The 54,057-nt window shown below is 37.5% G+C and carries 47 protein-coding genes, 5 pseudogenes and 1 riboswitch; of the genes and pseudogenes, 9 read left to right on the top strand and 43 right to left on the bottom strand.

The genetic code is table 11. The annotated features are described in order from the left end of the window. Positions 1–118: 118 nt before the first annotated feature. From ADF62_RS07060 to ADF62_RS06940, 24 genes are all read right to left on the bottom strand, one after another. Positions 119–3,187 carry an SIALI-17 repeat-containing surface protein gene (locus tag ADF62_RS07060; RefSeq protein WP_048788460.1) on the bottom strand — a complete coding sequence of 1,023 codons (3,069 nt, stop codon included), beginning with the start codon at positions 3,185–3,187 and terminating at the stop codon, positions 119–121. A 197-nt stretch (positions 3,188–3,384) separates the two neighbouring features. Beyond that, on the bottom strand, positions 3,385–3,759 hold the full coding sequence (locus ADF62_RS11785) for a hypothetical protein (RefSeq protein WP_338131585.1): 375 nt from the start codon (positions 3,757–3,759) through the stop codon (positions 3,385–3,387). 9 nt (positions 3,760–3,768) lie between these two features. Next, a complete protein-coding gene (locus ADF62_RS07050; protein WP_048788458.1) occupies positions 3,769–10,266 on the bottom strand; it encodes a S8 family peptidase in 6,498 nt (2,165 codons plus the stop codon). 739 nt (positions 10,267–11,005) lie between these two features. Further along, positions 11,006–11,791, bottom strand: coding sequence for an ABC transporter permease (locus ADF62_RS07040; protein WP_048788457.1), 786 nt, complete (start codon positions 11,789–11,791; stop codon positions 11,006–11,008). A gap of 1 nt (position 11,792) precedes the next feature. After that, positions 11,793–12,611 carry an ABC transporter permease gene (locus tag ADF62_RS07035; protein WP_048788456.1) on the bottom strand — a complete coding sequence of 273 codons (819 nt, stop codon included), beginning with the start codon at positions 12,609–12,611 and terminating at the stop codon, positions 11,793–11,795. Between the two features lies 1 nt (position 12,612). Continuing rightward, positions 12,613–13,605, bottom strand: a complete 993-nt coding sequence (locus tag ADF62_RS07030) for an ABC transporter ATP-binding protein (protein WP_048788455.1) — start codon at positions 13,603–13,605, stop codon at positions 12,613–12,615. 529 nt (positions 13,606–14,134) lie between these two features. After that, positions 14,135–14,371: a hypothetical protein gene (locus ADF62_RS07025; RefSeq protein ID WP_048788454.1), complete on the bottom strand. Its 237-nt coding sequence runs from the start codon at positions 14,369–14,371 to the stop codon at positions 14,135–14,137. 117 nt (positions 14,372–14,488) lie between these two features. Continuing rightward, positions 14,489–14,758, bottom strand: coding sequence for a hypothetical protein (locus ADF62_RS07020; protein ID WP_048788453.1), 270 nt, complete (start codon positions 14,756–14,758; stop codon positions 14,489–14,491). A 209-nt stretch (positions 14,759–14,967) separates the two neighbouring features. Then, positions 14,968–15,975, bottom strand: a complete 1,008-nt coding sequence (locus ADF62_RS07015) for a helix-turn-helix transcriptional regulator (protein WP_048788452.1) — start codon at positions 15,973–15,975, stop codon at positions 14,968–14,970. A gap of 156 nt (positions 15,976–16,131) precedes the next feature. Further along, positions 16,132–18,216, bottom strand: a complete 2,085-nt coding sequence (locus tag ADF62_RS07010) for a DUF262 domain-containing protein (protein ID WP_048788451.1) — start codon at positions 18,214–18,216, stop codon at positions 16,132–16,134. Between the two features lie 2 nt (positions 18,217–18,218). Next, complete coding sequence (locus tag ADF62_RS07005; protein WP_048788450.1) at positions 18,219–19,757, bottom strand: DUF262 domain-containing protein; 1,539 nt, start codon at positions 19,755–19,757, stop codon at positions 18,219–18,221. A gap of 171 nt (positions 19,758–19,928) precedes the next feature. Continuing rightward, the gene (locus ADF62_RS07000) at positions 19,929–20,531 is read right to left on the bottom strand and encodes a response regulator transcription factor (RefSeq protein ID WP_003094426.1); all 603 of its coding nucleotides are present in this window, start codon (positions 20,529–20,531) and stop codon (positions 19,929–19,931) included. Then, positions 20,528–21,622, bottom strand: a complete 1,095-nt coding sequence (locus ADF62_RS06995; RefSeq protein ID WP_048788449.1) for a sensor histidine kinase — start codon at positions 21,620–21,622, stop codon at positions 20,528–20,530. Before ADF62_RS06995 ends, ADF62_RS07000 begins: the two co-directional genes overlap by 4 nt. Then, on the bottom strand, positions 21,615–22,352 hold the full coding sequence (locus ADF62_RS06990) for an ABC transporter permease (protein WP_048788448.1): 738 nt from the start codon (positions 22,350–22,352) through the stop codon (positions 21,615–21,617). The genes ADF62_RS06995 and ADF62_RS06990 overlap by 8 nt, the downstream gene beginning before the upstream one ends. Then, positions 22,349–23,230, bottom strand: coding sequence for an ABC transporter ATP-binding protein (locus tag ADF62_RS06985; RefSeq protein WP_048788447.1), 882 nt, complete (start codon positions 23,228–23,230; stop codon positions 22,349–22,351). The genes ADF62_RS06990 and ADF62_RS06985 overlap by 4 nt, the downstream gene beginning before the upstream one ends. Beyond that, positions 23,223–23,402, bottom strand: a complete 180-nt coding sequence (locus ADF62_RS06980; protein ID WP_048788446.1) for a hypothetical protein — start codon at positions 23,400–23,402, stop codon at positions 23,223–23,225. Before ADF62_RS06980 ends, ADF62_RS06985 begins: the two co-directional genes overlap by 8 nt. Before the next feature lie 10 nt (positions 23,403–23,412). Beyond that, the gene (locus ADF62_RS06975) at positions 23,413–23,622 is read right to left on the bottom strand and encodes a hypothetical protein (protein ID WP_003094505.1); all 210 of its coding nucleotides are present in this window, start codon (positions 23,620–23,622) and stop codon (positions 23,413–23,415) included. Between the two features lie 153 nt (positions 23,623–23,775). Beyond that, the gene (locus tag ADF62_RS06970; protein ID WP_003093402.1) at positions 23,776–24,714 is read right to left on the bottom strand and encodes a bile acid:sodium symporter family protein; all 939 of its coding nucleotides are present in this window, start codon (positions 24,712–24,714) and stop codon (positions 23,776–23,778) included. A 142-nt stretch (positions 24,715–24,856) separates the two neighbouring features. Further along, positions 24,857–25,306 (bottom strand): cytidine deaminase family protein, encoded by a 450-nt coding sequence (locus ADF62_RS06965; protein WP_003094422.1) that lies wholly within the window; start codon positions 25,304–25,306, stop codon positions 24,857–24,859. Between the two features lie 143 nt (positions 25,307–25,449). Continuing rightward, entirely contained in the window at positions 25,450–25,944 is a 495-nt protein-coding gene (locus tag ADF62_RS06960) for a YkgJ family cysteine cluster protein (protein ID WP_003094156.1), read from the bottom strand. Positions 25,945–26,028: 84 nt separating this feature from the next. After that, entirely contained in the window at positions 26,029–28,029 is a 2,001-nt protein-coding gene (locus ADF62_RS06955) for an ABC transporter permease (RefSeq protein ID WP_048788445.1), read from the bottom strand. A gap of 1 nt (position 28,030) precedes the next feature. Beyond that, positions 28,031–28,789, bottom strand: coding sequence for an ABC transporter ATP-binding protein (locus ADF62_RS06950; RefSeq protein WP_048788444.1), 759 nt, complete (start codon positions 28,787–28,789; stop codon positions 28,031–28,033). Between the two features lie 144 nt (positions 28,790–28,933). Then, on the bottom strand, positions 28,934–29,908 hold the full coding sequence (locus ADF62_RS06945) for a sensor histidine kinase (RefSeq protein ID WP_048788443.1): 975 nt from the start codon (positions 29,906–29,908) through the stop codon (positions 28,934–28,936). Continuing rightward, positions 29,898–30,578 carry a response regulator transcription factor gene (locus ADF62_RS06940; RefSeq protein WP_048788442.1) on the bottom strand — a complete coding sequence of 227 codons (681 nt, stop codon included), beginning with the start codon at positions 30,576–30,578 and terminating at the stop codon, positions 29,898–29,900. The genes ADF62_RS06945 and ADF62_RS06940 overlap by 11 nt, the downstream gene beginning before the upstream one ends. 132 nt (positions 30,579–30,710) lie before the next feature. On the opposite strand from ADF62_RS06940, the pseudogene ADF62_RS11550 reads away from it, so the two are divergent. Continuing rightward, positions 30,711–30,911: pseudogene (locus ADF62_RS11550) on the top strand (hypothetical protein). 34 nt (positions 30,912–30,945) lie between these two features. Here the strand turns inward: ADF62_RS11550 and ADF62_RS06935 are convergent. After that, positions 30,946–31,761, bottom strand: coding sequence for a hypothetical protein (locus tag ADF62_RS06935; RefSeq protein WP_048788441.1), 816 nt, complete (start codon positions 31,759–31,761; stop codon positions 30,946–30,948). Between the two features lie 446 nt (positions 31,762–32,207). Further along, positions 32,208–32,303, top strand: a riboswitch (purine riboswitch). Between the two features lie 103 nt (positions 32,304–32,406). Here ADF62_RS06935 and ADF62_RS06930 point away from each other — a divergent pair. Then, positions 32,407–32,988 (top strand): xanthine phosphoribosyltransferase, encoded by a 582-nt coding sequence (locus ADF62_RS06930; RefSeq protein ID WP_048788440.1) that lies wholly within the window; start codon positions 32,407–32,409, stop codon positions 32,986–32,988. Then, positions 32,988–34,256 carry a nucleobase:cation symporter-2 family protein gene (locus ADF62_RS06925; protein WP_048788439.1) on the top strand — a complete coding sequence of 423 codons (1,269 nt, stop codon included), beginning with the start codon at positions 32,988–32,990 and terminating at the stop codon, positions 34,254–34,256. The genes ADF62_RS06930 and ADF62_RS06925 overlap by 1 nt, the downstream gene beginning before the upstream one ends. A 52-nt stretch (positions 34,257–34,308) precedes the next feature. Here ADF62_RS06925 and ADF62_RS06920 read toward each other — a convergent pair whose 3' ends face one another. Beyond that, positions 34,309–34,725, bottom strand: a complete 417-nt coding sequence (locus ADF62_RS06920) for a pyridoxamine 5'-phosphate oxidase family protein (protein WP_048788438.1) — start codon at positions 34,723–34,725, stop codon at positions 34,309–34,311. Between the two features lie 171 nt (positions 34,726–34,896). Here ADF62_RS06920 and ADF62_RS06915 point away from each other — a divergent pair. Continuing rightward, positions 34,897–36,245, top strand: a pseudogene (locus ADF62_RS06915) (MATE family efflux transporter). A gap of 360 nt (positions 36,246–36,605) precedes the next feature. Here the strand turns inward: ADF62_RS06915 and msrB are convergent. The 3 genes from msrB to manA all read right to left on the bottom strand — a co-directional run bounded on the left by msrB (position 36,606) and on the right by manA (position 40,167). After that, a complete protein-coding gene (gene msrB, locus ADF62_RS06910; protein WP_048788437.1) occupies positions 36,606–37,556 on the bottom strand; it encodes a peptide-methionine (R)-S-oxide reductase MsrB in 951 nt (316 codons plus the stop codon). Between the two features lie 127 nt (positions 37,557–37,683). Beyond that, positions 37,684–39,012, bottom strand: a complete 1,329-nt coding sequence (gene brnQ, locus ADF62_RS06905) for a branched-chain amino acid transport system II carrier protein (RefSeq protein ID WP_003093615.1) — start codon at positions 39,010–39,012, stop codon at positions 37,684–37,686. Positions 39,013–39,225: 213 nt separating this feature from the next. Beyond that, positions 39,226–40,167, bottom strand: coding sequence for a mannose-6-phosphate isomerase, class I (gene manA, locus ADF62_RS06900; RefSeq protein ID WP_048788436.1), 942 nt, complete (start codon positions 40,165–40,167; stop codon positions 39,226–39,228). A gap of 373 nt (positions 40,168–40,540) precedes the next feature. Here manA and ADF62_RS06895 point away from each other — a divergent pair, with 373 nt between their 5' ends. The 3 genes from ADF62_RS06895 to ADF62_RS06885 all read left to right on the top strand — a co-directional run bounded on the left by ADF62_RS06895 (position 40,541) and on the right by ADF62_RS06885 (position 41,883). After that, on the top strand, positions 40,541–40,993 hold the full coding sequence (locus ADF62_RS06895) for a DUF3290 family protein (RefSeq protein WP_048788435.1): 453 nt from the start codon (positions 40,541–40,543) through the stop codon (positions 40,991–40,993). Further along, positions 40,990–41,622, top strand: coding sequence for a DUF421 domain-containing protein (locus ADF62_RS06890; RefSeq protein WP_048788434.1), 633 nt, complete (start codon positions 40,990–40,992; stop codon positions 41,620–41,622). The genes ADF62_RS06895 and ADF62_RS06890 overlap by 4 nt, the downstream gene beginning before the upstream one ends. 66 nt (positions 41,623–41,688) lie before the next feature. Next, complete coding sequence (locus tag ADF62_RS06885; protein ID WP_003096760.1) at positions 41,689–41,883, top strand: CsbD family protein; 195 nt, start codon at positions 41,689–41,691, stop codon at positions 41,881–41,883. Positions 41,884–42,007: 124 nt separating this feature from the next. On the opposite strand, the gene ADF62_RS06880 is transcribed toward ADF62_RS06885, so the two are convergent. The 9 genes and pseudogenes from ADF62_RS06880 to ADF62_RS06845 form a co-directional block, all read right to left on the bottom strand. Continuing rightward, the gene (locus ADF62_RS06880) at positions 42,008–42,268 is read right to left on the bottom strand and encodes a SemiSWEET family transporter (protein ID WP_003094097.1); all 261 of its coding nucleotides are present in this window, start codon (positions 42,266–42,268) and stop codon (positions 42,008–42,010) included. An 88-nt stretch (positions 42,269–42,356) separates the two neighbouring features. Further along, positions 42,357–42,575 (bottom strand): annotated as a pseudogene (locus tag ADF62_RS11690) (LPXTG cell wall anchor domain-containing protein); the annotation flags it as partial. 272 nt (positions 42,576–42,847) lie between these two features. Continuing rightward, a pseudogene (locus tag ADF62_RS11910) lies at positions 42,848–43,248 on the bottom strand (ASCH domain-containing protein). Positions 43,249–43,269: 21 nt separating this feature from the next. After that, positions 43,270–44,655 carry an amino acid permease gene (locus ADF62_RS06870; RefSeq protein ID WP_048788433.1) on the bottom strand — a complete coding sequence of 462 codons (1,386 nt, stop codon included), beginning with the start codon at positions 44,653–44,655 and terminating at the stop codon, positions 43,270–43,272. A 336-nt stretch (positions 44,656–44,991) separates the two neighbouring features. After that, positions 44,992–45,594, bottom strand: coding sequence for a nitroreductase family protein (locus ADF62_RS06865; protein WP_048788432.1), 603 nt, complete (start codon positions 45,592–45,594; stop codon positions 44,992–44,994). Positions 45,595–45,723: 129 nt separating this feature from the next. Continuing rightward, the gene (locus ADF62_RS06860) at positions 45,724–46,584 is read right to left on the bottom strand and encodes a VOC family protein (RefSeq protein WP_048788431.1); all 861 of its coding nucleotides are present in this window, start codon (positions 46,582–46,584) and stop codon (positions 45,724–45,726) included. 133 nt (positions 46,585–46,717) lie between these two features. Then, positions 46,718–47,167: an Rrf2 family transcriptional regulator gene (locus ADF62_RS06855; protein WP_048788430.1), complete on the bottom strand. Its 450-nt coding sequence runs from the start codon at positions 47,165–47,167 to the stop codon at positions 46,718–46,720. A gap of 180 nt (positions 47,168–47,347) precedes the next feature. Next, the gene (locus ADF62_RS06850) at positions 47,348–48,211 is read right to left on the bottom strand and encodes an alpha/beta hydrolase (RefSeq protein WP_048788429.1); all 864 of its coding nucleotides are present in this window, start codon (positions 48,209–48,211) and stop codon (positions 47,348–47,350) included. Next, on the bottom strand, positions 48,198–49,490 hold the full coding sequence (locus tag ADF62_RS06845) for a PTS sugar transporter subunit IIC (RefSeq protein WP_048788428.1): 1,293 nt from the start codon (positions 49,488–49,490) through the stop codon (positions 48,198–48,200). Before ADF62_RS06845 ends, ADF62_RS06850 begins: the two co-directional genes overlap by 14 nt. A gap of 248 nt (positions 49,491–49,738) precedes the next feature. Between ADF62_RS06845 and ADF62_RS06840 the strand changes: the two genes are divergently transcribed. Together ADF62_RS06840 and ADF62_RS06835 are read left to right on the top strand one after the other, a co-directional pair. After that, positions 49,739–50,659 (top strand): ABC transporter ATP-binding protein, encoded by a 921-nt coding sequence (locus tag ADF62_RS06840; RefSeq protein ID WP_003094802.1) that lies wholly within the window; start codon positions 49,739–49,741, stop codon positions 50,657–50,659. A gap of 4 nt (positions 50,660–50,663) precedes the next feature. After that, a complete protein-coding gene (locus tag ADF62_RS06835; protein ID WP_003093365.1) occupies positions 50,664–51,419 on the top strand; it encodes an ABC transporter permease in 756 nt (251 codons plus the stop codon). 51 nt (positions 51,420–51,470) lie between these two features. Here the strand turns inward: ADF62_RS06835 and ADF62_RS06830 are convergent, their stop codons facing one another. The 5 genes and pseudogenes from ADF62_RS06830 to ADF62_RS11540 form a co-directional block, all read right to left on the bottom strand. Continuing rightward, a complete protein-coding gene (locus ADF62_RS06830; RefSeq protein WP_003093431.1) occupies positions 51,471–51,782 on the bottom strand; it encodes a DUF4352 domain-containing protein in 312 nt (103 codons plus the stop codon). 21 nt (positions 51,783–51,803) lie between these two features. Continuing rightward, complete coding sequence (locus tag ADF62_RS10980) at positions 51,804–51,980, bottom strand: hypothetical protein (protein WP_003093388.1); 177 nt, start codon at positions 51,978–51,980, stop codon at positions 51,804–51,806. A 157-nt stretch (positions 51,981–52,137) separates the two neighbouring features. Continuing rightward, positions 52,138–53,013, bottom strand: coding sequence for a sensor histidine kinase (locus tag ADF62_RS06825; RefSeq protein ID WP_003094018.1), 876 nt, complete (start codon positions 53,011–53,013; stop codon positions 52,138–52,140). Next, the gene (locus ADF62_RS06820) at positions 53,013–53,696 is read right to left on the bottom strand and encodes a response regulator transcription factor (RefSeq protein ID WP_048788427.1); all 684 of its coding nucleotides are present in this window, start codon (positions 53,694–53,696) and stop codon (positions 53,013–53,015) included. The genes ADF62_RS06825 and ADF62_RS06820 overlap by 1 nt, the downstream gene beginning before the upstream one ends. Before the next feature lie 163 nt (positions 53,697–53,859). Next, positions 53,860–54,000 (bottom strand): annotated as a pseudogene (locus ADF62_RS11540) (nitroreductase family protein); the annotation flags it as partial. Between the last annotated feature and the right edge of the window lie 57 nt (positions 54,001–54,057).

Genomic DNA, 54,057 nt, shown 5'->3' with positions numbered 1-54,057 from the left:
ATCACTCTAAACATACATAAAAAGAGGACCTATCCGGTCCTCTCAAGATGTTAGCTTTTCGTCACCCACTACAGTTGACAAGAAGCCGATTTAAACTAGATCGTTTATTATTTACAATTTACACTTCTTTATTTGTATTTTTACGGTGTTTTCCGATATATAGGATACCAAATAAAGACATTATTGCCATACCCACAGTAGTGAGAATTGAAGATTCGTCACCAGTTGATGGCAATTTATTTGCATCTTTAGCCACACGTGAGCCAACAGATGTTTCGCCAGCATTTACAGAACCAGTGTTAGGAAGTTCTTTCTTATCTTCTGCTTTCACAGCTGTAGTATCAGAATTTTCACGCGGTGAATTTCCAGGTGTTCCAACTTTAGCTGGGATTGGGAAATCAGGAGCTGTTTTTTCAGGTCTTGATGGCGCTGGATTTTCTTTATTTGATTCAGGTAATTTACCTTCATTTAATTTTGATAAATCAAACTCAGGTTTTTCTTCAGTAGTAGCTGCTTCAGCAGCATTCACACCTCCGTTGAACTCTGGAACTTCGTTAACAGCAGCTTCTACAAAATTTGCTCCACCTTTGAACTCAGGAAGTTCAGGTTGAATAAGAGGTTCACCTTTTGAAGATTCTATCTTATTTTCTGCTGGTGCTTCACCTTCTGGTTTAGCTGGCTCAGTTGGAGGTGTTGTATCATTCACTCCGCCGTTGAATTCTGGATTATTAGGTTGGGTAGGAGCATTGTCATCATTTACTCCACCATTGAACTCTGGAGTTGCTGGTGTTGTGGGCGCTTCTTCATCGTTTACTCCACCTGTGAATTCAGGTTTTTCTTCAGCTGTTGGAGCATCAGCAGGATTTACCCCACCATTGAATTCTGGAGCATTAGGAACCGTTGGAACCTCATCCGCTTCCTTAGCAGGCTCAGTAGTTGCTTCATCATCATTTACGCCACCTCTGAAGTCTTTAGGTTCTTCGCCTTTAGGAACTTCTTTTAAGTTTTCGATATAACCTAAAGTTGCGTTGTAATCGTCAGTTAGTTCATCAATTGCATCTTTGTAAGCTTTTACTGCTTCGTTAACTTCGTCGAATTTAGCTTGAGCTTCATCAGCGGCAGTTTTAGCAGAAGCAACAGCAGCTTCTAATCTAGTTACAGCATCTTGTAATCCATCTTGGATAGATTGTTCAGCATTATTTTTCTTAGCTGTTTCAAGAGCAGCTTTAGCTTTTTCTAAAGTTTCTTTTTGTTTATCTAATGTAGCATTTTTTTCTTCTACTGCTTTAGCTTTTTCAGTAGCATCAGCTTTATCTTTATCAGCTACTTTAGTTAATTTTTCAATTTTTTCAGCTATATCATCAGCGATATCTTGAAGTTTTTTAACGATTGGTTTAGAAGCTTCTTTGTTGTAAGCAGCGTCTAATTTTTCTTTATCAGCAGCTGGAAGCTCAGATAGATCTTTACCTTCTTGTTTTGTAGCACCGATTTCGTCAGCTTGAGGATCTTGATTTTTATTAGCTTCAGCAGTCGCATTTTGATTTTCTAATTCTTTAAGAACATCTCCTGCAGTTAAGTCTCCTTTTTCAACTGAAGCTAAAATATCTTCTTTACCTAATGCTTTTTTAGCTTCTTCTTTATTTGTAATATTAGCATCAGCATCGATATCTTTTTCAAATTGATCTAATGCATCTTTAAGAGCAGTTCTAGTTTCAGATTCTTCTTTTTTAAGTTCTTCAACTTTTGCTTTAGCTTTGTCTGCTTCTGCTTTGGCTTTAGTCAATTCAGCTTCTGCGTCAGCTTTAGCTTTATCGGCTTCATCTTTTTTAGTTTGAGCAGCTTTTACATCTTCAGCTTCTTTAGTAGCTTTAGCTGTAGCTTCTTCAACTTTTTTAGCTTCTTCAGCAACTTTTTTCTCTAATTCAGCAACCTTAGCATCCGCTTCTGCTTTGGCTTCAGCAGCTTTTTCAGCTTCTGTTTTTTCTGCTGGTTTAGCTGGTTCTTCTTCTTTTGGCTTAGCTGGTTCGCTAGCTTCTTTTTCTTTAGCAGCTTTTACTTCTTCTAGAGTTTTGTTGTACTCATCAGTAAGTTTGTTAAGTTCTTCAGCGTAAGCTTGAGTATCAGAAGCAGCTTTATCGAATGCATCTTGTGCAGCATCTTTAGCTTTTTCGATAGCTTTAACAGCTTTCTCTAATGAAGCAACGATTTCAGCATCAGAACCATTATCTTGAGCTGATTTTAATGCTTCTTTGGCTTCTTTTAATGTATCTTCTTGTTTTTTAAGAACTTCCGCTTTTTTATCTTCTTCAGCTTTTAATGCATCAGCATCTTCTTTAAGCGCATCAACATTTTCACCTAAATCATCAGCTTTATCTTGAAGTTTTTCTGATGCTGGACGAGCAGCATCTGCTTTTTCAGCTTTTTCGATTCCAGCTTTAACGTCTTCTGGAAGTTGATCTTTAGATTTAGCTTCAGCTGGAGTTGTTGATGTATTACCAGCAGTATTACTGTCGTTTTCTAATTCTTTAAGAAGATCACCAGCTTTTAAATCACCAGATTCAATAGCTTTTAATAATCCTTCTTTGTCAACTAATTCTTTAGCAGCTTTTTTAGCAGCTTCTTTATTAGTAATTTTTGGATCATTTGCGATTGATTCTTCTAATTGATCTAAAGCTTTTGATAGAGCATCTTTAGAATCAGCTTCTTCTTTCTTAGCATCTTCTTCTTTTTTAGCTTCTTCTTTAGCTTTAGCGTCAGCTTCAGCAGCTTGTTCTTTAGCAGCAGCTAATTCATCGTCAGCAGTTTTTTTAGCTTTTTCAGCTTCAGTTTTTGCGACTTCAGCATCAGCAGCTTCTTTTGTCTCAGCTTCTAGTTTAGTGTTTGCTTCGTTAGCTGCAGTAGTAGTTGTGTCTACTTTTGCTTGAGCTTCAGTAACTTTTTCTTCTTTAGCTTTAGCGTCAGCTTCAGCTTCTTTAATCTCTGGACTTGTCACTTCTGATTTAGAAGTGTCAGTAGCTCCAGTTTCGGCAGGCTGAGTAGCTGCTGGTCGAGCTGGAGTAGTAGCAGTATTAGTTGCTGTATTAGTAGAATCATCAGCTTTTACAACTGACGGTTGAGATGCAGCAAGCGCAGCACCTAAAACAGCTACACTAGCCAAGCTTGTTAAAATGATTTTCTTTCTATTCATTTTGAAATCCCTTTCATAAAATCATATTCAGGCTCATTATAACGCTTTCTAAAAAGATAATCAAGTAATAGTTATTTTATTTATACAATTATATACTTATGTTAATTTTCAAATACACCTCTCATAGCAGAAAAAGAAAGCCCGTTTTATAAGCTTTCTTTTCATTATTTACATTTTCGATGGTAAATTTTACACTTTTAAACCCACTCACCGTTGGCATTTACTGTATAACCATTGATTGTAGTGCTTACTGCAAGGGCTCCTGAACTATAAGCATAGTACCATTTACCATCTACTTGGAACCAACCGGTCTTCATAGCGCCTGAATTATCAAGATAATACCAACTACCACCTTGTTTCAACCAACCAGTTTTCATTCCATCTTCTTTAGAGAAATAATGTTTCTCATCAACAGTAATATCACCCGTTAGACGAACACCTTCTTTGACATAGTAAGTTTTATCATCGATTTTAACAAAACCAGTTTTCTTCTCACCATCTTCTACAAAATAATAAGTCTTATCAGCAACTTTTACAAAGCCTAACTTTTTAACACCATCTTTTTCATCTATAGCTTTGTCTTAATCTTGATCTTTTTTCTTTAATCCAAGAAACGCACCTAAGGTAAACATTATTCCGGCAACTAATGACATGAAGACTTCACTAACTGTTCCGGTTTTTGGCAACCTATCATTGTTAGTAGTTGATTTACTATCAATATTGGTATGTTTATTATCTATGTTCTCTGGTTCATTAAGATAAACTTCCTTCTTATTTTCAAAGTTTTTATCATTTTCATCAGGAACTGTAGCTGTGACATCCTTAGTTGAATCAGATTTGTGTGAATGATTTTCTCTTTGTAAATCCTCCTTTTTGTAATTTTCATCTAACTGACTATGATTTGCTTGCACGTTATCTTTCTTTTTCGATACATCAAAAGTAGGTTTATTTTCCTCCTCCTTTTTCTCCTCTATTTTCTTGAATACAGGTTTTATAAGGGTATCTTTTGATACATTAATAACATAGCCAGCGTCTTTTTTCCCTTCGACACCAGAAATTTCCCAGCCATCAAATTGATATCCTTTTTCTAATTCACCCTTATAGACAGGTAAAATGAAATCTTCTTCCGACACTATCGTTGAACTCATTTCTTTTCCATTTTGAATGGTCACAGTTACCGTATGAGGTTTTAGTTCGCTTACCTCTCCCGTATCTTTGTTTAAAATGAATTCTTTTACGGTTGTATTTCTTGCAAAATCTTTTACAACAATCTTAATGTTTAGTGTCTTATCTGTTAGTTGTTTAATATCATCAAATGATTTATATTCTTTTCCATTTACATAAATATGTTTGTCTTGAATCTCACCATCGAATCCATTATTTCTTTTATCATTGATATTAAAGACTACAGATTTTCCGTCAGCATATTCAATACTAGTATTTCCCTTAGGATCAATGTTTACTTCTGGTTTAACATTATCATATAAAAATTGATAGTGTACTCCAACCGCTTTCGCATTCAAATCGCTATAGCCAGTTTGAAGATAAACATTTCCATCCATATCTGTTACCTTATCTGGGAATCCGTTTGCTTTATAGTCTTTCATTCCCCAGTCCATGATGTCACCGTCTTTAACATTAAGCTTAATATTAAAATCTCTAGTGTTATCAATGTGTAAATCTCCGTAGATTAAATAATTATCTACAACCGATTCATTAACTCTCAACTCCCAGTTAAAACCACCCTTATCAGAAATCTTACCTCTTAAATAAAATTCTGGATTTCGTACATAAATTTTATTAGATTTAGATGGATTAAAGTAGTTCTTGTCCATTGAAAGGTTTACTGGTTTTGCATCAATAAATAACGTAGAGCCATCTTCTTTTATAGCCTCTACATTGGACTTATCCTCTCCAGTGTACTCTTTACCATCCTTACCAAATAATACCAGTTTAGAAGGATCTGTTACAAGATTTCCATCTTTATCGATTGCCTCCCCTTTATCGTTCATTTTAAAGGTAAACACTTGATATTTTACAATGTTAAAGCCGTCTAAAGCCGACATTAATACGGATTGAGTACTTCTTCCATCTTCAACATTTCTACTATCAGCATAAATTATTTTTTCTGAAAGGACTCTTAGATTAGGATTGGTCTTTTGGATTTTTGCTATATCTTCCTTGTTATAGACTCCATTTCCTTCTAACATATCCGTTTTTCCAGGATTATAGGTAGTCACTTTTAGTGCATAGCCTTTTCTTAGAATAATGTTATCTTTTAACAGATATTGTTGTTTTTCTGAATCAGAATAGATTTTACCAGATTCCATGTCCGTTAAATTGTTTGGTTTGTTTTTTGAAAGATCTCCTTCTCCTAATTCTATTACATTCCCATAACTTGATGCATACGGATATTCTGTCTTAGTTTCCTTATTTTTTTCAGGCATTCTAATTTTAGTTTCAGATTTTATCTGATCATCATCTTTCACAAAGAATCTCATATCTCCTGAAAAAGCTAATCCATCCACAATATCATTAATATTAGCGTATAAATCAAATGTCATCGTTTTTGAGTGGGAATCATACTTGGTCGTTTTGATTTCTATCGATTTATATTTATTACCATAATATACCTTGGCATTTTTAGAAACATTACTTATCTTTCCAAGAATTTCAAAGTGTCCATCTTTAGACGGGCTTAGAACACCATAAATTTTTGATTTGATTTCATCAAGTTTTTCAGTTTCATATTCTAAGGCGCTACCATCGTCATAAGCAATGATATTTCCCTTATCATCGTATTTATAATCGTATTCTTCTGTCCTCTTACCAGTTTCACTTGTAAAGTCATCAACTTCTCTAAATTTCTTTTTAATGAGTTTCTTTAAGTCTTTACTTTCAAACTCTCTAATTGTTGAAATCGTTTTATGAATAGTCAAGCTAGATTTTTCTTCGATAGACTCTTCATTTTCTTGATGATGTTCTACTTCAGTTGTCTCTTTGTTTAGGCTATCATCTTTAACACTTTTTAAATTCTTAAATTTAGATTCAGGAATTTCTCCAAGCTTTTGGTATTTAGATGAATCTTGATCAGGATCTACTAGATAATAGGAAATCATCCCCTTTTCATCAGCATGATCAGCAAATTTAATTCTATGAATCTTTGTGAAATTGCTAGAACCATCTAGTGCAATGACTTCAATGATTTTTCCTCTTAAATCTCCTGCACCATTAATTTCATAAATGGTATTTCCGTCTTTGTCAAGTTTCCTATTTCGTCCTTGACCCTCACCTGCGTAAGTTACTTCAAGATTTTTCTCAACTTCTCCATCTTCATTAACCAGAGCGGCACCGGCATACCAAACTTCGTTTGCAATCTCGTCAAATTTTTCAGGATGTTCTTTTTGATCTCTCGCAAATAGAGTTTCATTCTTGTATTGATCTTTTACCTTGTGATAAGTATCCTTTGTGATCAGCTTAATTTTTTCAGGATTTGAAAAATCAACCGAAACAATCTTAGGGGCTGTGTTATCAATTTTTACTGGAATATAGGAAACCTGCCATGGGTAATCTTTAGTTAATCTATATTTAAATTTATAGAAATATTGACCTTCCGCAATTGGTTCAAATTGACCTCTTATCTTAGTAGCAGGATCTTGGTTATTCTTACTTTCTGGTGCATTTTCTTCTCTACCTCTAGGGTTATAGATGAGTCCATCCCACTTCAAGTCACCCCAAACTTTTAGTTTTGAAGATTTGATTCCCTTTGCATCATTTCTCTTAGAATTTAAAATTCCTTTAATAAAGTGTTCTCTCGAAATGACTTTTAAGTCTTTTTGATTTTCTCCCTCTTTATTTGTATTTACTATTGAAATCATTCCTTCTTCTGCACTTCTTAATACAAGTGGAGAAGGGGTTAATCCTCTCTCAAGTTGAGCATCTTGAGGATTTCCATTTGAATCTAAAGGATAAATTTTAGCAATATTAGAACCACTTGATGATGGTGCGTTGATCCCTTCGTTATTGAAAGCAAATAATTCTGGATTTTGATCTAGAGATGTTGTATTTTTATCTTTTCTATTTTGTATAACTCCTGCTGGATTAAATTTATCTATACCATGTTCTCCACCAATTCCCTTATTTAAGGTTCCTGGAATTTTTGGTTTACCATCATCATCATAACCTTCCATTGTTTTTGATTTTGAACCTTCTTCCCAGGCCCATTTATCAAGGATTGGTTCATGGTTCCAATTCCCAGCAAATCCCATTAGAGGCATCGATAAAGAAGGTTGGAAGTTTGTTTTCTTCCCGTTAGAGTTTAGAGCTTCCATTTCTTCCACTGACTCAAAATGAATAAATGATTCTACAAATTTATTTTTGTTTTTAGCCTCTCCAACGTTTATAACCGCATTCAAATCAAAGCTAGAATTTGGGCTTATAGTGAAGGTGTCATGCTCAAATGTGATATTTGCTCCTTTGATTTTTTCTGGGTGGATTTCTGGAACAATTTGCTTACCATCTGGAGATTTTTCATCTTTGTATGTTTCATCCAGTTTTAGTCTATCAGTTAGAGCATCTGTAGTTATCGCTGATGCTGAAACTTTAAAGGTTAAAGGTCTGTTTGATGTATTGTGAAGCTTAATTGTAAAGTATTTTTTATCTCCTTTTATTTCTTTAAGAGAAATAGAACCATAAGAGTTTACCAAACCTTTAGAATCCGTGTTTTTAAAAGTAGCTACGACTTCATTTCTCAAAGCATTGGCAACATTAATTAGCCCTGCTCCCTGTTGTCTAGGTGATGCAAAGTATTGACTTTTTTCTTTCCAAGAAGTTGCATCCATCATAGGGCGTGCAGTATTTTGTAGGGCTATTTTTGTAAGACTTGTAAGATCTATTTTGTCATCTCCCTTAAGATTTTTCAACACAGGTCTTTCAAGCATTTCCTTTAATTTTGGTCTAATCAAAACAGTAGAAGCTGCCACGATTGGAGCTGCCATACTAGTCCCTGACATATAACCATAAGTTGATTTCCCATTAATGACATTGAGAGTGGATTTAATATTTTTACCGGGTGCTGAAACATCCGGTTTTAAAAGTAAATCTATTCTTGGCCCCCAAGATGTGGACCCTGCTGGAACGATGATCTCTTCTTTATACAGTTCTTTGTCTGTGTCAGGTGCAAACTTAAAGTCAATCTCTTTTTCGTCACCTACATTTGGTTTATTAGAATTATAGCTTGCCATATCAATTGGATAGTATTGCTCCAATTTATCTTTAAAATCTTCTTTATTATTCCTTTTAACCTCAGTTTTTTTATCAGGGTTAATCATGTTCCATAACTTTACACCATCATCTCCTGAAATTGAAAAAACTTGACTAGTAGTTCCTTCATCCTCCTCATATCCCATAGCTGGAAGCTCTGTCCAATTATCTCTATTGTAGTAATTTACAGTATTTACAACCATAATGCCACGTGCACCCTTATCCGTTGCACGTTTAAAAGCATTTTTTAACTCCTTTGTATAAATTCTATCCATTACTGCAATTTTGCCTCTAAGATCCAATCCTATCAAATCTTGGTCTTGACCCTTGCCTATATATACAAATTTTAATTTACTAGGAGCTTTTGATCCATCTTCATTTGTTATAATTTTATTTTTATCGAAAAAGGCACCTATATTTCTGTATTTAAAACTTTCTCCACCTATGTTAACTTTATCAAACTCAACTGTTTGATTTTTAGCGGATGCGACTGCTATCGCATCTTCATGTGCTGCAGTTCGTGTTACATTTCCAGTGTCGGTCATTTTCAGATTATTATTTGCCACTAAATCCCATGAAGAACTTGAAGCAGAAGTCGCATAGTTACCCGTAGCTACAACCATTGGAATGCCTGCTTTTCTTAATGCTCTAATAGCTTGCCAATATTTCTCACCTACAAGACCTGTTCCTGTAAAGCCAGATGATATCGAAACAACATCGACATTGTGTTTGATCGAATCTTCAATAGCATGAAACATTGTTTCATCTCCTGCGAAGCCAGATCCTGCGTCAGAGTACATTTTATAAGAGAAAATCTGTGCATTAGGAGCAATTCCATCTATTCCGTTAAAGTTTTTAATATCTTTTTCAGTATCATTTCCCGCAAGAATCCCTGCAATATGCATCCCATGTGGATCAAAAAAATCGCTTCCATCATCAGCTTTTTCTACAGTAATTTTACCACCATTATAATAATTGAAAGCATGAGGAATTTTATCACTCAACCAGAAATTTTTATCAGTACCTTTTAAGTCTTCTTTTTTAAATCTCATTGAGCTTTTAGCGTCATCATCAATCCTCATGGCCTTATGCCTATAATCCGTTCCCGTATCGATATTTGAAATGACCATACCTCTACCATCAAAGTTTTTCCCAAATGGTGCATTGATAGATTTTAGGTAATCGATTGCCTCTTCAACTCCAATTTCTTTTCTAGCATGATTCATCATAGGTTGGACTTTTTGTGACCTTTCAACCGATGAAATACCTTCTATTAGTTTAATTTTGTCCAGAGTATCTTTGGTTGTTTCAATAGCGCTACCGTTAAAAATTCTATCATAAGTATATAAAACTTTTGTATTCTTAAGATTTGATAGCTCCTTGATTGCTTTTTCTCCAGATTCTTTATCTTTAAATTCAGCAATATAGACAAGTTTATCCTTTTTTTGGGGACTTTCTGGGTCTTTACTTGCAGACGAGTCCGCTTTATCTCCTTGGGATTGATTGGAATTTTCTTCTTTGATTTTTGCTTCTTCATTGCTAGTGTTATTGTCTATCACAGGATTTTTACTAACAACTTCTTTTTCCTCAACAATTGTTGTTTTCTTTTCTTCAGTATCCTTTGAAGTTTCTATAACATTATGAATATCTTCAAGGTTTTCTTTGTTTTCGTTTTGTTTATCTATTACTGTTTCTTTATCAGATATTTTTAAGGAATCTTCAGAACTAGGTGTATCTGCTAGGATTACCTCATTAGGGACATATGCTGCTAAAATAACTGCAGCTGTGGTTAATGACAATACTGTACTTTTTTTCATTTCAATTCCTTACATATTTATTTAACTTCCAATAGATAGTAAACTTTAACTTTGCTAGCATTTGTTATAAAAAGTTTTACTAATACTCTTCGGAGATCGCTTCAAACCGCGTCAACGTCGTCTTAGCGTATGTATGGTTACTGACTTCGTTAGTTCTATCTACAACCTCAAAGCAGTGCTTTGAGCAACCTGCGGATAGTTTTCTAGTTTGCTATTTGATTTTCATCGAGTATAAGTATTATCTAGGAAATAGAGTAGTACATTTATATATAATTGTTAGCTCTCCAAAAAAATAGTATATCATTTAAAAAATGTAAGTCAAGAAAAATTAACATACATTAATTTATTTTTTTATACCAATTAAAAATATTGAGTCAACAACTTTCTTAGTTAGCTGGGGTACATTATCAGAACATTCACACCATCAAAAATAGTAGCAATCAACTTAAAGCACTGGCAACATCACAAAGTCAAACATCATTAATGAAATATCAGCGCTATTAAACAATATAAAAAACCGCTAAGAATAAGACTTAACGGTTATCTTCTACATATCTATTTTTTCAAATCCTCAGTCGTTTATCTACCTATAACCTAGGCTTTACGAGTGCCTTGCTCTACCAACTGAGCTAAATCGGCGATTACACTTACAGTGTGGCACTCTGAGAATAGATGTCAAGGAATTTCCATCTCTATTAGAAAAAGCCTGTCCTCAGACAAGGCTTTGAGTTTCTTCATCTTAAGACCCAGCACTTTCATAAGAATCCAAGCCCCTGCCCCAGAGTTTAAGGGAAATACCAAAAAAGATAAGGGAAATCAAAATCAAACCTCCGATGTTAAAGATTACATTCTTGCCCTGCAAGAAATAGCTAGCTGGATAATAAGCCGTAAAGGCGAAAGGCACGATAAAACTGATCAACCAACGAAGGAGCGAATTGTAAATAGATATCGGGTACTTGGCAAAATCATTGAACATATAAAAAATATAAATCATAGCACCTGACTGCTTGGTCCAAAAAGCAACACTTGCTGTCGCGATTTTCAAGGAAGTATAAATCAAGGTCGCAAAAGGAATACAGACTAGAAAAAGTAGAAATTTGGGAAGCGTCCAAGCAATGCTTGATACTGTTGTCCCCAATAGAATGCAACCGACTAAAAGTTCGCCCAAAGCATCAATCTGAAAGGTCTCTACGAGGATGTGAAAGAGAGGATTGATAGGACGAGTTAGGTACTTGTCAAACTCCCCTTTTCGGACTAGTCGTTGACCTAAAGCCCAGAGATTGTCAAACAAGAGATGGTCCAATCCCTTGGGAATCAAGGAAAATCCATAGATAAAGGCAATTTCTTGAAAAGTCCAACCTTCTAGAGATGGAATATGTTGAAAGATGACATTGAGAAACAGGAGGTTCAAGCCTTGAGTCAGAAAGACTCCCAAGACACCAACCACAAAATCGACCTTGTACTCCATGATTTGCTTGATGTATTGTCTGATAAAAATTAGATGCATGCGTTGATATTTTTTCATACTATCCTCCTTGAATGGTGATAAATGACTGGACTCGTTTCCAAATCAACTGAGACAAGCCCACCATCACTATAAGCCAGAAGAACTGGAGTAAAAGCGCTTGAAAAATCTGACTGGCATCGTATTTCTTAACAATGATCATGACCGGAGTATAAATCAAGGATGAAAAAGGCAGGAAGGACAGAATATCTGAAACAACCTTTGGAAAGAAAGCCAAGGGAATCAAACTTCCAGACATAAAAGCCACCAAGGAATTCTTGAGGAGATTTGATCCCCAAAGATTTTTAAATACAAAGGCTGAAAAACCAAAACAGATATTAAAGAAAAAGTTAATCAGGTAGGCGAGCGTTAAACTAAAGAGGTAAAGGACAGTTAAGCCCAGCACTTCTACAATACCTTGCCCAGATAAGATTTTCATCAAAACAATGACACTTAAAAATGGAAGGCCAACAGAGATAAAAATCAACCACTTGGAACCAAGCTCAGTAAAGAGGTAAGAAGCCGCAAAATGCACTGGTCGCAACAATCGCATGATAATAGAGCCATCCTTGACCTCCTCCCCAATCATAAAGGAGCTATCAGACCTGGTCAAAAGATTAGTCACAAAACTCATGATGATGTAGAGGGTAATATCTGCCATACTGAAGCCCTGAATCAAGGACTCCTGCGAGGAATCAAAGACAGCCTTCCAGAGATAAAAGGCCACAAAAGCCCCCATAACATCCCCAATCCGATAAAGAATAAAGTTGACTCGGTAGGTGATCAACTCCTGAACACCTGCATTGATAAAGGGTTTATAACGTCTCCACAATTTGGTCATCTTAGAGCTCCTTTCGATAGAAGCGGCGGATAATATCCTCGATATCCGTATCTACCATCTTCAAATCGCGAATTTCAAAATCAGACAGGGTTTGCTTGATAATGTCAGCTGACTGGTAACGTGAACTATCGAATTCAATATTGAGGCTATTTCCTTGTCTATCAACGGTCATATCAGGCAGGCCTTCATAGTGAGAAACTAGATGACTTTGACCTGGCACCAGTTCAAAAGAAAGAGTCTTCATCTTGCCAAAGGTTTCCTTGAGCTGTCTCACCGTTCCATCAAAAATCTCCTGCCCCTTGTCAATCATAAAAATCCGATCACACAGTTGCTCAATGTCGCTCAGATCGTGAGTGGTCAAGAGAATGGTTGTTTCTTCCTCCTGATTGATCTGGGTAATGGCTCGACGAATGTTATCCTTGACCGAAACGTCCAAACCAATAGTCGGTTCATCCAAAAAGAGAACCTTGGGATTGTGAAGCAAGGAAGCCGCAATATCCGCCCGCATCCGTTGACCTAGTGAAAGAGTTCGAACGGGGTCCTTGATAAAGTCCTTCAAATCCAAGACTTCATTCAAAAAGTCCATGCGCTTATGGAAGAGCGAGTCTGGAACATCGTAAATTTCTTTTAAAACCGTGTAGGTCTCTTGCAATGCCAAATCCCACCATAGCTGGGTACGTTGTCCGAAGACCACTCCTATATCCTTGACATAATCTTGACGATTATCCTGGGGAATCTTGCCATTAATCCGACAAAAACCAGATGTCGGTTTTAAAATTCCTGTCAGCATTTTAATGGTTGTCGACTTCCCAGCACCATTAGCACCGATAAAGCCTAAAATCTGCCCCTTTGGTACCTCAAAAGTCAAATCCTTGACCGCTTCAAAGGTCTGTTTTTCAGGATGAATAAAGGATCGCAAAGCACCCTTCAAGCCCGGTTCCTTAACAGTCTTCACAAAATTTTTCTGAAGATGCCTCACTTCTATCATTGCCATATCTATCTCCCTATCGTAAAAAAATCAACAAATCTTGTCATCTAAACACAAAAAGCCGATTTCTCATCTCCTAAAATCTGCCATCTTTCTCACACCAGAAGGCCTCAGTATGACTCTATTATAAAACAGTTAAAAAAGGAAACCAAGTATTATTCTCACAAAAGAGAAAATAGTTTTGATATTTTAAAAAAACAAAACCACCCGTCTAATTCACTAAACAAAATGACACAATTCAATAATTCATCAAAGCCTCTACATATTCCTGTAGAGGCTCATTTCAACTTCTCTCATTCTTTGCTTGTGAATGTTTAGATAGATTATAAACCACAAAAAAGCCACCATATGGTGACTTAATGATAGACAATCTAAAAAGAATTTGGAATAATTACTTTTTTGAGTTCTGTGAATATAAATCATAACTTTACACAATGATAAAAATTCCTTTGAACAATTGCTTCAAGTAGTTGTAAGCTTTAGAACCAAGCTATGGAAAAGATGAAAGTCTTCATCTAAAAAACGAAAAAATATATTAAAGTTCATTTATCACATCTAACAATAACTCTTTGTCATTCTTCATAATAGCTAACAATGCATCCTCGTCATCTTCCAAAATGGCTAAATATATCTTTCTTCGAGCTTCAAACTTTTCGATTTCTTTTTCAATCTCTTTACGCCGTCGATTTTCTCTTAATTTCATATAAAGAAAGATTCCTGCGACCAAATAGTTTAATACTGAAAATATAGCAAATAATACAACAAGATTCATGATAATTACTCTCCCTCTAAAATAAATTTTCTTAGTTCTCAGCTATTGAATGTATTTCAACACTTCACACTAAAAAGATGTGTTTTCCCTGTCTATGTTCATTATCAGCGTTAACTATTAACAAACATATACTCTAGCAAATAAATACAAATCATCTAATTCATTATGTTCAGGTCTTGAGGTTGTATGAAATCCTGCACAATAATGACAATAATAAGTACGAATGGTTTGATCCTCACACAACATAACTGCACGAAGCGCTTTGGCATTAGTCTCATAAACTATTTTATTTTTTTTAGCTCCATGACAGTAAATACCTTTTGTTGAGTGTCTATTCTCCATTAGTTTCATTTTGTTTCTATAAATAATCTTTCTAATTTTAGACATTTTGCTTTCCTCCTTTTGGTAATAAATGCTGTACTTTTGTTTTGCATTATTTATTTATAACTATATTTTATCATTAGAAATACACAATACAAGTACCTTAAATACATCATTGTCCATCTGTTTTATACTTTTAAACAATACAACAAAAAAAGTACGTATAAAACGTACTTCTGTTTTTTTGCGAAATGCTATTTAAAAAAGTGTCAATTTTACTTATTTATTTTTTCTAGTTCAAGTATAGTAAACACCCCATTAAATCGATCAATATAACGTTGAAAACTATCTCTGCCATAGGTTTCAATTTCATATATTACCCTAGGTACTGTACTCCTTGTATCCTTCTCAATAACTTTAAGTGCAGGGATATCATCTTCAAGTACTTCCCAAAACTGACCAACATATCTGAATCTAATCCGAAATTTTTCCGTATCTGAAAACATCAAGAAAGTATGATAACGAACATCACTATCTGACAAAATTTGAGTTAATTCCTCAGAACTTAATATTAATTCTGTATTATGCTTCGAACGATGAACAGTTTTAAAACGATCCAGTCGAAAATTACGCAGACTCCTTGTATCTATTTTTAATCTTCCATCTTTCTCTTCAACTTTATATGCCATACAATAAAAATAATGGTCATTAAACATAATCGAGACCGGTAACACATCATAATCGGCATCCTTACCTTGGTATTTCGTATACTTAAAAGAAAGAGGCTTCTGATTCTCAATAGCATCAAAAATAGCGGATAGATGAGGCAAGATTGATTTACTCTTATTGTCCCTGTAAATCGATAATTCCTTATACTCCTCTAGTTCCCGTTCCGTAAAGTTTCTAATACGCTGACGTTCCCTATCATCAACTGCTCTCTCTACAAAGGTATCAATGATTTCTCTAACTTCCTCAACACGTAGTGCTCTACTTTCTAAAAGAATCTTAGACAAGATGACGGCCTGGTTGTACTTTAAGTTACCATAACCATGGTTATATTCTGCCTCATAGGTTCCTGCAAGTCGAGAATACTTTATTTTCATGTCATCTCTAAGTATTTTTAGATTTTCCTTTAATTCCCTTAAATCATCTTTAAAGGTTCTCTCGGCGATATTAAAACGTTTAAGGTACTCAGTTTTATTAACCTTATGCCCCTTTTCCAATTCAGACATAAAATATAAGAGACGACTGGTTTTCCCTTGCAAATTATTTTCTTCTTTCATTAATCGACCTCATGCTTGATTATAACTTCTAGAATATAATATCATTATCCTCATTCTGTTCGTAATTATCTCAAGTTTTTTTATACTAGCTTTCAATAAAAAATGAGATTTAATACACAAAGGCCAGTGTGAATTTCACTAGCCTTTTTGATAATATTAGTGCAATTTATTATTTAAGTCTTCTGCCATACCCAAAAATGATAGCGTAGGATCAAAAGGTTTTTCATCTGCTTCTTCGCCACCTATTTTATTTATACTAAAATGATTTCCTCGAAATCTGACTTCATATACATCATTTACATAAAGGATCCTGTTGGTACTTTCAATACCTTTCTCACTTTCATAATAAGATTGTATTCCTAATTCCTTTAGTTTTTCTTCTAGGGCTATCAAATGAATATCATAGTTTTTAGCACTAGAGCTCTTATTGGGAATTAACAACATCTCTTCTGAACGATTAAGCCAGAACGGAGATTTCATTCTATATTGTGAAGGAGTCATTTTACTAAACATGGTTTCATAGTAAGCAATGAAGGCATAACGCCATTCTTGAGGAGCTATATTACTAATATTTTCTTGGATAATACGACGATACTCAACATCTAGCGGCTTGGTCATATCGAGTTCATCAAGTAGTTTTTTGACATACTCATTTCGAGATGAAAATAAACTTTTGAGGCTTGGTGCAGACCCAGAATACTCATTTGGATTATCCTGACACAGCGTTTTATAATTGTGAACTGTAGACATTGTATAATCCCCTAGAGACAGCAAAGCTACCCTCATTAATAGACCTTCTTTAGGCTTCGTCTCAGTAAACATCTCTGATATTTTATTCCAATAAGTTGAAATAATATCAATTTTTCTGCTTGGTAAATCATTTGCATCAAAATAAAAGCAACTTCGAATTTGACCATCAAAATAGCGATGCTTTTCAGCGACTTCAATAATCTGTCTATAAGAATCATCTGCAGTTAGCAATTTAGCTTTTTCAATCTCTTCGTCAACCTGCTCAATACTGAAACCATTAATTCTATTTCCCCCAGCTAGATATTCTAGCAGGTCTGAAGTATGTTCGATTTGTTCATTAATCCCCTTGATTGCCCGTTCATATGAATCTTGAGAATCTATAACTGAGTTATTAATCAAGTTCCTAAAGATACGATACCAGTTTTTATAGCTAGTATCTAATGTATCACCGTGATGTTCTATGAATGTTGAAATAACGTGAAAACAAACCCTATCCTTCAGATTTTTGTTGACAATTGAACATTCTAGGATTGATGAAACCTCAGGCACTTTATTCTGAGAGAGGAAGTCAAGAACAGATACAATTATTTTTATATGACTAATTTCTACAGTTTCAAAGTCGATTTCAAGAGTCCAATTGTCGCGTTTAGAATAATCAAGGCTATCTAAATTATTGATAAGCACAATTTCAAATAAATTTAAAAAGTTGGTGTCAAAGGCATTTTTATCAATATTCCAAATAACATCAGTCCATTTTGTATCAATATTTTGGGAAAATTTCCTTTCTAAATGACTATCTATTTTCTTTATTCTATCAATTAATCTTGCTTTAAAATTTTCAAAGTCAGTTAATGGGCGCCCTCTAGAATTCAGTTTGATATAGAGCTCATCTTCTGAACCAAGTTTATCAATATCTAGAAAATTGAACACAAGTTTTGGGTTATTAGAATCAGATAAAATTGAAACATAATCAAACCCATAATCAAAAAAATCAGAAATGTCATCTAGTGTCTTCAAGGCACCTTGTACAGTTGGATCTAACTGCCATGAATCTGCAAACCATGGCTGATCTGTTATGATTTCTGAAGGACTTTCTGTTTCTGTAAAGAAATTTTTTCTATTCTCAAATAGACTCTTGAAAAATTGTGTAGAAGAATTTCTAGTTTCATAAGAAAAATTACTAAGAAAGTTACACTCGTCATTATCCCTATAGGCAAAAAGATAAACCAGGAATAAAGTTGTCAGACGTTGTTGCCCATCTAATGGAATAAACTTCCCATTAATTGATTTTCCATAAATAAAATTCAAATCGAGTGGTCCGACGTTTGTGTCAAGTAAGGCAGCATTAATATCCTGGAGTAATTTTTTTCGAACTTCGGTGGTTCTTTTATCCTTTCTTCCTTGTGCATAATCTCGCTGTATTAATGGAATCACTACTTTATATTCATTTAATAATGATTTTAAATTGTATTTTTCGTTAATCTCTTGCATGACTACTCCTCACAGTCCCCAAAAAAGCGATTTAATTCCTGTTTTATCGCTTGAATATAACTGTCTTTATCCTTATCAGTCCAGTCGTCAAGTCCAGCTATCTTATTGCTATAGACTTTCAAGAACACATTACGCGTACAAACAGGTACAAATTTCCCTTCTGCATCAACCTCAATAATAATTCTACGTTTTTGGTCAAATGGTCTATTTCCATAAGAGCGATTCGTATTAGAGTCTAGCAAGGTTAAATTAGCTAGACTATCATCAGCTTCAGCAGTCTCATCGGCCGTAGCATGAATATGCTCGATATCCCATTTCTCTTTCTTATAAATATCAAAAGGAAATCGATATTGTTTTTCACTCTTATTAATCAAAGTAACGAGATTAAACAGCAAAAGAGAAGATCTAATTGCTTTATTATTATTACCATAGGAAAGTTCTTCGATAGAAGCTATATCATTCGGAAGAGTTTTATAAGCAAGGTCTTTTAATTTAGAAAAAGCTTCCGACTTTTTCTTCCCTCTTGTAGCTTCAAAGACCTTTTCAATATTCTTAGAGTCAACCGATAAGAGATAGCCGATTAAATGGTATCTATTTAGGTCCATGTACCAGTTAGTCAATTCTTCAAATAATAAATAGACTTTATTCCAGTAGTCGCTTATAAAAGCCAGTTTATTTTCAGCATTTTGATATTTTGCGTAGATTGAGTAGAACGTTGAGTAAATATCATTTTGAGGTATTTCTAAAGTTTCATGTTCAAGTAGGTTAAACAAAAGATCTATCCTAGTGACATAATTCTCACTATTTGTAAGAAACTTCCAAAATGATTCCTCTTGAAGTCTATGTTCAATAATATCCCATTCTATTCCCCTTTGAATCCTTTCACTATCATTTTCAGATTCATAATTAGTTTGATCTAACAATAGAGCTTTAATGAGCTCAGCATTAGTCAAAGGAATTTTACCTAAGTTAACTTTGGTAAATAGTTTTATAGGGTCTTCTGTCTCATCAATTTCATACCAAATAAAGAAAACAGCCTCTGTTAAGACTTGATAAATATCGTGTAAAGCATTATCCGAATTAATATCTTCTCGTTCCACCCATTTATCAATAGCAGCAAAAGCTTTACTGATATGATGTGCATCAATATCATAATCCTCGATTTGTTGATAAGTATCAAAATTTAATTCTTTTAAATATTTAGCACTCTGTTCTCTTGTTTCATAAACCAACTCAAAGTAATCATATTGATTACTTCTTCTACGGCCACTACTAAATTCAGCAGACATAAATTTCAAAAAAATAAAGATCGTTGTTAGCCTCTGTTGACCATCAACTACATCATAAGTATTATCTGAAACTTTCTTAACAATCAAGGGCTGCAAACAGTACTTATAATCTCTGTTTTGTTTACTATGTGTATAGAGGTCTTCTAAAAGAGTTGTAACCTCATGTTCAGTCCAGCGATATCCCCTTTGATATGAAGGAACATTAAATTTTAATCCTTTTAGGTCTTCAATTCGTTTTTCAGAAACTACCATTTGATATCTCCTTTTCATCCAAAGGTTGTTATTAGAATTAACAAAATTATTATCTACAATTATAGCACTATTATAAATCAAAATATTGGAAAAAATGCAAAATACTTTCTATATAGAACAGGATAATGAAAAAAGCCACCATATGGTGACTTCATTCTTATCTATTTCTCCTCATCCCAACCAATCTTTTTCTTTGGCAATGCGGACGGCTTCTGTTCGGTTGCCTGCATCAAGTTTAGTCAGGATGGCTGTCATGTAATTTCGGACAGTTCCATTTGAAAGAAAGAGGCTTTCAGCGATTTCTTGGTTGGTTGAACCTTGGGCAACCATGGCCAAGACTTCTTGTTCACGTTGACTGAGTGGATTATTGTCAAAGGCGACACCTTCGACAAGCTCTGGTGAGTACTCCTTTTGACCTGCTAGGACGGTATGGATGGTCGCCATGAGGTCACTGATGGAACGCTCTTTGAGAACGTAGGCATCCACCTGGGCTGCAAGGGCTCGTTTAAAATAGCCTTTTCGTTTGAAGGTGGTCACAATAACGACCTTCGTTTCTCTTTGGTTGGCACGGATCCACTCTAGGACATCAAGGCCTGTCTTAACTGGCATCTCAATGTCTAAAATGGCTACGTCGACTTCTTCTTTTTCCAAGAGAGCAATGGCTTCTTGACCATCACTAGCCGCATGGACTTCTTCGACATCGTCTTCCAACATGAGGAGCTGGCAGAGGGCATCCCTCAACATTGACTGGTCTTCGGCAACTAATAATTTCATGCTTTTCCTCCCTCTTTCATATACACACGAATAATAGTTGGATGCGATTGTGACAGAATTTCCAAGTCCCCATCTACCAAACTGAGACGTTCTCTGATACTGTGTAGTTCTTGTCCAGTGACCTCCTCAAAGCCACAACCATCATCCTCAAACTCAAGGACAATACCATGATCACGTCTTAGACGAATCTGACAGCTATCGGCCTGGCTATGTTTGATGACATTATTGGCCAGTTCACGAAGCACCATGGACAAGGTAGACTGACTAACAGGTGACAGGCTGTCTAAGTCAAGGCTACTATCCACGGTCAGGACGATATCAGATAGTTCAAAGAGCCGCTCAAGTTCCAGTAGCTCCTCTGCCACCGTTCGGTACTTGAGCTTATTGACAATCTCACGCACCTCATACATGGAGTCACGACTTATCTGATTCAATTCTTCCAGATTCTTTCTAGCAGCTTCATACTGCTCCTTGTCCATCTGTTTTAGAGCCAACTCGGTTTTAAGACTCATCATGGCAAAGGTATGCCCTAAGGTATCGTGCAAATCACGACCGATACGATTGCGTTCATTTTCAGCTGACAGGATATTGATGGTCCGGTTCTGCTCCGCAAGGGCCTCTTCCATCTTTCTCTCCTGACGCATACGGTTTTGAAAATAGTACATTCCCAAAGAAAAGAGAGGAATCGCCATAGACATGAGGTGGGTACTCAAATCGTCTGTCAATAGGAAGGATGATGACGTCAAAATCAAGAGTGTCACTAGAAAGGATAAGAATCGATAAGAAGATATGCTATCCTCAAAGCGCCAAACGAGAAGATTAACATTGAAAAAAACAAACCACATCATGCCACCTTGGAAGGTCACGGACATAAAAATAATGTAAGCTAGAGTGTAAAACCACAGAAAGGGAATCCACTTGCTATAAGCTTTTTTCAAATACACTATAAGGAGATAAGCGATGGTAAACAGGACCGTCAAAACTAGGGTCCAGACTGGATAATACCCACCAAAAACTCCTAAGATCGGGAAGACAAGAAAAATCAGACTAACAAAATAAGCAAAATCATTTTTTTGGTATGTTCTAAACATGGTCACTTTCTCTGTACGATTTGATAAAAAGGGCTAAGCCTGTAGCTATTGTAGCATAGACCAAGATAAAAATGAGTGATTTCCATGAAAATTCCCCTTTTTTTGCGAAATTGACTACCAACTGATTGATATGGTAGATGGGTGTCCACTCGGAAATGTGCTGAACCCATTTTGGAAACATGGTAACTGGCATCCAAGAACCACCGATAATAGCAAGTCCAAGAAAAACGATATTTCCGACAATTGCCATGATTTGTTGAGACTTAATTTGGGCAAGGAGTAAGCCAAGGGATAGGAAGACTAGGCTTGACAAGAGCAAAAGAACACCTGAACCGAGCCAATGTGATAATGGCATCTCAACATCACGCACAAAAGCTCCCACACAGAAAGTCACTAGGATAGCTACCATAAAGTTCATAAGAACACGGAAGATTTTAGAAAGGTAATAAGCCTGAATACTGATTTTTGAATGTTCGATATAGGTTAGCCAATGCTCCGTTTGATCCTCTCTAAGCATGTAGGGGAAGGTAAAGAAACCAAAGCTGGACATAGAAAATCCAGTCATGGTCAACATATAGGACAAGATAAAATCTTTTTGTGACGTTGGGTCAGGACTCATTTCCATACCTGAATACAAGAGGAAGAATCCGACAGGCATTCCGATGGACATGATGAAGACGGGCCAACTGCGCCATGTTTTTATCCATTCGATTTTAAGTAGTGCTTTCATGACTTGTCCTCCCTTGTGCTATCAAATAAGCTATCTAAAAGTGTCTTGTTTTGAATTTCAATGTCAGAAATGCGACAGCCTTGCGCTTTTAAACTACTCCAAATACTTTCAATATCTTTAGTCATAAAGGTGACAACATCACGTTTTTCAGTCACATCATAAATGGCTGCCAGTTTATCAAGACTTGGTGCAAAGCGACTTGGTAAGGTGACTTGTTTTTCCTTTTCCTCGCTACGCATAGCATGTGGCGTAGTATCCCTGATGAGTTTCCCCTGATGAAGGACCAAAATGCGGTCAGCTGTGTGTTCCACTTCTTCGATATAGTGGGACGAATAAAGAATGGTCACACCTGACTTTTTCAAATCATTGATGATTTCCCAAAAACGTTGGCGTGTCGTAGTGTCCATCCCTGCTGTCGGCTCATCTAAAAAGAGAATGTCAGGCTTGCCAATTAGACAGAGGACAAAGGCAAGAAGACGTTTTTGTCCCCCTGAGAGTTTGTTCGCAAACTGCTGATACTGATCGTCTTTGAATTGTAAGAGTGCTTGAATCTCTACTTTAGATAACCCATTTTCAGAAATATCTTGGAAAAAAGTAATCAGTTCCTTGACTTTTAATTGTGAGGGAATGGTATTTTCTTGAAGGAGAACCGCAATTTGATCTTGCGCTTTCCCCTTTTTGCCCTTGATAAAGACTTGACCGCTACTGGCCTTCTTATCACCAAGAATACAGGACATTAAGGTCGTTTTACCAGCACCATTTGGCCCAATTAAAGCAAGACAGTCGCCTTTTCCCACCTCAAAGCTAATATGGTCTAAAATCGTTTTTCCCTTGATTTTTTTAACAAGATTTGTGACTTGAAGGATTGCTTCACTCATGTGTGTGATTTCCTTTCTTTTGATAGAAGGCTAGAAAAATATAACAAGCTGCAACAGACACACCCATGACACTGTAGAGAATATCACTACTGCCATGAAGTAGGACATAGGCCAAGAGGATGGTCCAAATTGCTGCTAGGAGCATAATGCTTAGTATTTTCAATAATTTCATACTGGGCCTCCTAGTTTTTCAATTCTTTAATGACAAGGTCGATAAAACTTTTAGCCATAGTGATGAGAATGTAGGCTGAGATAGACAAGCCAATAATCATGCCCAAATTTGAGAAGATAACTTCAAAATTGCCTCTTTCAAAGATGTCAGTAAACATGCTAAGTCCAGCAAAGACAGTTCCGATGACAGCGTAGATAAGGTAAGATGTTTTGATTTTCATGAGATGACCTCTTTTGTTTTTTATTATTTCTAAGTTATGACTAAAGTATATCTTTTTGGTCATTCTCTTTTTAGCACCAGATGTCATGACATGATATGACATTTGTCATGTGACGTAAAAAAAAGCCAACCCAAGGTCAGCTTTTCATTTATCTTAATGACTATTTTTTGAATGGTTCTTCCACCATGATGAGAGGATGGAACCTGAGATATTGTGCCAAATACTGAAGATAGTTGATGGGATGGCAGCTTGTGGCACGAAATATTTCATGGCAAGGGTTGCTCCAAGACTTGAGTCTTGCATCCCCACTTCGAAAGTAATGGCTTTTTGTTGTGGTTCTTCCAAACCAAGGATTTTTGAAAATCCAAAACCAAGGGCATAACCACAAAGGTTATGAAGCATAACAACTGGGATAACAAGGGCTGTCGCTGCTGTGAAAATGTTGGCATGGTTGGCAGAAACAACTGCTCCAACAATCAAGAGGATGGCGGCTTGTGAAATCAAAGGCATAATCTTGATGATGGCATCGATTTTCTTACCAAAGATTGAGTGAACGAGCACACCCAAGATAATAGGAACAACCACGATACGCAAGGTACTTAGGAAGAGGCTTTGGGCAGGGACACTCACGTACTGACCAGCCAGGAATGACAAGAGGGTTGGAATCATGAGTGGTGCCAAAAGAGTTGAGAGGGTTTCAATAGAGACATCCAAGGCAACATCCCCACCTGAAAGGAAGGCCATGACACTCGATGAAGTCCCACTTGGACAAGAGCCAACAAGGATAACACCTGCTGCTGTCGCACCTTTCAGATGGAAAATCATACAAAGCAACCAAGCCAAACCAGGCATGATGACATAGTGAGCTACAGTCCCTAGAACAACTGGAATTGGACGCTTAGCAATACGCTTGAAATCCTCAGTGGTCAAAGTAAGCCCCATACCAAAGAGAATCAAACCAAGCAGATAAGCCGTATTGGGAATGACCCAACTACTAGTTGCAGGAAGGGCGTAGTTAAAGGCCGCCCAGAGGATAACAGCTACAGTAAACCATTTGCTGAGCCATTTACTAAAAGATACAAGTGAGTCCATAGTGAAACCTTCTTTCTATTTTCACGATATAGTATAGCACTTTCATTTTGAATTTCAAGATGTGTTTGGAATTTTCTGAAATTTATTTCAAAAAATAAACCCTCGCACTTGAATCACGAGAGTTTAGAGATTTCTACAAACTTTAAACCTTGTCTTTCGACTTCTCTTCAAACTGCTGAGCCCGTTCTTCTCCCCACCACAGTGGTAACAATTCCCCCAGAGTGATGGTTTGACGTGTCTCGTAATCAACCATGAACTCCAAGTTACGATTATCAGGATGGAGTTCCATTAAAAATTCTCGACAGGCTCCACAAGGCATACCAGATGGTCCACCATGAGGTGGCTGGTCTCGAAAAGCAATAATACGCTTGACCTTAGTCTGACCAGTTTCTTGATACATATTGAAAAGGGCAGCCCTTTCGGCACATAGATGGAAAACACCACACGTCCCTTCCATACAAAAGCCTGTGAAAATTTGTCCATCTTCAGCCTCCACCGCAGCCACAACGTGCCTAGCATAGACAAAGTCTGAGACTTCCTGTGGCTGATACAAGGCTTGGGCTCGTTCATACATTTTCTGCCAAATATCCATTTTTTCTCCTTTAACCTCGATCACTTTCTCTTTGCGACTTGATAAAGAGTGACGGGGATCCCGATTCCCATGATAAAGACTAGCCAGCTACGTCATGGTTTTATCCATTCTATTTTTAATAATGCTTTCATGACTTGTCCTCCCTAAATTCTGTCCTTGAGTTTTTCCACAAAAAGGTAGGCTGCTGGACAGAAAAGCGTATTTTTGATGGTCAGATGATTGATCTGATAGATTTTCTTACGATTCGTGTGGGGAAAAGCTGCACAAGCCTTGGGGCGGACGTCATAGATATCACAGAGATTATCAGGCCCCAAAAATGGACAAGGCATAGACTTGAAGACCTTATCACCATCCTCATCTACCTGTAAGTACATCTCCTCAAAGGCAGGTAACTTCATACGAAAATGCTTTGCAATACGAGTGATGTCCTGCTCTGTGAAATCTGGTCCTAGCGTCTTACAGCAATTTGCACACTGGGTACAATCAATTTCTTGAAATACTTCATTATGCACCTCCTGAACAATCTTATCTAAATTTTTAGGGGCCTTCTTCTTGAGTTGGGCTAGAAACTTACGGTGCTCCCCCTGCTTTTGACGTGCCAACTCCTCGTAACGTTTGACATCAATAGTCTGCGACATGTGTTTTCTCCGATGATTTATAATTCTTTCATCTATTATAGCATAAAAGAAATAGAGCCTAGCATGAACTAGACTCTATGTAAGTTACATTGATACGATTCTACGATAAGAACGCGACGTTAGGGCGAAAACCAAGACATAGGCTAGGAAGAAAACGCCACAAACAATAATAGTGACCACTAACATAAGATCTGGATTGAGAACCCCAATAAGACGTATAATCAAACTGAGCATATGATAGGCAAAGGCCAAGTGAATAAAGGCAAAAATCAGAGGGAGGAAAAAGACGGTAAGAACTTGTTTACGAATGGTTTTCTTGACTTGTTGATCGTCCAAACCAATCTTTTGAAGAATAACAAATCGCTCACGATCCTCATAACCTTCAGAAATCTGTTTATAGTAAATCACAAGAACTGTACCAATCATGAAGATGATAGATAGGAAAATACCGATAAATAATGTTCCGCTAACAAAGCCATTTAGTGCCCCTTCTACATCATATCGGCTATTAGTAATGAGGTTAAACCAAGGGACACCAGTAGTTTGTCCATCTAACTGTTGCGTTTCTTTATCCGCGAGTTTGTCTAACAAATCTGAATTTTTCTTGGCATCATGTGCAGGGTCTTTGACGTTAACACCAATATAGGTAGTCTGAGTGGTTGCTGTTCCTTTGATACTTTCTTTAAAATTATCCGTATCAGGAACGACAAGGTAGCTATAATCAGAAGATATAATTGTAAAGTTATTGGGTACTTTACCTTTAATAAAGTCATTAAGGCCATCATGAATCTGGTAGTTTTGACCATTGATAGAGACACTCTTTTGATCTTTCAATGTTTTATTTTTAGTAAATAAGCCAACTTGATTTGAAGTCAGATTGAGGTCTTTACCTGTTAATTGTTTATAAGTAGCTTGTGAGAAGACAATAAAAATTGACTTTGGTAGAACTTTTCTTTCATTCTTAGAAAAGATGGTTAACTTGTTTTTTTCTTGTTCTTTGATACCAAAGTAGATGTAAGTTACTTCCGTTTTTCTATTGACCTGATTTCCCGACTGTGATAAGAAATCATCCATAACCTTCTGTGTACTTGTTACATCCACATTCGTTCCGGTAACTGAGTAATCATGTGGAGCAGCACTGGCCAGATAGTCTTTTTTTCCAGCATAGATATTTGTAGCACCTACAAGCGTCACGAGAACCATACTTGAGAGGATAGCAATGGTCGCCAGCCCAACTGCATTTTTCTTCATTCGAAAGACAAGGTTGGAAATGGAAATCATATTATTAGGCTTATAATAGTAGCTTTTCTTCTTTTTCAAAAGTTGCAGAACTACTGTTGTCCCGGCATTGAAAAGAAGATAAGTCCCTAAAATGACCAGTAAAACAGCTAGGAAAAAACTGATAATAGCTGTTACTGGATTCTTAACAGAGAGAGCAAGATAGTAACCGCATCCCATAGTCCCAAGTCCTAAAAGAGTTTGAACAACTAGGAAACGTCCTTTTTTTTCACCCTTAAGGCCATCTTTCGTTAATTGTAAAGGATTAAGCCGTAGTAATCGGAAACCATTTACCAAAACCAACAAACTAAAAATACAAGCAAAGATGACAAGAACAATAGGAATAGTCATTACTTGAAAGGTTGAAACCAAACCTGTACTTTCTCCGATAATTCTTTGAAGAAAAGCATAAATGAGTTTATCGAATAGCGCCCCTACACCTATACCTAGAAGCAAAGTTACAACCCCCATAATCATCGTTTCTTTTAATATCATGCTAAAGAGGTGACGCTTCTCCAAGCCTAGCACACTATAGAGACCAAGCTCCTTTGAACGATTTTTCATAACAAAGCTATTGGCATAAAGAACAATAATCCCAGAAGAGAGGGCGACAATTACAAGTCCCATACCCAAAACCGCCTTGATAGAATCTGCCCCAGGTAAGTCACCCAGATGCGGATTAAGCAGTAAAGATGTAAAAATATAGGTAATAGCAATAACCAGAATAGTTGCCAATGTATACGGATAATAAAGCTTACGATTTTTTATGAGATTGGATAAAGCCAGTCTATTGGTTAGACGAAACATATTAGTTCACCTCACTTGCCATTGTAGTTAGTGTATCGGAAATTTCTTGGAACATTTGATGTTCAGACTTATCCCCTTTAAAGATTTGATTATAAAGAATACCATCCTTAATAAACAAAACACGCTGAGCACGACTGGCGGCCGATGTTGAGTGAGTTACCATAAGGATGGTCTGACCGCTGGTATTAATAGTATCAAAGACATCCAAGAGGGCCGCTGAAGATTTTGAATCCAAGGCGCCTGTTGGCTCATCTGCTAAAAGGATTTCTGGTTTAGTGATGATTGCACGCGCAACTGCAACCCTTTGCTTTTGACCACCTGAAATTTCATAAGGGTACTTCTCTAGCAAGGAATGAATTCCCAATTGACGACTGACTGCTTCTACTTGCGTCATCATTTGCTTAAGTGGACGTCGAGAAAGGACCAAAGGTAGTAAGATATTATCTTTAACAGATAGCGTATCCAAAAGGTTAAAATCCTGGAAAACAAATCCTAATTTTTCACGACGGAAACTGGAAGCATCCTTATTTTTAATGGTTGCTGTGTCCATGCCATTAAGGTAGACACGCCCTGCCGTTGGTTTATCAAGCATAGCAAGGATGTTGAGCAGGGTTGATTTTCCTGAACCAGACTCACCCATAATAGCAACGTACTCACCCTTTTCAACCGTAAAATGGATATCTTTAAGGGCCTCAACCTGATTTCCTTTGAAACGTGTTTTATAAATTTTTTTAACATGTTGAACATCTAGTAATGTCATAATAAGCTCCTTTATTTAGTAGATTTTGGAGAGATTCTAGGAATCTCTTACTTAACTTCTGATACCATTTTATAGAAAAAGCAGGGGCAAAACCATAACCCTTGCTTTCATTTGTCGTCTAATTTCTTACACTTTTGTAAGTTATCAATCAATGACTAACTTCTTCTTTTGAAAATGAATGGAAACTGTGGTTCCTTGACCTACTTGGGAGCTAATACTAATATCATGTCCAAGCTGATCAGCAATTTTCTTTGAAAGATAGAGGCCTAACCCAGACGACTGCTGAGTCAATCGGCCATTGTAACCTGAAAAGCCACGCTCAAAAACCCTTAAAATATCACTATCCTTAATACCAATCCCAGAATCTTTAAGATAAAGCGTATTATCTTTGAAGTAAATTTCAATACCGCCACTCTTTGTATACTTCAAACTATTTGACAAGATCTGCTCAATGATGACTAAGAGCCATTTTTCATCTGAAATAACCTTAACATCCAAGTCATCTAGGTTAATAGTCAACCCTTTTTGAATAAAGAAAAGACTATACTTTCTAACAACTTCTTTAACTAATTGTTCTAATGCAACCTGTTTCAACTGCAAATCATCATGAAAGTTTTCTAAACGTAAATACTGCAAAACCAAATGAGTGTAGGCATCGATCTTGAAAATTTCTTGCTCCAAGAGAGACCTAGTATTCCTATCTGTGACATCCTGAACCAACAATTGACTAGCCGCTATTGGCGTCTTGATTTGATGAACCCAAAGAGTGTAGTAGTCCATCAAATCTGTATAGCGCTTACATCCCTCCTCAGTCTGATTCTTCTGATTCTCCCTTGAATTTTCCAAGGCCTGGGCTAAGTAAAATTCCAAGGGACTTAAGGGAGTAATTTCCTCATATAGATATGCTAGCTTATAAGACTGATAGGATCTAAACAAGTCCCAAGCCACCATAATGATGGTCACAAAAGTCAGGATTGTCAGGGAATAATAAAGAACATCTGCTGCCTCTTCAAATAAAAAGGCAAACAAAAACAAGATGATTCCGTTAAAGATAACCAAGAGATAGAAAGGCAGACGAGACCTAATATAGTATTTGATAAATTGACACTTACCCATCATGACGCAACCCGTAGCCGACACCTTTCTTGGTTTCTATAAAATCCTTCAAACCCACTGCCTCTAACTTCTTACGCAAACGTGCCACATTTACAGAGAGAGTATTATCATCAATAAAGAAGTCACTATTCCAAAGCTCCTTCATGAGGTCTTCACGACTAACAATATTACCAGAACGCTCGAAGAGAACTTGTAAAATCTGAAACTCATTTTTAGTCAAAGAAACGACTTCTCCCTGATAAACCAGATCCATGGCCTTAAGGTTCAGAATCACACCCATATATTCCAAAAGACTCTGATCCTTACCAAACTCATAAGAACGACGTAAAAGCCCTTGAATTTTCGCTAGTAGAACATTTTGGTCAAATGGTTTAGTCACAAAGTCGTCTCCACCCATATTGATTGCCATAACGATATCCATGGCTTGATCTCTAGAGGACAAGAACATAATAGGGACCTTGGAGACCTTACGAATTTCCTGACACCAGTGATAACCGTTAAATAGAGGTAAACCAATATCCATAAGAACCAAGTGGGGTTCTTCTTTTACAAAAATTGATAATACTTCCATGAAATCTTCAACAAGAACAACTTCGTAACCCCACTGTTCTAGTATTTTTTTGACTTGTTGACGGATAACCTCGTCGTCCTCAACTAATAAAATCTTATGCATAACTCAACCTCTTTCATTTCTCACTATTATAACAAAAATGACATAAGAATCGCCCTTTCTCAGCAAATATTACGATAATGTTAGATTGGATTTCCCAATTTTTTATAAATAGAATATATAAAGAGGTAAAAAATGCTAACTTATGACGAGTTCAAAGAGTCTATGGACAATGGTTTTATTAAAAGTGATACTGTCCAGATAGTCTGAAAGAACGGTAAAATCCATGACTACGTTTTAGACGGTGAATAAGTTGAGCCACATGAAACATTGAGCCTAGAAAAAGTATCGGATATAATAAAGGAACTAGACGGGAGCAACGAAAAAAGCACATAGTCTATCTAAGTGCCTTTGCAAGAAGTTTTTTTTATTATTCAAATGCATCAATTAACTCGGTTAGTCGGGCAATACTAGCTTCATCAGCGTTTTTAGAATCCTGATAATATAAAATATCGTGTTCTTCTTTAGGATAGTTTTTTCTTAGGAAACTAGCTACTTCATCGTAAAATTTCACCGATTCTTTGTAGTATTTAAGTTTTTGCTTATGTCTAGAAAGTAAAAAATTATTAAGATCCCAGTTAGCAAATTCTTTATCTAAATTCGCATAATACTCTTTTAAAGAATGTATTTCCCAGAGTTTGGAATACTTCTGTTGTACTTCCTTACCAAGCGGTGTTGGTTTTACTAAATTAGTTTCCTCATTATATTCCAGTAAACCATCAGCAAAGAATCTTTTAGTCACTTCGTTAGGGTTTAAATGATATCTATCATAGTAATATCTAGGAATTCGAACATCTAAAATTCTACCTTTTTGAGTTTTCCCCCACCATACAAGCAATAAAAGCTCTCTTAATTTATAACCTTCTGGAGTATGATAAGAATCATCAAAAGCATCATAATAATCTCCTTCGATAAAATCAGACCATTGAGGTCTATGTAACATGATATTTTGATAACGACTATCAAATATAGGAGAATCATTATCGACAGAAACTGTATAACTTGATTCTACTTCACTATTCTTTTTAGATGGTAATAGTGAAGTAGGATAGGACTGTTTGTTTCTCTTTTTTATTAGGTAGAAAATAATATACCCAACAAAGCCCACTACGAAGTATATCCAAATATAATATACCAAGGTTATGAATAAGGTTACAAATATTGCTCCTACTAGTATTTTCTTCATACAGATTTCCTATTAATATATTTTTATAAATTATGATATTCCTCTATAACTGTTGCTTTATAAACGAATGCGTTTGAGTTTTTATTGCAAATATTAAGTTAAACTACCTTTACGCAGGTATTCAGCGGACTATCTTCTTATATTCTATCTATTCTATTTATTGAAGTCAACAAAAGATTAAATTTTTTACTATTTTAAAACTTTTTCATAAAATTATTCAATAGGAATAAAACACTTATATAAATAAACCTATGAAAAAGGGGCACATAATAACAATAAATACCCCAAGAATCGCCCTTTCTCAGCAAATATTACGATAATGTTAGATTGGATTTCCCAATTTTTTAAAGGGTGCGTTTTCATAGAAAAATTCTTTGAGTCTTCAAAGAAAATATAGTATTATAATAGAGTTGATGTTGGTTTATCATCAACCAATGACAGCTTCATCGAATAATGAAAACATTACTTATTTATGTCACGAATGGGCGTGACGTTTCTACAAGGTGCCGTAACACCTAACAATGAGTAAGCTCATTTAGTCATAGAGAGATTTCACTGTCTTTTTGTGATTTTAAAGGCTTGCTTTGCAGGCCTTTTTCTATTATTCGATTGTTTTGATTTATTATTCAATTTATAGGAGGTAATATGAAATTACTGGAAGACCGCATTCTCAATGATGGGAATGTCCTTGGGGAAAATATCCTCAAAGTTGACTCTTTCTTAACTCACCAAGTTGACTTTGAGCTCATGCGTGAAATTGGAAAGGTCTTTGCTGAAAAGTTCAAGGATACTGGCATCACCAAGGTAGTGACTATCGAAGCATCTGGTATTGCTCCAGCCCTCTATGCTGCTGAGGCCTTGGATGTCCCTATGATTTTTGCTAAGAAGGCTAAAAATATCACCATGAATGAAGGGATCCTCACTGCTGAGGTCTACTCCTTCACTAAACAGGTGACTAGTACTGTCTCTATCGCAAGCAAGTTCCTCACTCCTGAAGATAAGGTCCTCATCGTTGATGACTTCCTAGCTAACGGCCAAGCTGCCAAAGGCTTGATTCAAATCATCGAAGAAGCTGGTGCACACGTCGAAGCGGTTGGTATCGTTATCGAGAAATCTTTCCAAGATGGCCGTGCTCTTTTGGAAGAAGCTGGTTACCCAGTCGTTTCACTTGCTCGTTTGGATCGTTTTGAAAATGGTCAGGTCGTATTTAAGGAGGCGGACATCTAATGCAAAATAAAGAGAAACATTCGCAGGCGGCGGTCCTAGGACTGCAACACCTACTTGCCATGTACTCGGGATCGATCCTAGTGCCAATCATGATTGCTGGAGCCTTAGGGTATTCAGCTCATGAATTAACCTACTTGATTTCCACTGACATTTTCATGTGTGGTGTAGCAACCTTCCTCCAACTTCAACTTAATAAATACTTCGGTATCGGTCTTCCAGTTGTTCTTGGGGTTGCTTTCCAGTCAGTGGCACCACTTATTATGATTGGTGAGAAACACGGTAGCGGTGCTATGTTTGGTGCCCTTATCGTTTCAGGGATTTATGTTATCCTCATTTCTGGCGTCTTCTCAAAAGTAGCCAATCTCTTCCCTTCTATCGTTACAGGATCAGTCATCACAACTATCGGTTTGACCCTCATCCCTGTCGCTATAGGAAATATGGGGAACAACGTTGATAAACCAACTGGTCAAAGCCTCTTCCTTGCAGCTATCACCGTTCTCATCATCCTTTTGATTAATATTTTCACTAAAGGATTTATCAAATCCATCTCAATCTTGATTGGTTTGATTGTCGGTACTGCTATCGCAGCAAGCATGGGCTTGGTTGACTTCTCACCAGTGGCTGCGGCACCTATTGTCCACGTCCCAACACCATTCTACTTCGGAATGCCTAAATTTGAGTTGTCATCAATCATCATGATGTGTATTATCGCTACAGTGTCTATGGTTGAATCAACTGGAGTTTACTTGGCCCTCTCTGATATTACCAAAGAACCACTCGATAGCACTCGCCTTCGTAACGGTTACCGCGCTGAAGGTTTGGCTGTTCTCCTTGGTGGACTCTTCAATACCTTCCCATACACAGGTTTCTCTCAAAACGTGGGTCTTGTGAAATTGTCAGGTATCAAGACTCGCTTGCCAATCTACTATGCAGCTGGTTTCCTTGTTCTTCTTGGACTCCTTCCTAAGTTTGGTGCCTTGGCTCAAATCATCCCAAGCCCAGTCCTTGGTGGTGCTATGCTTGTTATGTTCGGTTTTGTTTCTATCCAAGGGATGCAAATCTTGGCGCGTGTTGATTTCGCCAACAACGAACACAACTTCTTGATTGCTGCAGTTTCCATCGCTGCAGGGGTTGGTCTTAACAATAGCAATCTCTTCAACAGCCTACCAACTGCTTTCCAAATGTTCTTCTCAAACGGTATCGTGGTCGCAAGCTTACTCGCCATTGTCCTCAATGCCATTTTGAACCATAACAAAAAAGAAAAATAAAAACGAATAAACTCCCCTTATAGATTGTACTGATCCATAAGGGGAGTTTTTATCATAGTCTTAACGAACTGATGGTAGCAAGATCTTTGGTAACAATAGCGGTATCAAATCTCACCTCAAATAGAATCAGCGATTCACCTGCGTAATCTATTGTCTTTTTATAATCTGGAACCTTTGTAATGAAATGTTCTGCCATATCAACTACCGTTTTCGAACTTCTTTTTGCGAGACCTTTGGCTTTGACATGCTGGTTTCCAGTGTGAGGAATAGTGGTAAAGGCAATCGAAGGATTTTCTTCTATTTCCTTGACCTTGTCATTATCTTTAAAGGACGAAAAATAAAGAATGTTTTCACTAGGGTCGAAATAGAAATTAACAATTCTTACATTAGGAATGTTATTTACTGAAGTTGCCAAGGCCATTTCTGTTTGTTCTGCCATTATTCTCAAAAATTCTGTTTTCGTGTTCATTTTCAAAGCCTCATTTCCTTAGATTAATTATATCTGAAAGCCTATAAAATGTCAGTAGAGAAAATGAAAGCAAAGTGTTTCTTTAAGATTAAAACAGATTGAAAGCAAGTCATATCTATAGTACAATGAAAATATAAATGTTTGAAAAATTAATTTAGAAAGGAAAACAGAATGCACGAAACACATTCTCTCCGTGAGCGATTCCTTGTTTTCTTCAAGATTTTTGTGCCCATACTGATTTATCAGTTTGCCAACTTCTCGGCAGCCTTTGTGGACACTACCATGACTGGTCAATACGATACCCTACACTTGGCGGGGGTAGCCATGGCAACGAGTTTATGGAGTCCTTTTTTCACCTTTTTAACAGGTATCGTCTCTGCCCTAGTTCCTATTATCGGACACCATCTAGGGGCAGGTCGCAAGGACCGTGTTGCTCCAGATTTCTATCAATTTCTTTATATGGCCTTGGGCCTATCACTTATCCTCTTTGCCCTCGTTTTTCTGGGGCCCCCTTAGTTTTGAGCCACTTAGGTTTGGAACCTGTGGTCAGAAAGGTGGCCCTTGGTTACCTACGCTTTTTGAGTCTTGGGATTATTCCCCTTCTGCTCTTTAGCGTGGCTCGATCCTTCCTTGATTCACTTGGCCTCACGCGCCTCTCCATGTATCTCATGCTTTTACTTCTACCACTAAATGGTTTCTTCAATTTCCTCCTCATCTATGGCATTGCTGGTTTACCAGAGTTAGGGGGAGCTGGAGCTGGGCTTGGAACTTCATTGGCTTACTGGGCCCTTCTCCTTATTTCCATCGCGGTTATCAGAAAGCATAAAAAGATTAAGCCCTACCACATTGAAAAGGTTCAACCCCTTGATAAAGCAGCTCTGCTTGACGCCCTTAAACTAGGTCTCCCTATTGGTGGAACGGTCTTTGCAGAGGTCGCCATCTTCTCAGGTGTTGGACTAGTTATGGCCAAGTATCCATCCCTAGTCATTGCCAGTCATCAGGCAGCCATGAATTTCTCAAACCTCATGTATGCCTTTCCTCTCAGTGTTTCTAGTGCAATGGCTATCATTATTTCTTACGAATTTGGGGCCAGACGCATGGATGCCGTCAAGAGCTACAGCAAACTAGGTCGCCTGACAGCCTTAGGATTCTCTATCTTTACCTTGATTTTCCTCTACTTCTTGCGTTATGATTTGGCTGAACTTTATGGGCATGAGCCTGATTTTTTGAGAATGACGGCCATTTTCATGACCTATAGCCTCTTCTTCCAAGTGACGGATGTCTTTGCGGCTCCCCTTCAAGGAATCCTGCGTGGCTATAAAGATACCAAGGTACCTTTTTATCTCGGTGTCCTAACCTACTGGGGCATCACCCTCCCAGTTGGCTTCTTGCTTGAAAAAGTCACTGGACTTGGTCCCTATAGTTACTGGATTGGCCTGATTGCCAGTCTTATCGTCAGTGGTCTCTGTTACCAGTGGCGCTTAAATAAGATCGTCAAACGATACGAATCACAACAGTAACACACCTGAAGCAGTCTTTTCCGACTGCTTTTTCTATGTCCAAATCTCGATAATACAGAAAAAAACTCCTGCATATTGAAAACAGATAAACTGTTATCAATACACAGAAAGCTTCTTTTGATGAGTGATTAATTAAATTCAGATTTTCCTGACCTATTACCAAACTGGATTCATTAATGAAAACATAATGTTTAATATTGAAAAAGGTCACTTTTTGTCCTGAATGGTTAGGTCACATATTATGTTAGTTTTAAAAGGCTTTCATCTTATATACATCTTCTTTTGTCACATAAAAAGAGGTTGGGACCAAGGGTCACCAACCTCTCTTTTAGCTTTTACTAATTCCTTCAGAATACCTAATCAGTCCACTTGATCAAGCAAGTAAGCATAGCCCTCTTTTTCCATATCAGCTTTAGGCACAAATCGCGTTGCTACACCATTGATACAGTAGCGTAGACCTCCCTTGTCACTTGGCCCATCTGGAAAGACATGCCCTAGATGGGAGTCGCCCACACGACTACGAACTTCGATGCGGTCCATATTGTGAGAATGGTCTTCCTTGTAATTGGCTACCTCGGGGCTTATAGGGCGAGAGAAACTTGGCCAGCCACAAGCTGAATCAAACTTGTCCTTGGATGAAAAGAGAGGCTCACCGGTCACTACATCAACATAAATACCTGGTTCAAACTGATTCCAAAGTGGACTCGTAAAGGCCCGTTCTGTTCCATTCTCCTGAGTCACAGCGTAGGCTTCTGGACTCAAACTTTCCTTAAGCTCCTCCCGATTCGGCTTGTGATAAGTACTGGCATCAATGACAGGATTAGCTGCCTGATTGACATTGATATGACAGTAGCCATTCGGATTTTTCTTGAGATAATTTTGATGGTAATCCTCAGCAGGAATAAAGTGCTCCAGGGGCAACAATTCAACCGCCAAAGGCTGACCGTATTGCTCAGTCATTTCTTGGAAAACTTGCTTGATAGTCGATAAATCATTTGCATCCGTGTAGTAAACACCTGTACGGTACTGAGTTCCCACATCATTGCCCTGTTTGTTTTTACTCATAGGATTGATGATACGGAAGAAATGAAGCAGAATCTCTCGCAATGACACCTTGCTAGCATCATAGGTCACCTGAACAGTCTCAGCGTGACCAGTCTGACCGATGAGCTCATAACGAGTCGTCTCACTACGACCATTAGCATAACCCGAAACCGCATCAAGCACACCAGGCACACGAGAGAAATACTCTTCCACACCCCAGAAACAACCACCAGCAAGATAAATCATATGATTATTTAGATTTGACATTTTTAACACTCCCTTCAATAGATACTTTCATCTCCACGACTTAAGTGTAACGCTTTTGAGAAGATTTCGCACTTATAGTGACTTGGGGACACAAAAAATCCCACCACATTGTGATAGGATTTTATTTTTATTCCATTTCGAAGCTTTCGCTCTTAATCTTATCTGGTAAGACAAGAGATAGGAGGATGAGTAAGATGGCTGGAATCAACCATGGCAGTGATGCTCCTGATAATGGAAGGAAGTTAATAATGGCATTAAGTCCTGCAAGTTTGAACTGGCTGCCAATTACACTAAGCAAAGCGATCAGTGTCACTACACCAACTGTAATTTGCATACCAGGTTTAGACAAGGCCACAAACTTATTAGCAATCACAATCATAACAATTGTGATTGTAATTGGGTAAAGAATCAACAGTACTGGTACTGAGAAAGCAATGATATTATTAAGTCCCAAATTGGCAATCGCAAATCCAATAAGAGTGAAGACAATAGCATAGGTTTTGTATGAGACTTGTGGGAAGGCCTTATTAAAGAACTCACCGGTCGCCACAATCAATCCTGCTGTTGTCGTAAAGCACGTCACTGTTACCATAACTGCTAGGAAAATCTGTGACATGGGACCAAAGATAGCCTGTGTTGCACTCGATAGAACTGCTGCTCCAAGGTTAGCACCTTCTCCCAAAGTTGATGTATCAAGTGGGAAATGGTTACCCAAGAATGCTAGACCTAAGTATAAACCTGAGAACATCAATCCAACCAGAATACCTACAACCCAAATGGTTGAGATGTACTCTTTTTTAGATTTAAAGCCTAATTGATTGAGGGTTACTACTGCCACCACACTAAAGGCTACCGAAGCCAAGGCATCTAAGGTATTGTACCCTTCCAAGAAACCATTACCAAAGGCTGTGGCTTTGTAAGCTTCTGTTGCTGTATGTGTGCTATGACCACCATATTTAAAGGCACCAACTACAATCAAAATAACGATTAATAGAGCAAAGATAGGTGTCAGGATTCGACCAATACTATCTAAAATCTTAGAAGGATTCATTGCAATCCATAAAGCCAAGGCAAAATAAACCGCTGTGAAGGCAAGTAACCATAGACTAGTATGACTATTACCAAGCATTGGTGCAATACCAATTGAAAAAGCTGTCGCTGCTGTCCTTGGAATGGCAAAGAAGGGTCCGATAGACAAGTAAAGCACTGCCAAGTATAACAAGGCAAACTTAGGTGAGATTTTTTGAGAAATCTCGTGAATATACCCCTTCGGATTTAGAGTCCCAATAATAAGTGTTAGAATTGCAATTCCAACACCAGATAGGACAAAACCGGCAATAGCTGGCCAGAAATGACCTCCAGATTCAAAGCCTAGCTGAGGTGGGAAGGTCAGGTTTCCCGCTCCGAAGAACATACCAAACAGCAAAAGGGCTGTAAGGCCTCCTTTTTTTAACATAAGTTACTCCAATCTAAAACAAACAAGACATCATCTCAAAAAAGATAACTTGTTTATTACTATTTTAGTCAACTTACTTAGTATGACATGATTAGTTTGGAACTTCAAGCTATTGAAACGTATTAGGAAAGGTTTTTAAAATTGCAAATTTTCTGTATCATTATACGAAAAAACTAGACAAGAGTCTTATCTCGTCTAGTTTAAATACTTAAATTATGGGTGACTAACAATCAGTTCAAGGTCTCCCTTAATTTGCCATGCTTGAACATCGCTAGGAAGAATAAAGTGGCTTCCTTTTGCAATTGGGTATTCTTGACCATCGACTAGGAGACTTCCTTGACCGTCAAGTACACTAAACAAACTGTAATCAGCAGTCTTTTCAAAATCAGCTTTACCTGAGATTTCCCACTTATAAACGGCAAAGAAATCACTAGCGACTAAAAGCGTTGATTTGAGATCATCTACTTTTGTTGTGACTGGGCGACTATTGGCAGGTTCTCCAATAGTAAGCACATCAATCGATTTTTCTAGATGGAGCTCACGCAAGTTCCCTTGGTCATCCTTACGGTCAAAATCATATACACGGTAGGTCGTATCACTAGATTGTTGGGTTTCGAGAACCATGATTCCTGCACCAATAGCATGCATGGTACCGCTTGGAACATAGAAGAAATCTCCTGCTTTAACTGGAACTTTTGTCAAGAGATTTTCCCAATCCTTACTTTCAATTTGCTGGCGTAATTCTTCTTTTGATTTAGCATTGTGACCGTAAATGATTTCAGCACCTGGTTCAGCAGCAATGACATACCAACATTCTGTTTTACCAAGCTCACCTTCATGTTCAAGTCCATAAGCATCATCTGGATGGACCTGAACCGAAAGCCAGTCATTGGCATCCAATATCTTCGTCAAAAGAGGAAAGACAGGTTCCTTGCGATTGCCAAACAACTCACGATGCTCTGCATAAAGCACATCCAAAGTTTGCCCAGCATAACGACCATTTTTAATCGTCGATACACCATTTGGGTGAGCTGAGATAGCCCAGTACTCTCCAACATGGTCGCTTGGTATGTCATAGCCAAAGACATCACGTAAATGCGTACCACCCCAGATTTTTTCTTGCATAACAGATTGTAAAAACAATGGTTCAGACATAATATTCTCCTTATTCTAGGAACAGAGCCTCAGAGTCTCTGGAAAATTTTAGAAAAATGACTATCAGTGATAGATTCGTAGATGGATAAATTCCACATATGTCTTTAAATCACATGCAAGTCGCTAGTCCTTTTATTTACCAAAATTTTAGGCAAGTTCTTATGATTGTTTACCTCAATTATAAGCATAATTTGTGAAAAATTCAACAAAGTCTTAAAGAAATCATAATATTTTGGCTTAATGTCTTTAAGTTATCCCAGAATCTAATTTACTTTTAAAGTCTAGCTCAACCCCTCATTTTCTGGATGAACTTATTGAAATTAAAGGCTTTTTATCCTATAATACTAGTGATACTGTGAAAGGAAACTTATCAATGAAATTCTACTCCTATGACTATGTGCTAAGTCAGATTAGCCAACAAAACTGGGTTATGGTTGCCATTGCTGCAGGACTTATTTTAGTGACTGGCGTATTTGCTTTTAAGGCCTTCAAAGAACGCCATAATACTAAGTTTCGTGAACTCTCTATCATTTCTATTTTAACCTTAGTTGCTGTGGTTCTAATTTCTATCAGTAATTTCCAAACTAATCAGACCAATGATAACCAGTTCCGAGCATCTCTTCATTTTATTGAAGTCATCTCGAAACAGTTAGACGTCAAGAAAGAAAATGTCTATGTCAATACTTCTGCAGCCACTGATGGAGCTATCGTAAAAGTTAAAGACAACTACTACCGTGCCATTGCAAGTTCGGATCCTGATAGCTACTTGCTAGAACAAATAAAACTTTACAAGTCTGATGTTGAACTCGTGGAGGTTAAAAAATGACATCTTTTTATCTTACTGTTGCAATTAAACTAGCTTTGGGGCTTGTGTCACTCGTCTTTGTTATCAATTTAACAGGTAAAGGAAACCTAGCACCTAGCTCAGCTACTGACCAAGTACAGAACTTTGTTCTTGGTGCAATCCTCGGTGGTACAATTTATAGTAGTACCGTTTCAATCCTCCAATATCTCGTGATTTTGATTATTTGGACGATTTTGATTTTACTTCTAAAATGGCTAATTACCAATATTCTCTTTATCAAACATTTGATTGACGGTAAACCAACTGTCATCATCAAACATGGTCAACTAGATCCTGAAGCTTGTCGCTCTAAAGGACTTTCAGCCTCTGATGTCGCTTTAAAATTACGTTCCCAAGGAATTTTTCAACTTAAAGAGGTTAAACGTGCAGTTATTGAACAGAACGGCCAATTGATTGTGGTTCGTGTAGGTGATGAAAATCCTAAATACCCAATTGTCACAGATGGTGTCGTTCAATTAGAAATTCTTGACAGTATCGGAAAATCCGAAGCATGGTTAAATGACGAACTTACTAAAATGGGATATGACAACATTTCAGATATCTTCATCGCTGAATACGATAAAGGAAACATTAATGTCGTGACTTATTAAACAAATCACTTGCATTACCGTTTAATATTGTCTACAATGGTCTCATCATAAAAAGGAGGTTCTACTATGGGAATCGAAGATAAATTGAATCAAGCTAAAGGCGCTCTTAAAGAGGGGACTGGTAAACTGACTGGCGATAAAAAGACTGAAATCGAAGGTGCGGTTGAAAAAGTTGTATCTAAAGCAAAAGATAGCCTCGAAGACATTAAAGGTAGCGTTGAAGGTGCGGTTGAAGGCCTTAAAAATAGCTTTAAAAAATAAGTTAAAAAACTGTATCTGTTCATCAGATACTTTTTTTATGCTTTAAATGATAGAGCTAAAAAAAGACAGTCCTGGAATACAGAAACTGTCAAATGATTTTTAAAGCACTTAAACTATCTTTTGCTTAAAATAAACATGTCAAAGTCGTGATAAGTCCAAAAACAATACCAGGAGCATTGGCTGCTGCAAGTGGTAAATCACGTTCTTTCTTGAAAAGACCATAATAAACCCAAAGGCTACAGTTAATAGCTGCAACGAGGGGTTGGATAAAGTTTCCTTTATGACCTGCCAAGTTGTCCATGATTTGTGGGATATAAGAAACATACATCAATACTGACATACATGTTGCTACCCAACCGACGATTTTCATTTGTTTGTCATTCATAGCCAAACTCCTTTATTAAAAATGCGAACGTATATTCTTATAATATCAAAGTAATTGTATCCTAAAAAACTAATGATTACAAGCTTTTTCAAAACTTATATTTATTTTTATTCATCCTCATATAATCATGAAATGATATAGAAAAAGAACAGTAGTTTACTCCGGAAAGACAGATAACTACTGTTCTTTTTATCTTATTTTGAGACTTTCCTTGACCTTTTAATGCAAACGATGTTGTCATGAGTACAGCCCCTAACGCGCCTAGTCCCAAGCTACTCACCTCGCCGGTATTGGGTAGGCTTGATTTACTTGTTTGGTTCGTTTGTGAACTTTTATCAGACTGGCTAGCCTTAGAGTTTGTATTTTATTTTTGAGCAAGATTAGTTTGTAAAACTGATCTACCCAAGATTAAGCTAGCTACTAGGACTGCCCCCGCTTTTTCCCATTTTGATGATTTCTTAATGGCATACCATTCCTGTGTTTATTTGGTATGTTTGTATGTCATCTGTTAAACCTCCTACTTACTTTTGTGATGACTCTATTAAACACAATAAACCTAAGATAAGACTTAAAGAGAAGTTAACCTTCCCTTAAAGTAAAAAAGCCCCAAGATATTGGGAGCTTTTGATCTCTAGGATAGACCACTCTAAATCCTTCTATAATGACTAGACTGACCTGACTAAAATTCAGTCCATCCCTATGCAACCATTTGCTAAAGAAGTTTTCATGAATATTTTGCCAGTAAGCTAGGCTTCGATCTTCTTCACCTTCTTTGTAAGCATGGTCAACGCTGACTTGTTTAAAAGGAAGAACCACAACTTTAGTTGTTTCAATAATACAAACGGTATTTTACTTGAGCAATGGGACCTAGCTAACCGCATATAAGGCAAAAGGTGAGCTAGTTACTGTCTTTTGTACCACCAAAACCAAATTGCGAGATAGTCTATCTCTACTCCAAATATCAAAAAATGGTAGACCAAAAGGGCTCTACCATTTTCATCTTAATACTTAGAATGTTTGTAACCGTAAAAGGCATAAATAGCCGAACCAACTAGCACTGCTATGCCAAAGGCTAACCAGGTTTGCCAACTGTACTGACTCATAAATGATAGACATACAATAATCGAAAGGATTGGTAAGACTGGAACAAATGGAACCTTAAATTCACCCTTTTGTGGCAAGCCCTTGTCTTTACGAAGAATAATGAGGGCAATAGCCAAGAGGACCAAATAAGCCAAGGTCGCAATATTAACCAAGGATGCCATATTAGCCAAGGAGAAAACACCTGCTGAGATGGCTGAAAGGATACCAGTCAAAAGTGTCGCATGATGTGGAACCTTATGGGTCTTTGAAACCTTTTGGAAAGTTTGTGGAAGAAATCCATCACGCGCCAAGCTATAAACCATGCGACTAAGGGCATAGGCCATGGAAATACATACGGTAATCAAGGTCATAATGGCAACTACCGATACATAATTGGCTGCCCATGGCACACCGATGTAGCGAAGGGCATAAGCTACGGCATCGTCGACATTTAACTTCGTATAGTGGACAACTCCCGTCAAGACTAATGAAACAACTGCATAAAGTGAAGCGACAATAATCAAAGCGAGAACAATACCTCGAGGAACATTCTTTTGCGGTTCCTTAATCTCATCTACTGTCATAGAGATGGATTCAAATCCAAGAAAACCAAAGAACATGAGAGAAGCACCTGCTATAATCCCCGTCTTACCACCATAAATTTGACCAAAGCCAAATGGTGCAAAGTTATCCCAGTTGTCTGGATTCAGATGGAAAAGACCAACCAGGATGAAAACCGCCAAGGCAGAGAACTTAAGCACCACTAGGAGTGAGTTCAAACGAAGAACTTGTTTAGAATCCATGAGGAGGAGAGCCGTCACAAGCACCAAAACCAAGACTGGCAATAGGTCAATATAGGTCCCTTGACTCGGATTAAAAGGGCCACTGATAGCCTTGGGGAGCTGTAGACCAAAGCTCGCCAAGAGCCCCTTGAGGTAGGCTCCCCAACCAGAGGCAACACTAGACACGGCGTTCATGAAAACGATCATTGTAAGCCATCCGCCCATCCAAGCAGGGTACTCACCCCAAGAAGCATAGAGATAACCATAAACGCCACCGGCGGATGGATAGCGTGAGGCAAACTCAGCAAAGAAAATAGCCGACATACCCACACAAACGGCTGAAATCAAAACCGAAATAATCAGGGCTGGACCTGCCAAGGTTGATGCTGCGGTACCAGTAATGGTAAAGATACCGGTTCCGACCATGGCACCAATCCCCAAGAGGACGACATCCCTAAGAGTCAGATGCCGTTTCATCTCGGTTTGAGCCAAACCAACATCCTTTTTACGAAAAATACTCATTTTTATACTCCATTTTCTGAGAAATACCGCACTATTATACCATACTACAGGACAAAAATAGAGCTATTTCTGTGTTTTTATACCTCTATTAATAAAAAGCTTATTCAAGATTAAGATTTCGTAACAAGTATTTTCTAACGTGTGGCCTATATCTATCAAAAACCGACTGCTCAAAACGTTGCTTTAGTTGTCCATTATTCCTCAGTTTTAGTAAATTGGTCTTAGGATAGAAAAATAACAAGATTTCTCAATCCTGCTACTTTTTTGTCTTATCATTTTGATAATGTTTAGTCATAGTACAGCCAATCGTCAAACTGACTGCCCGAGTTAAAGTAATTACTTGTCACCAAAAACTTTGAAACGACCTTCTGTTTGTATGTCTTTGTCTCCTGCTGGTGCTACGATTTGACCAAATGGTGCTTGGGCACGAAGCTTCCAGTTCGCTGGGATATCATATTTTTCAGCTAATTGTGCATCAACAAGTGGGTTGTAGTGTTGTACGTTCATGCCGATATTCTTCTCAGCCAAGGCCAACCATGTCGCATAAAGGGCGATTCCATGACCTTGCTCTGACCAAATTGGGAAGTTTTCAGCGTAAAGTGGGAATTGCTCTTGAAGGCCTGTCACTACTTCTTGGTCTTCGTAGAAAAGGATTGTTCCCTTAGCTTGAGCAAAACCTGCCAAACGTTCTTTTGTTCCCTCAAAAGCTTCTTTTGGCGTTACTTTTTCAAGCTCTGAATAAGCGATTTCATTCCAGAAAGCATCTGATTCTTCATCCAGCAAGATCACCACACGTGATGTTTGTGAGTTGAAGGCTGTAGGTGTGTTAAGGACAGCTCCTTGAATGGTCTCAATCAATTCTTGGTTAGAGAGCTCAAGGTCTTTTCCCAAAGCATAGATTGAACGGCGTTTTGTTTGTAAGTCTGTAAAGTAGGTCATAGTTATTCTCTCTTTCTTTATGATAAATGTTAATTGTTAAAATTTCTAAGCTATTTTGTAATAACTTTGATTACAATAACTATTATAACTGTTTTAAATGTAATGTCAATAGTTACGACTTAAAATTCACTAGTTGTTACTATTTTTTCTTACTCGTGTCAAAATACCATCCTTATCCTCAACTGTTAACTCATTAATAGATGACCATTTGACCTCAGCTCCACGATTGTTAGCACGTTCTGCTATACCAAGCAAGTCTTCCTTGTTCTTCACTTCAACGACGTAGTAAGCAAGACCAGGCATATCTTTGTCACGTTTAGACAAGTTTTTTCCGCCCCATTCGTTGACCGCAAGGTGATGGTGGTAATCACCTGAAGCAATCCAACTAGCACTTGGAATGGTGAACTTATCTGCTAGCTCCAAAACATCCTGATAGAAAGTCGTTGCTAGCTGACTATCTTTGACCGATAAATGAATATGCCCCATGCGAGTATCCTTAGCTATCACAAAAGGCTCAACCTTACGTCCCATCTCGTAAATTTCTTGAGCTGATAGTTCTTCTGTGACACCAACGATGCGACCATCCTCACGAATATCCCATTCAGCGACTGGCTTGTCTCTATAAAGCTCAATACCATTGCCCTCAAGATCTTCCAAATAAAGGGCTTCACTATAACCATGGTCAGCTGCACCGACAAATGGATAGTCCAGCTCAGCAATATGTTTGAAAACATCTGCCAAATCCTCACGAGACGGCAACAAGATTGCCATATGGTAGAGACCATAACTAGACTTGACCGCTTCCTCACGATTGGTTTCAATCAAGTGAACTAGCGGCTTGTTTCCCGCTCCTAAAACAACTTCTGTTTCAGTTTGGGATAAAATCTCAAGTCCTATAATTTGTGTATAAAAGGACGTCTGACGTGTCAAGTCCTTCACATTGAGTACCGCTTCTGCGAGGTAAATCTTACTATTGTAATCGTATGTCATATGATTTTCTCCTGTGTTGTAATCATTCCTATGACATTATTATACTTGGTCTAATTGTAATATCAATTATTACAACATGGAATTAAAAAGAAACCGAAAAACTTTCGATTTCTTATAGTTTAAAGTCTAAAAATCAAGCTCCAACTTCTTTCCAGTTGGCCTTAGCATCCTTTAAAATACCAGCCAAAGTTTTCTTTTCGAGTTCTTTTTCCATTGCCATTTGAACGTCTTCTAGACTCTGATCCAAAATCCCATGGATATTACGTCCTACTGGACACGCTGGATTAGGATTGTCATGAAAACTAAAGAGTTTGCCACTTGGACCGATGCTATCCACCGCACGATAAACCTGCAAGAGGTTAATCTCCTCTGGTGCCTTGGCTAATGTGGCTCCTCCACTTCCCCTTTGAACTGAAATCAAGTCTGCTTTCTTCAGTTGCGACAAGGTTTTGCGGATAATAACTGGATTAACCCCCACACTACCTGCCATTAAATCACTGGTTAGCTTAGTTTCATTTCCCTTATTTTGTGCTATAAGGGTCAAAATATGGACAGCAATGGTAAAGCGACTTGGAATTTGCATATTTGGGACCTCTCATTCTTCTTTGCTATTTTACTTAATTATAACAAAAAGAACGTTGTAAAACAAGGAGTTACAACGATTCAAAAAGTTAGTCTTACACTAAAAAATAGAGCCATCGTAAACTCTATCCTTTTGTATTTGATAATAAGTAACTAGACTAATAATAGATAGTATTCTATCCTATTGAGGCTCTAGTTTGGTCTTTTGTTTCTTACGGACCCCCTGCCCCTCAATATGCTGTTTGACCAGATCCACAACTTCATCATTGGTTGGCAAGTCCGAGTGCTGAGCATCTTCACCTGTAACAGTGATTTCAGTATAACTTTTTGCCTGATTCTGATAGATATATTTCCCAGCAGACACACTAGCATCAGGAACCAGCTCATCCGAATCATAGGTAATGGTTCCAGCTACCGAATAGACATGCAGGGTAGACGGAATATTCTCCTTGGCAGCTATAAAGTCTGCTAGCATGACTGATTTATTTTTGATATTGGTTTCAGTGAAATTATAGGGCGTTCCGATAGTCATCAAAGAATTTATCTTGACATCGTAGTCGCTAAGATAATTTTCAATAAAAGCCGTATAAATCAATCCTCCATTTGAATGTGCCAACCCTTTAAAATTATTGAAATTGTATTTATTCTGCAAGGCTTCAAAGGCGTGGTTCATCATCTTAGCTTGTTTTTTGATATTGCTATAGCCGTCGTTATTATTTTCAAAGCCGATAACAATAATAGGTTCGTTGTCCTTAGCTTTGATTTTGCCCTCAAAGGTGATACGCCCATTATTCCAAACCTTAACCTTGAGGAGGCTATGCTTGACACCACGACGGTCTTGATTAAGCTTACGTACTAGGCCATCAAATCTATTTTCCGTAGCGGAGCTCCCTGGAATCATGATAATGGGAGACAATTTTGAATTATAGAAAGTCTCTATTTCCTTGACATTTTTCCTAGTCCAACTATAGGATGGGACGGCTAGCCCAATAAGAAAGAGAGCAACAAGGATAAAGACCAACTTAGTTTTTTTATTTAGTTTCAAGGCTTTCTCCTTCCTCTTTTAGACCGTGTTGTACCTTATTGGACAAACGCACAAATGGTATAAAGATAAGAATGTCAACTGCAAAACAGAGGAGACTAATTGCTAGAGCTCGTAAACTACCCCCAGTTCCGATAAAGGCGAAAAGAAGACTTGGTGTACCATCTGGAACTGGATAAACCGCAGCTGGCATAAGATGAATAGCCAAGGCCACCGCAGCAATACCCATATTGATCATAGGTGCCAATAGGAAAGGAACCAGATAAACTAAATTAAGCAAGACTGGTATCCCCACCATAAATGGAGCCCCATTATTAAAGAGACTAGGAAAGACACTTAGAAGACTCACCTTCTTATCCTTGTAACTGGTTGATGCTAAAAGCAGAGCCACCAAGAGGGCTAGCCCTGAGCCAATGCCAGCAACCAAGCCATAACTATGATAAAGATTTGTTAGTGTGTAAAGGTGGGGAAGCCCAGTCGTCGTATGATGGGAAACAGCATAGGTCAGATTTTCCAAGGCAAAACTATCCTCGGCAATAGAATTTAGGGCAAGAGCCTGACTATTACCAATCCAAGCAAAAAAAGTGTTCAAAAGTCCCATCATAAAGGTTAAGAACAAATGATTATCAGTTACAGTAAAGGTAGAGGTAACCTGCCTAATCGTCTGAAAAATATTAGCCTGCTCTCCAATCACAAAGAGAATGTTAAGTCCAATAGCTAAAATGAGTGATAAAAAAATAGGACGGACAGTCTTTGGTTGATAAATATAGTTCTTGTCCACAATCTGATCATCACTAGCTCTTGAAAAGCGAAAAATCTGGCCAACCAGATAGCCAACAAAGATAGCCAACATAATGTTGATTGAAGCCGGTAAATTGATGCGAGTCAAAACACCATCGTTTAGCGGTGACAGCAACAGCTCCTGCGATCCTATAATTAAGCTAACCAAAAGGGATGTCACACCAGCTGTACCAGTACTTCTACCATAGTGACCAGCTGTGTATTTTCCTGCAAAGTAGGTTGATAAGGGCCCAGCTAAGCCACCAAGAAAGTTGGAAAGATTAATGAGCACCTGACCAGTTATCTTAAAGGCCGGTAACCAGTCAGAAACTAAAAACAGCTGATTGACATAGCCAAGCTCTGAAAATACCGATAGTGAAATCACCCGAATAATTCCTGAAAATAGGAAAAAGGGAAAGAGCGAAACCAAGGTTTTCTGCGTAATTTGGACGAAGCCTCGCTCACGAAACCAGAGAAACCTCTGGACCAAATAGTTTGTCATAAAAGACTCCTAGTAAAAGGCAAAATAAACTTTACATTCAACGTTTTTCTTCATTATAACACAAAGAGAGATGCCTTACCTTAATCCTGGGTTACAGCACACACTATCAGACTTTAATCCCCGTCATTTTTATGATTTCTTGAAAAATTTAAGAAACATTTGAGAATTTCTTGATGTTTATTTGATGACTTTATACTACAATAAAGATGAAAAGAAAGCAGTATCAAACAAGCGAAAGGAGGCTTATCATGAAAAAGGTACTTGAGGTCAGACATCTGACTAAACGTTACGGCCAACACCTAGCACTCGACAATGTAAACCTGACCTTAGAAAAGGGTGAGGTCTATGGCCTTATCGGAAGAAACGGGGCAGGTAAGACAACACTGATTAAAGTCATCACAAAACTCATCCGCCCTAGCCAAGGAAGTGTTTCCCTCTTCCACTCTACCTCCAAATCAGAGTGGACTCACGCACTGAAACGTGTTGGTTCTGTGATTGAAACACCAGTTGCCCTGAATCATCTCAATGCACGTCAAAACCTACGTTACTACTGCAAGATTCATCACGTTCCAAATCCTGACAATGTCATTGATGAAATCCTTGATACAGTTGGACTTGGACACACTGGTAAGAAAAAATTTCGTAGTTTCTCACTGGGTATGAAGCAACGTCTAGGTATCGCTATTGCACTGATTGCAAAACCAGACCTACTTATTTTAGATGAACCGATTAATGGTCTCGACCCAGTTGCTATCAAAGAATTCCGCCAAATGATTAAAAAATTGAGCGAAGAGCAAGGTATGACAGTTCTCATCTCTAGCCATATCTTGTCTGAACTCTATCAAGTTTCAACCCGCTTTGGCATTATTGATCACGGTCAAATCATCCGTGAAATCACTAAGGACGAATTCGAACATCTCAGCGAAGACTATATCGTTCTTAAAACTAACCAATTAGCCCTGGCTAGTCGCATTCTCCAAGACCAACTCCATCAACACTTCAAAGTGGTTAACGGCAACAATGAAATTCATATTTTTGACAAATCCCATGTTATAAAGGCAATTGTCAAAGAGCTGGTTAAACAAGAAGTTGAGATCGATGAAATTTACTACAAACGTCAAGACTTAGAAAACTACTTCACACAACTAGTAGATTCAGAAAGGAGGTAGGGCCATGTTACACACTATTCACGCCGATTTCTATCGACTCTTTCGTTCTAAAGGATTTTGGATTTCTGAAATTATCCTAGCCCTAAACATTATTTCTGGTGTCCTATTGGGAGGCACAGGTCATGTAGGCGTAGAAACTGGGGCAAAACAAGCCGTTAAAAGCGCCTCTTCGTGGACTGGTGTCGGATCACTGATTAATTACTCTAGTAGTATCTCCATGACAGTCCTCTTCACTTTAATTGTGGTCTCTATCATTTTAGGTGTTGATTTAGCACAAAAATTGTACAAGAATAATCTCACCTCCGGCATTTCACGGAGCGGATTCTTCTTCGCCAAGGCAACCGTCATTGTAGCTATCACTTTAGGACAACTCCTCTTGTCTTACGGCCTTGCCTTTGTTCTAGGTACTCTTTGCCACGGTCTTGGAACTGTACCTGATCACTTTGTTAGAAACTTTGCATTAACTTTCCTTCTCCAATTCTTGTGTAATCTAGCTTGGGTAAGTCTGACCACGGTTGCCCTCTACCTCACACATTCTATCGTGACAACCTTTGTGACTTACACCCTTGGTTTAGTAGCTTTAACCGTACCAGCAGCAATCTTCCCTAAAGTAGAAATTTTGAAATACTTGTCACTCAACTTTAATTACGGCATGACTGCAGATAAAACTATCATTCAAAATACTGCAATCGTGGCAGTAGGATTTATCCTAGCATTCACAGCTTTGGGCTTGATTACTTTTGAAAAACAAGATTTATGAGAACAAAAATAACATCGTGCACACGCTCGATGTTATTTTGATTTCTTGTTATCATTCGTTGATTTTCACAAATGCTTTATTTGAGTTTCCAAATCCAGCATCAACTTTTAATTTCAAATTAGTATCAGAGATTGTATCTGGATTCAAATCAAAAACAACATTACCAGTCACTTCATTTTCTGGATTAACACTGGTAAAGAAAAGATTTGCATCATCATTTGCATAGATTCCTGCTGTTGAATCAGTTTTATACTCTGTTTTATCTTTAACTAGCTTAAAGTCAGAATCAGATACTGTAATAGCCTTAGTACCGTTATTTTTTACAGTTACGTTTAAAATAAGATATGAACCTTTTGCATTCATACCAAATTCGCCACCTACATTTTACACGACTTCTTTAGTATGAATTGTGTATTCTACATCTGCAATTTTAAAAGTTTCTGACATCTTATAAGTAGGAATGTCCTTACTTTTTTTATTTTTCTTATTTTTAAATCCAAAAATAACATTGCTATATTGATAATCATTATCAGTTTTTGCAGAAGCACTTGTTTGGTTCATTAGAGAAATAACAACTGCACCGACTAAGAACCCAGATAGAACGATACATTCTAAAATTTTACAATGAAAACTAAATTATTTTTATATTGCAATTCTCTAATTTTTATTTTTCCCTCAAAGTTGCAAAAAGATTATAAAAAACATAAAGTTTATGCTTTCATAATCTCACTGTTAAATAAAACCATTCATTCTCATAGGACAAATGCAACTCACCCTCTAAGACTTGGACTAAGTGTTCGGTGATATAAAGTCCAAGTCCAGAGGAATCCTCGGTGTCTGACAGGTTTTCAGAATAAAAGCGGGTCGTTAGTCGGTCTAGATGCTGTATCGTCTGTTGTACCATATTACTAACTGACAAATAAATGCCATCGTCCTTTTTCTGCAATGTCAGATGAGCTTGAGTCTTACCATGTTTTAGAACGTTACTGATAATATTCTGAAATAGACGTTCAAAAATATCTGGATCCATTTCGCATTGGATATCAGGGGTTACTTGAATATCTAGTGTAATCCCTGTCTCTTGAAACATGTCATAGTAAGGTAGGATAGACTTAACCACAAGTTGAGAAAAGTCCACATCTTGAAATTGTGGTTGGATGGCCCCCTCTGTTAATCGTCGATATTCCAACAAGGCTTCCAAACGCTTTGAAACAGTCAATAGATTTTTAGAAATCTTCTCCATAGCCATATCATCTTCCCTACTACTTCGAAGACTTTGCTGAGCATAGCCGCTCGCTACTGTTAGTGGTGTTCGTATATCATGGGCAATATTACTGATAGCCATATCCATGGTTTTCTTTTCTTGGACAGCGACAAGCTTAGTCTTTTCAATTTGGGTAAAGAGAGACTCAATCCGATTCGTTAGGGTAACCAATGATTTAGGCTGGTTTTTCAAAGTAATTCGTCGATGACTTTCTTCAACTAGCTTTTCTTCAATCTGCTTTGAGAGAGATTTTACAGCCAAATAGTAACGAACTAGACAGGTAGTTACTCCTAGAAGAAGTCCTATCAATACAATAAGCAGTCCTTCCATCAGTCTTCTCCTTTAAGTCGCACACCTAAGCCCCAAATCGTTTCGATATACTCCGTACCCGCATCCACTTGGGCTAGTTTCTTACGTAGATTACTCAACTGTGCATTCAATGTATTATCACATGATAGATAAGGGGCTTCCCAAACCGTCTCATAAAGGTCATCTTTAGTAAAAATTTTATTTGGATTTTGAAGGAGTGTGTGGAAAATTTGAAACTCTTTCTTACCCAAACGAATGACTTTTCCCTGACAGGAGACTTCAAAACTGTCTGAGTTTATCGTGATATTTTTGACTTGATAGATGTTATCAGGCCTATCACTTCCCTTGCTGTGTTCACGTAGTTGAACCGAGACACGCGCATAAACTTCTTCAAGATCAAAGGGCTTAACGATATAATCATTTGCACCATCAAGTAAGTACTGGCTAATCAAGTGCTTGTCACCCAAGGCTGTCAGCATAATAACAGGAACAGAGCTTCTTTGCCTGATAAACTTAAGCACTTCTTCGCCACCTTTACCCGGTAACATGATATCTAGGAGAACCAAATCAATCTCTTGACTTTGAAACACAAGCTCTCCTTCGGTCCCAGAGTAGGCTTGGATAATATCATGTTCTTCAGAAAACAAGTTAAAAAGAATATTCTGGATATCCTCATTGTCCTCAATCTGTAAAATACGTGCCATGTCTTAATCCTCCAATGATACTACCAATTGTATACGCTCACTTTCTCTTTCATCTTAACAAAAAGCCAAATTAATGACAAGGTGAATTATGAGTTATTGATAGCATAAAAGGAAAAATAAAAACCGTAAGCCTTCGCTTCCGAGACTGACGGTCAATTATTTATTAAGCAAAAGTCGTCACATCAGAAGCATTCAAACGAACAGACTCGAAACCTTCTTCATTGGACTTACCAAGAGCAATGAGCAAAACTGGTACATGACGGTCTTCATCAAGTCCAAAGGCTTTGGCGAGACCTTCTTTTTTCTACCATTTGTCAAGTATAATACGGTTTCTGATTCAACATTATTTCTGAAAGTGCAT

It is taken from the genome of Streptococcus sp. 1004_SSPC (assembly GCF_001069025.1).
Taxonomy (GTDB): Bacteria; Bacillota; Bacilli; order Lactobacillales; family Streptococcaceae; genus Streptococcus; species Streptococcus vestibularis.
The sequence above is the reverse complement of the archived record's forward strand: the minus strand, read 5'-3'. Positions and strand labels throughout refer to the sequence as shown.

Coding starts and splice junctions, on each gene's coding strand:
- ADF62_RS06820 (WP_048788427.1), bottom strand. CDS start 53,696: ATGGCACGTATTTTACAGATTGAGGACAATGAGGATATCCAGAATATT.
- ADF62_RS06990 (WP_048788448.1), bottom strand. CDS start 22,352: ATGAAAGCACTACTTAAAATCGAATGGATAAAAACATGGCGCAGTTGG.
- manA (WP_048788436.1), bottom strand. CDS start 40,167: ATGTCTGAACCATTGTTTTTACAATCTGTTATGCAAGAAAAAATCTGG.
- ADF62_RS06950 (WP_048788444.1), bottom strand. CDS start 28,789: ATGACATTACTAGATGTTCAACATGTTAAAAAAATTTATAAAACACGT.
- ADF62_RS06980 (WP_048788446.1), bottom strand. CDS start 23,402: ATGAAATTATTGAAAATACTAAGCATTATGCTCCTAGCAGCAATTTGG.
- ADF62_RS06935 (WP_048788441.1), bottom strand. CDS start 31,761: ATGAAGAAAATACTAGTAGGAGCAATATTTGTAACCTTATTCATAACC.
- ADF62_RS06845 (WP_048788428.1), bottom strand. CDS start 49,490: ATGACAAACTATTTGGTCCAGAGGTTTCTCTGGTTTCGTGAGCGAGGC.
- ADF62_RS06870 (WP_048788433.1), bottom strand. CDS start 44,655: ATGAGTATTTTTCGTAAAAAGGATGTTGGTTTGGCTCAAACCGAGATG.
- ADF62_RS06895 (WP_048788435.1), top strand. CDS start 40,541: ATGAAATTCTACTCCTATGACTATGTGCTAAGTCAGATTAGCCAACAA.
- ADF62_RS07010 (WP_048788451.1), bottom strand. CDS start 18,216: ATGCAAGAGATTAACGAAAAATACAATTTAAAATCATTATTAAATGAA.
- ADF62_RS07035 (WP_048788456.1), bottom strand. CDS start 12,611: ATGACCAAATTGTGGAGACGTTATAAACCCTTTATCAATGCAGGTGTT.
- ADF62_RS07020 (WP_048788453.1), bottom strand. CDS start 14,758: ATGTCTAAAATTAGAAAGATTATTTATAGAAACAAAATGAAACTAATG.
- ADF62_RS07005 (WP_048788450.1), bottom strand. CDS start 19,757: ATGGTAGTTTCTGAAAAACGAATTGAAGACCTAAAAGGATTAAAATTT.
- ADF62_RS06970 (WP_003093402.1), bottom strand. CDS start 24,714: ATGGACTCACTTGTATCTTTTAGTAAATGGCTCAGCAAATGGTTTACT.
- ADF62_RS06835 (WP_003093365.1), top strand. CDS start 50,664: ATGTTACACACTATTCACGCCGATTTCTATCGACTCTTTCGTTCTAAA.
- ADF62_RS06920 (WP_048788438.1), bottom strand. CDS start 34,725: ATGAACACGAAAACAGAATTTTTGAGAATAATGGCAGAACAAACAGAA.
- ADF62_RS07000 (WP_003094426.1), bottom strand. CDS start 20,531: ATGAAATTATTAGTTGCCGAAGACCAGTCAATGTTGAGGGATGCCCTC.
- ADF62_RS06890 (WP_048788434.1), top strand. CDS start 40,990: ATGACATCTTTTTATCTTACTGTTGCAATTAAACTAGCTTTGGGGCTT.
- ADF62_RS06860 (WP_048788431.1), bottom strand. CDS start 46,584: ATGACATACGATTACAATAGTAAGATTTACCTCGCAGAAGCGGTACTC.
- ADF62_RS06965 (WP_003094422.1), bottom strand. CDS start 25,306: ATGGATATTTGGCAGAAAATGTATGAACGAGCCCAAGCCTTGTATCAG.
- ADF62_RS06930 (WP_048788440.1), top strand. CDS start 32,407: ATGAAATTACTGGAAGACCGCATTCTCAATGATGGGAATGTCCTTGGG.
- ADF62_RS06975 (WP_003094505.1), bottom strand. CDS start 23,622: ATGAAAATCAAAACATCTTACCTTATCTACGCTGTCATCGGAACTGTC.
- msrB (WP_048788437.1), bottom strand. CDS start 37,556: ATGTCAAATCTAAATAATCATATGATTTATCTTGCTGGTGGTTGTTTC.
- ADF62_RS06940 (WP_048788442.1), bottom strand. CDS start 30,578: ATGCATAAGATTTTATTAGTTGAGGACGACGAGGTTATCCGTCAACAA.
- ADF62_RS06840 (WP_003094802.1), top strand. CDS start 49,739: ATGAAAAAGGTACTTGAGGTCAGACATCTGACTAAACGTTACGGCCAA.
- ADF62_RS06830 (WP_003093431.1), bottom strand. CDS start 51,782: ATGAATGCAAAAGGTTCATATCTTATTTTAAACGTAACTGTAAAAAAT.
- ADF62_RS06955 (WP_048788445.1), bottom strand. CDS start 28,029: ATGTTTCGTCTAACCAATAGACTGGCTTTATCCAATCTCATAAAAAAT.
- brnQ (WP_003093615.1), bottom strand. CDS start 39,012: ATGTTAAAAAAAGGAGGCCTTACAGCCCTTTTGCTGTTTGGTATGTTC.
- ADF62_RS06825 (WP_003094018.1), bottom strand. CDS start 53,013: ATGGAAGGACTGCTTATTGTATTGATAGGACTTCTTCTAGGAGTAACT.
- ADF62_RS07015 (WP_048788452.1), bottom strand. CDS start 15,975: ATGAAAGAAGAAAATAATTTGCAAGGGAAAACCAGTCGTCTCTTATAT.
- ADF62_RS06945 (WP_048788443.1), bottom strand. CDS start 29,908: ATGATGGGTAAGTGTCAATTTATCAAATACTATATTAGGTCTCGTCTG.
- ADF62_RS06880 (WP_003094097.1), bottom strand. CDS start 42,268: ATGAATGACAAACAAATGAAAATCGTCGGTTGGGTAGCAACATGTATG.
- ADF62_RS07050 (WP_048788458.1), bottom strand. CDS start 10,266: ATGAAAAAAAGTACAGTATTGTCATTAACCACAGCTGCAGTTATTTTA.
- ADF62_RS06885 (WP_003096760.1), top strand. CDS start 41,689: ATGGGAATCGAAGATAAATTGAATCAAGCTAAAGGCGCTCTTAAAGAG.
- ADF62_RS06960 (WP_003094156.1), bottom strand. CDS start 25,944: ATGTCGCAGACTATTGATGTCAAACGTTACGAGGAGTTGGCACGTCAA.
- ADF62_RS07060 (WP_048788460.1), bottom strand. CDS start 3,187: ATGAATAGAAAGAAAATCATTTTAACAAGCTTGGCTAGTGTAGCTGTT.
- ADF62_RS06995 (WP_048788449.1), bottom strand. CDS start 21,622: ATGTTTAGAACATACCAAAAAAATGATTTTGCTTATTTTGTTAGTCTG.
- ADF62_RS06925 (WP_048788439.1), top strand. CDS start 32,988: ATGCAAAATAAAGAGAAACATTCGCAGGCGGCGGTCCTAGGACTGCAA.
- ADF62_RS06865 (WP_048788432.1), bottom strand. CDS start 45,594: ATGACCTACTTTACAGACTTACAAACAAAACGCCGTTCAATCTATGCT.
- ADF62_RS07040 (WP_048788457.1), bottom strand. CDS start 11,791: ATGAAAAAATATCAACGCATGCATCTAATTTTTATCAGACAATACATC.
- ADF62_RS06985 (WP_048788447.1), bottom strand. CDS start 23,230: ATGAGTGAAGCAATCCTTCAAGTCACAAATCTTGTTAAAAAAATCAAG.
- ADF62_RS10980 (WP_003093388.1), bottom strand. CDS start 51,980: ATGAACCAAACAAGTGCTTCTGCAAAAACTGATAATGATTATCAATAT.
- ADF62_RS06855 (WP_048788430.1), bottom strand. CDS start 47,167: ATGCAAATTCCAAGTCGCTTTACCATTGCTGTCCATATTTTGACCCTT.
- ADF62_RS07030 (WP_048788455.1), bottom strand. CDS start 13,605: ATGGCAATGATAGAAGTGAGGCATCTTCAGAAAAATTTTGTGAAGACT.
- ADF62_RS07025 (WP_048788454.1), bottom strand. CDS start 14,371: ATGAATCTTGTTGTATTATTTGCTATATTTTCAGTATTAAACTATTTG.